The 56,170-nt window shown below is 71.8% G+C and carries 53 protein-coding genes, 1 tRNA gene and 1 pseudogene (1 of these 55 cut by a window edge); 25 read left to right on the forward strand and 30 right to left on the reverse strand.

What is annotated here, in order from left to right:
- Together ACGFYN_RS41950 and ACGFYN_RS41955 are read right to left on the reverse strand one after the other, a co-directional pair.
- Positions 1–575: maltotransferase domain-containing protein (locus tag ACGFYN_RS41950; RefSeq protein WP_393871278.1), on the reverse strand; the 575-nt coding region annotated here is incomplete at its 3' end.
- Between the two features lie 152 nt (positions 576–727).
- Complete coding sequence (locus ACGFYN_RS41955; RefSeq protein ID WP_393871279.1) at positions 728–1,027, reverse strand: DUF5133 domain-containing protein; 300 nt, start codon at positions 1,025–1,027, stop codon at positions 728–730.
- Positions 1,028–1,346: 319 nt separating this feature from the next.
- Between ACGFYN_RS41955 and ACGFYN_RS41960 the strand changes: the two genes are divergently transcribed.
- Together ACGFYN_RS41960 and glgX are read left to right on the forward strand one after the other, a co-directional pair.
- Positions 1,347–1,859, forward strand: a complete 513-nt coding sequence (locus ACGFYN_RS41960) for a pep a2 (RefSeq protein ID WP_393871280.1) — start codon at positions 1,347–1,349, stop codon at positions 1,857–1,859.
- Positions 1,856–3,997, forward strand: a complete 2,142-nt coding sequence (gene glgX / locus ACGFYN_RS41965; RefSeq protein WP_393871281.1) for a glycogen debranching protein GlgX — start codon at positions 1,856–1,858, stop codon at positions 3,995–3,997. Before ACGFYN_RS41960 ends, glgX begins: the two co-directional genes overlap by 4 nt.
- Before the next feature lie 29 nt (positions 3,998–4,026).
- On the opposite strand, the gene ACGFYN_RS41970 is transcribed toward glgX, so the two are convergent.
- Positions 4,027–4,830: a VOC family protein gene (locus ACGFYN_RS41970; protein WP_393871341.1), complete on the reverse strand. Its 804-nt coding sequence runs from the start codon at positions 4,828–4,830 to the stop codon at positions 4,027–4,029.
- Positions 4,831–4,999: 169 nt separating this feature from the next.
- On the opposite strand from ACGFYN_RS41970, the gene ACGFYN_RS41975 reads away from it, so the two are divergent.
- A complete protein-coding gene (locus ACGFYN_RS41975; RefSeq protein ID WP_393871282.1) occupies positions 5,000–5,335 on the forward strand; it encodes an ANTAR domain-containing protein in 336 nt (111 codons plus the stop codon).
- 37 nt (positions 5,336–5,372) lie between these two features.
- On the opposite strand, the gene ACGFYN_RS41980 is transcribed toward ACGFYN_RS41975, so the two are convergent.
- On the reverse strand, positions 5,373–6,167 hold the full coding sequence (locus tag ACGFYN_RS41980; RefSeq protein WP_393871283.1) for a SigB/SigF/SigG family RNA polymerase sigma factor: 795 nt from the start codon (positions 6,165–6,167) through the stop codon (positions 5,373–5,375).
- Positions 6,168–6,410: 243 nt separating this feature from the next.
- On the opposite strand from ACGFYN_RS41980, the gene ACGFYN_RS41985 reads away from it, so the two are divergent.
- The 4 genes from ACGFYN_RS41985 (at position 6,411) to ACGFYN_RS42000 (ending at position 9,248) form a co-directional block, all read left to right on the forward strand.
- Positions 6,411–6,863, forward strand: coding sequence for a MarR family winged helix-turn-helix transcriptional regulator (locus ACGFYN_RS41985; RefSeq protein ID WP_393871284.1), 453 nt, complete (start codon positions 6,411–6,413; stop codon positions 6,861–6,863).
- On the forward strand, positions 6,860–7,720 hold the full coding sequence (locus ACGFYN_RS41990) for an ABC transporter ATP-binding protein (RefSeq protein ID WP_393871285.1): 861 nt from the start codon (positions 6,860–6,862) through the stop codon (positions 7,718–7,720). The genes ACGFYN_RS41985 and ACGFYN_RS41990 overlap by 4 nt, the downstream gene beginning before the upstream one ends.
- Positions 7,680–8,534, forward strand: coding sequence for an ABC transporter permease (locus tag ACGFYN_RS41995; protein WP_393871286.1), 855 nt, complete (start codon positions 7,680–7,682; stop codon positions 8,532–8,534). Before ACGFYN_RS41990 ends, ACGFYN_RS41995 begins: the two co-directional genes overlap by 41 nt.
- Positions 8,535–8,726: 192 nt before the next feature.
- Positions 8,727–9,248, forward strand: coding sequence for a hypothetical protein (locus tag ACGFYN_RS42000; protein WP_393871287.1), 522 nt, complete (start codon positions 8,727–8,729; stop codon positions 9,246–9,248).
- Between the two features lie 52 nt (positions 9,249–9,300).
- Here ACGFYN_RS42000 and hemC read toward each other — a convergent pair whose 3' ends face one another.
- Both hemC and ACGFYN_RS42010 read right to left on the reverse strand, forming a co-directional pair.
- Positions 9,301–10,236 (reverse strand): hydroxymethylbilane synthase, encoded by a 936-nt coding sequence (gene hemC, locus ACGFYN_RS42005; protein WP_393871288.1) that lies wholly within the window; start codon positions 10,234–10,236, stop codon positions 9,301–9,303.
- A 346-nt stretch (positions 10,237–10,582) separates the two neighbouring features.
- Positions 10,583–11,767 (reverse strand): MFS transporter, encoded by a 1,185-nt coding sequence (locus tag ACGFYN_RS42010; RefSeq protein WP_393871289.1) that lies wholly within the window; start codon positions 11,765–11,767, stop codon positions 10,583–10,585.
- A 203-nt stretch (positions 11,768–11,970) separates the two neighbouring features.
- Here ACGFYN_RS42010 and ACGFYN_RS42015 point away from each other — a divergent pair, with 203 nt between their 5' ends.
- The 5 genes from ACGFYN_RS42015 (at position 11,971) to nrfD (ending at position 15,960) form a co-directional block, all read left to right on the forward strand.
- Positions 11,971–12,960 carry a DUF5937 family protein gene (locus ACGFYN_RS42015; RefSeq protein WP_393871342.1) on the forward strand — a complete coding sequence of 330 codons (990 nt, stop codon included), beginning with the start codon at positions 11,971–11,973 and terminating at the stop codon, positions 12,958–12,960.
- 130 nt (positions 12,961–13,090) lie between these two features.
- Positions 13,091–13,234, forward strand: a complete 144-nt coding sequence (locus ACGFYN_RS42020) for a hypothetical protein (RefSeq protein WP_393871290.1) — start codon at positions 13,091–13,093, stop codon at positions 13,232–13,234.
- 118 nt (positions 13,235–13,352) lie between these two features.
- On the forward strand, positions 13,353–13,751 hold the full coding sequence (locus ACGFYN_RS42025; protein ID WP_393871291.1) for an SseB family protein: 399 nt from the start codon (positions 13,353–13,355) through the stop codon (positions 13,749–13,751).
- Between the two features lie 92 nt (positions 13,752–13,843).
- Entirely contained in the window at positions 13,844–14,902 is a 1,059-nt protein-coding gene (locus ACGFYN_RS42030; RefSeq protein WP_393871292.1) for a 4Fe-4S dicluster domain-containing protein, read from the forward strand.
- The gene (gene nrfD / locus ACGFYN_RS42035) at positions 14,899–15,960 is read left to right on the forward strand and encodes an NrfD/PsrC family molybdoenzyme membrane anchor subunit (RefSeq protein ID WP_393871293.1); all 1,062 of its coding nucleotides are present in this window, start codon (positions 14,899–14,901) and stop codon (positions 15,958–15,960) included. Before ACGFYN_RS42030 ends, nrfD begins: the two co-directional genes overlap by 4 nt.
- Here the strand turns inward: nrfD and ACGFYN_RS42040 are convergent.
- A complete protein-coding gene (locus ACGFYN_RS42040; protein ID WP_393871343.1) occupies positions 15,926–16,603 on the reverse strand; it encodes a haloacid dehalogenase type II in 678 nt (225 codons plus the stop codon). The genes nrfD and ACGFYN_RS42040 overlap by 35 nt on opposite strands.
- A 167-nt stretch (positions 16,604–16,770) precedes the next feature.
- On the opposite strand from ACGFYN_RS42040, the gene fdh reads away from it, so the two are divergent.
- The gene (fdh, locus tag ACGFYN_RS42045; protein WP_393871294.1) at positions 16,771–20,031 is read left to right on the forward strand and encodes a formate dehydrogenase; all 3,261 of its coding nucleotides are present in this window, start codon (positions 16,771–16,773) and stop codon (positions 20,029–20,031) included.
- Between the two features lie 29 nt (positions 20,032–20,060).
- On the opposite strand, the gene selD is transcribed toward fdh, so the two are convergent.
- A complete protein-coding gene (gene selD / locus ACGFYN_RS42050; protein ID WP_393871295.1) occupies positions 20,061–21,080 on the reverse strand; it encodes a selenide, water dikinase SelD in 1,020 nt (339 codons plus the stop codon).
- 34 nt (positions 21,081–21,114) lie between these two features.
- Between selD and ACGFYN_RS42055 the strand changes: the two genes are divergently transcribed.
- Positions 21,115–21,207, forward strand: a tRNA-Sec gene (locus ACGFYN_RS42055).
- Positions 21,208–21,290: 83 nt separating this feature from the next.
- On the opposite strand, the pseudogene ACGFYN_RS42060 reads toward ACGFYN_RS42055, so the two are convergent.
- A pseudogene (locus tag ACGFYN_RS42060) lies at positions 21,291–22,985 on the reverse strand (GTP-binding protein); the annotation flags it as partial.
- 12 nt (positions 22,986–22,997) lie between these two features.
- On the reverse strand, positions 22,998–24,374 hold the full coding sequence (gene selA, locus ACGFYN_RS42065) for an L-seryl-tRNA(Sec) selenium transferase (RefSeq protein ID WP_393871296.1): 1,377 nt from the start codon (positions 24,372–24,374) through the stop codon (positions 22,998–23,000).
- A gap of 243 nt (positions 24,375–24,617) precedes the next feature.
- Here selA and ACGFYN_RS42070 point away from each other — a divergent pair, with 243 nt between their 5' ends.
- Together ACGFYN_RS42070 and ACGFYN_RS42075 are read left to right on the forward strand one after the other, a co-directional pair.
- The gene (locus ACGFYN_RS42070) at positions 24,618–24,983 is read left to right on the forward strand and encodes a hypothetical protein (RefSeq protein WP_393871297.1); all 366 of its coding nucleotides are present in this window, start codon (positions 24,618–24,620) and stop codon (positions 24,981–24,983) included.
- Between the two features lie 49 nt (positions 24,984–25,032).
- Positions 25,033–25,566: a MarR family winged helix-turn-helix transcriptional regulator gene (locus ACGFYN_RS42075; protein WP_393871298.1), complete on the forward strand. Its 534-nt coding sequence runs from the start codon at positions 25,033–25,035 to the stop codon at positions 25,564–25,566.
- Between the two features lie 68 nt (positions 25,567–25,634).
- Here the strand turns inward: ACGFYN_RS42075 and ACGFYN_RS42080 are convergent, their stop codons facing one another.
- The 7 genes from ACGFYN_RS42080 to ACGFYN_RS42110 all read right to left on the reverse strand — a co-directional run bounded on the left by ACGFYN_RS42080 (position 25,635) and on the right by ACGFYN_RS42110 (position 31,757).
- Positions 25,635–26,018, reverse strand: coding sequence for a hypothetical protein (locus ACGFYN_RS42080; RefSeq protein ID WP_393871299.1), 384 nt, complete (start codon positions 26,016–26,018; stop codon positions 25,635–25,637).
- A 204-nt stretch (positions 26,019–26,222) separates the two neighbouring features.
- Entirely contained in the window at positions 26,223–28,004 is a 1,782-nt protein-coding gene (locus ACGFYN_RS42085; protein ID WP_393871300.1) for a glycoside hydrolase family 15 protein, read from the reverse strand.
- An 85-nt stretch (positions 28,005–28,089) separates the two neighbouring features.
- The gene (locus tag ACGFYN_RS42090) at positions 28,090–28,317 is read right to left on the reverse strand and encodes a hypothetical protein (protein WP_393871301.1); all 228 of its coding nucleotides are present in this window, start codon (positions 28,315–28,317) and stop codon (positions 28,090–28,092) included.
- A 159-nt stretch (positions 28,318–28,476) separates the two neighbouring features.
- Positions 28,477–29,319, reverse strand: a complete 843-nt coding sequence (locus tag ACGFYN_RS42095) for a GAF and ANTAR domain-containing protein (RefSeq protein WP_393871302.1) — start codon at positions 29,317–29,319, stop codon at positions 28,477–28,479.
- 259 nt (positions 29,320–29,578) lie between these two features.
- On the reverse strand, positions 29,579–29,755 hold the full coding sequence (locus ACGFYN_RS42100; RefSeq protein WP_393871303.1) for a hypothetical protein: 177 nt from the start codon (positions 29,753–29,755) through the stop codon (positions 29,579–29,581).
- Positions 29,756–29,882: 127 nt separating this feature from the next.
- Positions 29,883–31,073, reverse strand: coding sequence for an aromatic acid exporter family protein (locus ACGFYN_RS42105; protein ID WP_393871304.1), 1,191 nt, complete (start codon positions 31,071–31,073; stop codon positions 29,883–29,885).
- A 150-nt stretch (positions 31,074–31,223) separates the two neighbouring features.
- Entirely contained in the window at positions 31,224–31,757 is a 534-nt protein-coding gene (locus ACGFYN_RS42110; protein ID WP_393871305.1) for a cysteine hydrolase family protein, read from the reverse strand.
- 186 nt (positions 31,758–31,943) lie between these two features.
- Between ACGFYN_RS42110 and ACGFYN_RS42115 the strand changes: the two genes are divergently transcribed.
- Positions 31,944–34,097 carry a SpoIIE family protein phosphatase gene (locus ACGFYN_RS42115; protein WP_393871306.1) on the forward strand — a complete coding sequence of 718 codons (2,154 nt, stop codon included), beginning with the start codon at positions 31,944–31,946 and terminating at the stop codon, positions 34,095–34,097.
- A gap of 66 nt (positions 34,098–34,163) precedes the next feature.
- Here ACGFYN_RS42115 and ACGFYN_RS42120 read toward each other — a convergent pair whose 3' ends face one another.
- From ACGFYN_RS42120 to ACGFYN_RS42130, 3 genes are read right to left on the reverse strand one after another with little or no spacing between them, the layout of a single operon-like run.
- Entirely contained in the window at positions 34,164–35,693 is a 1,530-nt protein-coding gene (locus ACGFYN_RS42120; RefSeq protein ID WP_393871307.1) for an FAD-dependent oxidoreductase, read from the reverse strand.
- Positions 35,694–35,731: 38 nt separating this feature from the next.
- Positions 35,732–36,187, reverse strand: a complete 456-nt coding sequence (locus ACGFYN_RS42125) for a hypothetical protein (protein ID WP_393871308.1) — start codon at positions 36,185–36,187, stop codon at positions 35,732–35,734.
- A 28-nt stretch (positions 36,188–36,215) separates the two neighbouring features.
- Positions 36,216–36,542: a DUF3040 domain-containing protein gene (locus ACGFYN_RS42130; RefSeq protein WP_393871309.1), complete on the reverse strand. Its 327-nt coding sequence runs from the start codon at positions 36,540–36,542 to the stop codon at positions 36,216–36,218.
- A gap of 278 nt (positions 36,543–36,820) precedes the next feature.
- Here ACGFYN_RS42130 and ACGFYN_RS42135 point away from each other — a divergent pair, with 278 nt between their 5' ends.
- A complete protein-coding gene (locus tag ACGFYN_RS42135; protein WP_393871310.1) occupies positions 36,821–37,297 on the forward strand; it encodes an SRPBCC family protein in 477 nt (158 codons plus the stop codon).
- Between the two features lie 6 nt (positions 37,298–37,303).
- Here ACGFYN_RS42135 and ACGFYN_RS42140 read toward each other — a convergent pair whose 3' ends face one another.
- Entirely contained in the window at positions 37,304–37,927 is a 624-nt protein-coding gene (locus ACGFYN_RS42140) for a TOPRIM nucleotidyl transferase/hydrolase domain-containing protein (RefSeq protein ID WP_393871311.1), read from the reverse strand.
- A gap of 172 nt (positions 37,928–38,099) precedes the next feature.
- On the opposite strand from ACGFYN_RS42140, the gene ACGFYN_RS42145 reads away from it, so the two are divergent.
- Positions 38,100–38,243, forward strand: coding sequence for a hypothetical protein (locus tag ACGFYN_RS42145; protein ID WP_393871312.1), 144 nt, complete (start codon positions 38,100–38,102; stop codon positions 38,241–38,243).
- 115 nt (positions 38,244–38,358) lie between these two features.
- On the opposite strand, the gene ACGFYN_RS42150 is transcribed toward ACGFYN_RS42145, so the two are convergent.
- From ACGFYN_RS42150 to fae, 5 genes are all read right to left on the reverse strand, one after another.
- Positions 38,359–39,513, reverse strand: a complete 1,155-nt coding sequence (locus tag ACGFYN_RS42150; protein ID WP_393871313.1) for an iron-containing alcohol dehydrogenase family protein — start codon at positions 39,511–39,513, stop codon at positions 38,359–38,361.
- Between the two features lie 26 nt (positions 39,514–39,539).
- On the reverse strand, positions 39,540–40,475 hold the full coding sequence (locus tag ACGFYN_RS42155) for an NAD(P)-dependent oxidoreductase (RefSeq protein ID WP_393871314.1): 936 nt from the start codon (positions 40,473–40,475) through the stop codon (positions 39,540–39,542).
- An 87-nt stretch (positions 40,476–40,562) separates the two neighbouring features.
- Positions 40,563–42,083 carry an aldehyde dehydrogenase gene (locus ACGFYN_RS42160; protein ID WP_393871315.1) on the reverse strand — a complete coding sequence of 507 codons (1,521 nt, stop codon included), beginning with the start codon at positions 42,081–42,083 and terminating at the stop codon, positions 40,563–40,565.
- Positions 42,080–43,192, reverse strand: a complete 1,113-nt coding sequence (locus ACGFYN_RS42165) for a mandelate racemase/muconate lactonizing enzyme family protein (protein WP_393871316.1) — start codon at positions 43,190–43,192, stop codon at positions 42,080–42,082. Before ACGFYN_RS42165 ends, ACGFYN_RS42160 begins: the two co-directional genes overlap by 4 nt.
- Positions 43,189–43,725, reverse strand: a complete 537-nt coding sequence (gene fae, locus ACGFYN_RS42170; protein WP_393871317.1) for a formaldehyde-activating enzyme — start codon at positions 43,723–43,725, stop codon at positions 43,189–43,191. Before fae ends, ACGFYN_RS42165 begins: the two co-directional genes overlap by 4 nt.
- Positions 43,726–43,929: 204 nt before the next feature.
- On the opposite strand from fae, the gene ACGFYN_RS42175 reads away from it, so the two are divergent.
- The 3 genes from ACGFYN_RS42175 (at position 43,930) to ACGFYN_RS42185 (ending at position 47,992) form a co-directional block, all read left to right on the forward strand.
- The gene (locus ACGFYN_RS42175) at positions 43,930–44,727 is read left to right on the forward strand and encodes an IclR family transcriptional regulator (RefSeq protein ID WP_393871318.1); all 798 of its coding nucleotides are present in this window, start codon (positions 43,930–43,932) and stop codon (positions 44,725–44,727) included.
- A gap of 328 nt (positions 44,728–45,055) precedes the next feature.
- On the forward strand, positions 45,056–46,531 hold the full coding sequence (locus ACGFYN_RS42180; RefSeq protein ID WP_393871319.1) for an NAD-dependent succinate-semialdehyde dehydrogenase: 1,476 nt from the start codon (positions 45,056–45,058) through the stop codon (positions 46,529–46,531).
- 102 nt (positions 46,532–46,633) lie between these two features.
- Positions 46,634–47,992, forward strand: coding sequence for an MFS transporter (locus ACGFYN_RS42185; protein WP_393871320.1), 1,359 nt, complete (start codon positions 46,634–46,636; stop codon positions 47,990–47,992).
- 344 nt (positions 47,993–48,336) lie between these two features.
- Here the strand turns inward: ACGFYN_RS42185 and ACGFYN_RS42190 are convergent, their stop codons facing one another.
- Entirely contained in the window at positions 48,337–49,185 is an 849-nt protein-coding gene (locus ACGFYN_RS42190) for a helix-turn-helix domain-containing protein (protein ID WP_393871321.1), read from the reverse strand.
- 136 nt (positions 49,186–49,321) lie between these two features.
- On the opposite strand from ACGFYN_RS42190, the gene ACGFYN_RS42195 reads away from it, so the two are divergent.
- The 3 genes from ACGFYN_RS42195 to ACGFYN_RS42205 all read left to right on the forward strand — a co-directional run bounded on the left by ACGFYN_RS42195 (position 49,322) and on the right by ACGFYN_RS42205 (position 53,303).
- The gene (locus tag ACGFYN_RS42195) at positions 49,322–50,203 is read left to right on the forward strand and encodes an oxidoreductase (RefSeq protein WP_393871322.1); all 882 of its coding nucleotides are present in this window, start codon (positions 49,322–49,324) and stop codon (positions 50,201–50,203) included.
- Between the two features lie 198 nt (positions 50,204–50,401).
- Positions 50,402–50,884 carry a flavin reductase family protein gene (locus tag ACGFYN_RS42200; protein ID WP_393871323.1) on the forward strand — a complete coding sequence of 161 codons (483 nt, stop codon included), beginning with the start codon at positions 50,402–50,404 and terminating at the stop codon, positions 50,882–50,884.
- A 232-nt stretch (positions 50,885–51,116) separates the two neighbouring features.
- Positions 51,117–53,303: an MMPL family transporter gene (locus tag ACGFYN_RS42205; protein WP_393871324.1), complete on the forward strand. Its 2,187-nt coding sequence runs from the start codon at positions 51,117–51,119 to the stop codon at positions 53,301–53,303.
- 67 nt (positions 53,304–53,370) lie between these two features.
- On the opposite strand, the gene ACGFYN_RS42210 is transcribed toward ACGFYN_RS42205, so the two are convergent.
- The 3 genes from ACGFYN_RS42210 to ACGFYN_RS42220 all read right to left on the reverse strand — a co-directional run.
- Entirely contained in the window at positions 53,371–54,387 is a 1,017-nt protein-coding gene (locus ACGFYN_RS42210) for a questin oxidase family protein (protein WP_393871325.1), read from the reverse strand.
- Between the two features lie 71 nt (positions 54,388–54,458).
- On the reverse strand, positions 54,459–55,898 hold the full coding sequence (locus ACGFYN_RS42215) for a hypothetical protein (RefSeq protein ID WP_393871326.1): 1,440 nt from the start codon (positions 55,896–55,898) through the stop codon (positions 54,459–54,461).
- Positions 55,899–56,094: 196 nt separating this feature from the next.
- Positions 56,095–56,170: the final stretch of an NPP1 family protein gene (locus ACGFYN_RS42220; RefSeq protein WP_393871327.1), read on the reverse strand. The gene runs 632 nt beyond the window's last position; the window shows 76 of its 708 coding nt (coding positions 633–708); its start codon lies off the right edge, out of view; its stop codon occupies positions 56,095–56,097.

A 56,170-nucleotide genomic window follows, 5' to 3' on the forward strand; every position in this document is an offset into this window, starting at 1 on the left:
AGCAGCCCCAGCGTCGGCGAGGCCGTCACGAACTCCCGCAACGGATGCCGCGCCAGCACCGCGTCCACCTCCGGCGTCAACGCCGCCGCCAGACGGGTCGCGACCGGCAGCGAGTCGTCGCGCAACGTCCTGACGGCGTCCAGCACGGCATTGCGCCCGGGCCCTGCGGGAACCCCGGCGGCCAGCCGCTCGTGGAGGTCGCCGCCTTCTTCCAGCACCAGACCGGTGTCGATGCCGGCCGGGATCTTGATGCGGGCGTTGTGCCGCCAGGTGGCCACCGGGTCGCTCCAGGCCTCGACCCGGAACGTCCAGGCGCCCTCGGAGGTGGGCGTGACCTCGGCGCCCCAGCGGTCGGAGCCCGGTTCGAGCTCCCGCATCGGGGTCCACGGGCCGTGCCGGCCCTCGGGATCGGTCAGGACCACGTTGGCCGCGACCGCGTCATGGCCTTCCCGGAACACGGTCGCGGTGACCTGGAACGTCTCGCCCGCGACGGCCTTGGCCGGGTACCTGCCGCACTCCACCGCCGGGTGGACTTCCCGTACCGGGATACGGCCGATGGCCGGAACCGAACTCATGCGTCTCACCTCCACCGTGCTGGAAGACCGGGCCGACGGCCCGGTCGGGGACAAACAGGCGGCCGGAGGGATCACGTCCTCCGGCCTGCGCCGAAAGGATCTCCCCGGCCTGCGCCGAACGGGTCACCTCTCTCCGGCCTGCGCCGAAGCGGTCACCTCTCCCCGGCGAGACGCCGCTGCGCACGCGGCGGGCCGCGCCGATCCGCTCCCACCGCCCGAGGCCTGTCGTCCTGTTCCAGGAGGTAGGCGCCGAGGGTGGACCGCAGATAGCGCTCGGCCGCGTCCGCGGCCTCGCGGGCGCAGCGTTTGCCCATCAGCACGCAGAGGGTGTAGCCCGAGTCCTCGAAAGTGGCCCGCACCGTGCGGTCTGCGGGGGACGCGAGCATGACGCGTTCCCACGCCCGGTACCGCCGCAGTTGCCGGGCCACCTCGGCTTTTGCCGGTAGCAGCATGACGCCCTTCACTTTCCGGGGGCTCGATCGCACGTCTCCCGACCGTCGGGCGGCGGCCGTACGTGCGCACGCACGGATCCGTTACGGGCTTCGAGGTCTTCACACATGGTGCACGGACGACGACGCAGCGTCTTGTTGGAGCTTCAACTACCCCTGGCGGCTCATTGATCACCAGTTGTGCGCTCGTGTTGCACGAATGGCGTAGCGCTCCCACGCTTGAGGTGACTCAGGAGCGATCGCCGCTCACGCTGTGCATACGGGGCTCGTCCCGCCAGGGGCGAGGACAAGCGGGAGCTTCGCCGGTGAGGAGCCAACGACGATGAAGACCGCAGCACCCTGTTACTACCACCTCGACGTGGAGGTCAGCCCGGAACGGGTCGGACAGGTCCGGCGCATCCTGGCGGCCCACCTACGGCTCTGGTACCTCGAAACGCTGGTCGAGCCCGTCTGCAGCGCCACCGAGCTGCTGCTCAAGGCCATCGACGAGCACGCGACCGACAAGAACACGTCGATCGAGATGTGGTGGAACGGGCAGCATCTGATCACCGCAGTGGGGGAGAACGACTGCGACCTGCGCCCCGACCAGGACCTGCGCACCTGCCTGGAACGGATCGCCGCGATGAGCGACGGCTGGGGCTGCTGCGCCACGGCCACCGGCAGCAAGGTCATCTGGTTCTCGCAGCGGGCCCGGGCCGGCGAGCGCGTGCCCCTGGTGCCCGTGGCGCCCTGGCCGCGCCTGCGCGAGGTGCTCCAAGTGCCGCGCGAAGTGCACGCCGCGGCGCTGGCGGGCGAGGTTCGCGAGTCGAACGGCCTGCTGGAGGACGCCCGGTGACGGCGAAGCGACGCCGCAAGGCAGGGGTGCCCGTCTGGAGCGGGCACCCCTACCCGTTGGGTGCCTCCTTTGACGGGAAGGGCACCAACTTCGCCCTGTTCAGCGAGGTCGCCGAACGCGTCGAGCTCGTCCTCGTCGACGACGACGGCCAGCGGCGCAACATCCCGGTGACCGAGGTCGACGGCTTCGTCTGGCACTGCCATCTGCCGGACGTCGGGCCCGGACAGCGCTACGGCTACCGGGTGCACGGGCCCTGGGACCCGGACCTCGGCCACCGCTGCAATCCGAAGAAGCTCCTGCTCGACCCGTACACCAGGGCGGTCGACGGACAGGTGGACAACCACGCCTCGCTCTTCGAGCGTTCACCGAGCGGCCCGTCGCGGTCCGACAGCGCCGGGCACACCATGCTCGGCGTGGTCACCGATCCCGCCTTCGACTGGGGCGACGACCGCCCGCCGCGGCGGCCCTACTCGGACAGCGTCATCTACGAGGCCCACGTACGGGGCCTGACCCGCGCCCACCCCGACGTCCCGCCCCGGCTGCGCGGCACCTACGCCGGCCTCGCGCACCCCGCCGTCATCGAGCACCTGACCGGGCTCGGGGTGACGGCGGTCGAGCTGATGCCGGTGCACCAGTACGTGCAGGACGGTGTGCTGCTCGACCGGGGGCTCTCCAACTACTGGGGCTACAACACCATCGGCTTCTTCGCCCCGCACAACGCCTACGCCGCCCGCGGCACCCGCGGCCGGCAGGTCACCGAGTTCAAGTCGATGGTGAAGGCCCTGCACGCGGCCGGGCTCGAGGTGATCCTCGACGTCGTCTACAACCACACGGCCGAGGGCAGCGAGAAGGGCCCCACGCTTTCCTTCCGCGGCATCGACAACGCCTCGTACTACCGCCTGGTGGACGGCGACTGGCGCCACTACTACGACACCACCGGTACCGGCAACAGCCTGCTGATGCGGCACCCTTACGTGCTGCAGCTGATCATGGACTCGCTGCGGTACTGGGTCACCGAGATGCATGTCGACGGCTTCCGCTTCGACCTGGCGGCCACGCTGGCACGGCAGTTCCACGAGGTGGACCGGCTCTCGGCGTTCTTCGACCTGATCCAGCAGGACCCGGTGATCAGCAGGGTGAAGCTGATCGCGGAGCCCTGGGACGTGGGGGAGGGCGGCTACCAGGTGGGCAACTTCCCGCAGCTGTGGTCGGAGTGGAACGGCAAGTACCGTGACGCCGTACGGCACTTCTGGCGGGGCGGCGAGCACGCGCTGGGGGAGTTCGCCTCCCGCCTGACCGGCTCCGCCGACCTGTACCAGCACAGCCGGCGCCGCCCGCGCGCCAGCGTCAACTTCGTCACCGCGCACGACGGTTTCACGCTGCGCGACCTGGTGTCGTACAACGACAAGCACAACGAGGCCAACGGCGAGGGCAATCGGGACGGCGAGAGCCACAACCGGTCCTGGAACTGCGGCGTCGAGGGCGAGAGCGACGACCCGGCCGTCCTTGAGCTGCGCGCCCGCCAGCAGCGCAACTTCCTGGCCACCCTGCTGCTGTCGCAGGGCATCCCGATGCTGAGCCACGGCGACGAACTGGGCCGCACCCAGCGCGGCAACAACAACGCCTACTGCCAGGACAGCGAAGTCTCCTGGATCGACTGGCGGTTGACCGGCGAACAGCGCGATCTCGCGGACTTCGTGCGGTACGTCATCGGCCTGCGCGCCGCCCATCCCGTGCTGCGCCGCCGCCGCTTCTTCCGCGGCGAGACCGCGACCCACGCGGACCAGCCGCTGCCCGATCTGGTGTGGCTGGCGCCGGGCGCGCGCGAGATGACGGAGGAGGAGTGGCACCGCGGGCACTCCGTCGCCGTCTTCCTCAACGGCGACGCGATCGCCGAACCGGACCCGTGCGGCCGCCCCGTGGTGGACGACTCGTTCCTGCTGCTGCTCAACAGCTACTGGGAGCCGGTGGAGTTCCGGCTGCCGGACGTCACGTACGGCGAACGGTGGACGACCCTGATCGACACCGCCGTCCCGCACGACGGGCCCGACGAGACGGAGCACAAGGCCGGCGGTGCGATGACCGTCGAGGCGCGGAGCCTGGTCCTGCTCACCCGCCCCTCCCGCACGCCCGGCTGAGCCCCGGCCGGGCGGGGGCGCCGGCGGGCTCAGCGCTCGCGGCTCGACGTCACCGTGAACTGCGCGCCGTCGGCGTCGCGCAGCACGGCCTCGTCACTGCCCTTCGTCAGAACGCTGCCGCCGTGCACCTCGGCCGCCCGCACACACGCCGCCACGTCCTCGACCGCGAAATGGACCTGCCAGTGGGGCCGGATGGTGGGGTCGGGGGCCGCGCCCAGGGCGCCGGACTCGATACGGGCCACGACGTCGCCCTGGCTGCGCAGCACCACCTCGCCCCCTTCGTAGTGGACCTCGCAGCAGCCGGGCCGCCCGGTCGCCCAGTCCAGCACCTCGCCGTAGAAGATCGCCGCGTCGAAGGCGTCGCGCGTGTGCAGCCGGATGAAGGTCGGTGACGCCCGGCGCCACCTCTCCCAGTCGGCGACGAGTGAGCCCTCCCAGATCCCGAAGGTCGCCCCGTCGCGGTCGGCCAGCAGCGCCGCACGTCCGGGCGGGAAGGAGATCGGCCCGACCGCGGCGGTGCCGCCCCGCTCCTGCGCCCGTGACACGGCCTCGTCCGCGCTGGGCACGGCGAAGTACGGGGTCCACGCCACCGCCATCTGCCACATCCCGGCGACGGCCGCGATGCCGGCCACGGGCACCCCGTCCGCCAGCGCCATCCGGAAGCGGTCGCCGAGCTGGGCGGGGCGCCACTCCCAGCCCAGTACGGCGGCGTAGAAGTTCTCCGTGGCATCGACGTCGCGGCTGGTCAGGCTCACCCAGCAGGGCGCCCCGGCAACGGTGTGCGAGGCGACGATGCGGGTGTTCGCGCGAGGGCGTGAGGAGTCGTCGTTCATGGCAGTCACGTCCTGGTCCGTTCCTCCGGCGGCCACGGTCTCGTACCAGTGTCCGACCGGAACCCCTCCGGGTGCCTGCCGAGTACCCCCGGGATACGGCCGAAACGGGTGCCCGCCGACTGCCCGCCGCCCGGTGGCACCGGGCCCGACGAGTGCCACTATGGATTGCGTGGCACAGGTACCCCAGGAACCGGCGGACGAGACAGATCGCATCTTCGAACTGCAGGAAGAGGTCGACCAGCTGAAGGCGGCCGTCGCCTCGCACGCCGTCGTCGACCAGGCGATCGGGATGGTGGTCGCGCTCGGCCGGGTGACGCCGGACCTGGGGTGGCTGGTGCTCAAGGACGTCTCCCAGCACACGAACATCAGGCTGCGCAATGTCGCGGAGCTCGTCGTCATCTGGGGACGCTCGGGGGAGATGCCCGAGGAGATAAGGGCGGAGCTGGAAGACGCCCTGGACCGCTACGGCCCCACGCAGTTCCCCGAGGCCCCGCCGGACACATGAGGCGACGGGGTCGCGCGGAGTCGTACGGCGGCACGGCTCAGCCGCTCTCCGCGAGCAACTCCTCACGCAGGTGGGCGAAGCAGCCGCTGAGCAGCCGGGAGACGTGCATCTGCGAGATGCCGAGCTGCTGCGCTATCCGGCTCTGCGTCATGCCGCGGAAGAAGCGCAGATAGAGGATGGTGCGCTCGCGCTCCGGGAGTGCCGCGATGCTGGGTCCGACCGCCACCCGGTCCACGACGACGTCGTAGGCGGGATCGGGGCCGCCGATCGCGTCGGTGAGCGAGTAGCCGTCGGAGCCGGGCAGCTCGGCGTCGAGGGACAGGGCCGCGAAGCACTCCAGCGCCTCCATGCCCACCCGCACCTCGCTCTCGCTCATGTGCGCGTGCCGGGCGATCTCCGAGACGGTGGGTCCGCGTCCCGGTGTGGTCTGGGACAGCTCCTTGGCGGACTGCCGGACCCTGTTGCGCAGGTCCTGGACCCGGCGCGGCACATGCAGCGTCCACATGTGATCGCGGAAGTGCCGTTTGATCTCGCCGGTGACGGTCGGCACCGCGTACGCCTCGAAGGCGTGACCGCGGGCCGGATCGTAGTGGTCGACCGCCTTGACCAGGCCGAGTGCCGCCACCTGGTAGAGGTCCTCGAGGGACTCTCCGCGTCCCTTGAAGCGAACGGCGATCCGCTCGGACATCGGGAGCCAGGCCCTGACCAGTTCGTCCCGGAGCTTTTGTCGCGGTGGGCCGTCGGGCAACCGCGCCAGCCGCTGGAAGGCCTCGGCGGTGTCGGGGGCGTCATCGTGCGGGTGGGGTTTGGTTCTGCCGCTGGTGACAGGCATATGGTGCGCACCTCCATGAGGCGGTGCTGAGGGGACAGTCACCATGGGAGACGCGGACCCGGACCCTTGCAGAGGCCGTCCGGGGGCCCACCGGCTCCCACAGACGTGCCTCCTGTTCCGAAGCACCTCCGTCTCCTGCCCAGAGTTGGTACTTCCGAAACAAAACGGACATCAGGGCCGTGTCGTCCTGCGCTTGACCGTCTCTTGGGTTCATTACCTCTGTTACAGAGGTAATCTTCGAATGTGGAACCGGAAGCCTTCCCTGACGAGCTGATCGACGCCCTCGCCGGCGTCCACCGACGGCTGAGGCGTCGCCTGCGCCCCCAGATCACCCCGCAGCTGCGCGGTGCCGAGGTCGAACTGCTGCGCCTGGTCGCGGGCCGCCCCGGCATCGGAATCTCCGACGCCGCCAAGGAGCTGCACCTGGCCGGGAACTCGGTCTCGACCCTGGTCAACGCGCTGTCCCGGCAGGGCTATCTGGTCCGCGAGACCGACCCCGCCGACCGGCGGGCCGCCCGGCTGATGCCGACTCCCGCCGCCGGGGCGAGGCTCGCGGAATGGCGCAAACGGCGCTCCGAACTCGTACGGAGCGGGCTGTCCCGGCTCGACGAGACGGACCGGGAGCGGCTGGGCGCGGCGATCCCGGCCCTGCGCAAACTGGCCGACCACCTGCACGAGGAAGCCGAGGAGTCATGACGCGCGACGCCGACACCGAACGGGCCGAGGCCGTCACCTGCACCGGACTGTCCTACGTCTTCGGCGAGACGAAGGCCGTCGACGGACTCGACCTGTCGGTCGAGGAGGGCGAGGTCTTCGGACTGCTCGGCCCGAACGGCGCCGGGAAGACGACCGCCATCCGGTGCATCACCACCCTGCTGCCCGTTCCGGCCGGGCTGGTGCGGGTCTTCGGGCACGACGCTGCCAAGGACCGGATGGCCGTACGCCGCCTGCTGGGCTACGTGCCGCAGCAGCTGTCCGCCGACGCCGGCCTCACCGGCCGCGAGAACGTCGCCCTGTTCGCCCGCGTCTTCGACGTCTCCCGCGGCGAACGGGCCGAACGGGTGAGCCAGGCGCTGGCCGCCGTCGACCTCACCGACGCCGCCGACCGTCTCGCCAAGACCTACTCCGGCGGCATGATCCGCCGCCTCGAACTCGCCCAGGCCCTGGTCAGCGCGCCACGGCTGCTGATCCTCGACGAGCCGACCATCGGGCTCGACCCGATCGCCCGCACCGGCGTGTGGGACCAGATCAACGCCGTACGGGCGGCCACCGGCATGACCGTGCTGGTCACCACCCACTACATGGACGAGGCCGACCAGTACTGCGACCGGGTCGGCCTGATGCACCGCGGCCGCATCCGGGCGCTCGGCACCCCCGCCGAACTCAGGCAGGGGCTGGGCGAGCGCCGGCGCGCCGAGGGCGCGGCGGACACGGCCCCGCTGCCCACGCTGGAGGACGTCTTCCGCGACGTCGCCGGCAGCGGTCTCGACGACAAGGCAGGAGATTTCCGCGATGTCCGAAGCACCCGCCGTACTGCCAACCGCGTCGGCTGAGCGCGCGCCCGGCATCGATCTGCTGCTGCGGCCGCCCCGGCCCCGCGCCGGCTGGCGGCTGCTGCCCGCGCGCGTAGGGGCGATGTGCACCGTCGAACTGCAGAAGCTGCGTCACGACCGCACCGAGCTCTACACCCGCGCGATCCAGCCTGCCCTCTGGCTGCTGATCTTCGGTCAGACCTTCACCCGGATACGGGCGATACCCACCGGCGGCATCCCCTACATCGACTACATGGCGCCCGGCATCATCGCCCAGTCCGCGATGTTCATCGCCATCTTCTACGGCATCCAGATCATCTGGGAACGCGACGCCGGCATCCTCAACAAGCTGCTGGTCACACCGACTCCACGCTCGGCCCTGATCACCGGCAAGGCCTTCGCGGCCGGCGTGAAGTCGCTGATCCAGGCCCTCGTCGTCGTGATCATCGCCGCCCTGCTCGGTGTCGCACTGACCTGGAACCCGCTGAAACTCCTCGGCGTCGGGGCGGTGGTGATCCTGGGTTCCGTGTTCTTCTCCTGCCTGTCGATGACCATCGCCGGCGTCGTCCTCAGCCGTGACCGGCTCATGGGCATCGGACAGGCCATCACCATGCCGCTGTTCTTCGGCTCCAACGCCCTGTACCCGGTCTCCGTCATGCCCGGCTGGCTCCAGGTGGTCAGCAAGGTCAACCCGCTGAGCTACGAGGTGGACGCCCTGCGCGGCCTGCTGATCGGCACGCACTCGCATGTGGCGCTCGACTTCGGGGTGCTCCTCGTGGCCGCCGCGCTCGGCATCACGGCCGCCTCCTCGCTCCTCGGCCGGCTGGCCCGCTGATCATGCCCCCGGAACGTGATGTGCCACACGCGGCGGTACACCCTCGTGTGGCTTGTTCCGACCGTTGTTCCTGGGCACGGCTTGATCAGTGATCTAAGCGCGCGAATGCGCTGGCCACAGCGCATTCCGCTCATTTGACAGTGCACTGAGCGCCCAGATAGGTAGGACTCTCTGAGGTCGAAGAGGTGGACTGTGTACGAGCCGAACGTGGTCGGGGACTGGCAGGAATACGACGAGCATTCCGGTCTGCGTGTCCGCGTCCACCGCCTGGAAGCCGCCGAGCCGCCACGCGGACGGGACGACGCCGCCGAGGGTCTCACGTATTTCAGCGTCCGCGTGACCGTCGAGAACCGGGGAGAGCGGCATTCCACCATCCACCTGGAGGACGGTCAGATCGACGTGCGGCTCGGCCCCGACGGCGAGGCCGCGTTCATCGACTGGCGCAACTCGCAGTTCATCGAGGGCTTCGACGTCTATCCGCTGCGCCGGGCCACTGCCGTGCTCTACGCGGCCGGCCCGGAGGCCTCGTTGAGCCAGGTCGACGTCCAGGTCCAGCTGCGCGTCGACGACGAGTGGGCCGACCGCCGGCTGTGGGCGGGCGGCATCGGCCTGCACGAGGAGGCCGCCGGCGCCCACCCGGGCGGTGTCAGCGACCGGCTGGCCCACCAGGTGAGCAAGTTCCTGCGGGATCAGGCGGAGGAAGGCACCGCCTGATCCGCGTCCGCCGTCCCCGGCGCGGGGCGGCGACTCGGCACGGGATGACTTCTCAGTGCGGGATGCCGTCGATGATCTCCCGAGCACCCTGACGCAGCAGCGCCACGGCGACCGAGGTGCCCAGCGTGGCCGGGTCGAGCCGGCCGGCCCACTCGTGGGCGTTCAGACGCGTTTTGCCGTCCGGGGTGAAGACACAGGCCCGCAGCGACAGTTCGCCGCCGTGGTCCACGCGGGCGTACCCGGCGATCGGGCTGTTGCAGTGCCCCTGCAGGACGTGCAGGAACATGCGCTCGGCGGTGGCCTCCCGATGCGTGTCCGGGTCGCCGAGACCGCTGACCGCGTCGATGAGTTCGCTGTCGCCCTCCCTGCACTGCAGAGCGAGGATGCCCGCGCCGATGGGCGGCATCATCGCCTCGGGGGAGAGGATCTCGGTGATCACGTCCTCGCGCCCGATGCGCTCGAGACCGGAGACCGCGAGCAGCAGCGCGTCCGCCTCGCCCGCCGCCAGCTTCGCCAGCCGCCGGTTGGCGTTCCCGCGGAACGGCACGCACTCCAGGTGCGGATGGGTGGCCGCGAGCTGGGCGACGCGGCGCACCGAGGAGGTGCCGAGCCGGGTGCCGTCCGGGAGTTCGTCCAGGGTGAGGCCGCCCGGGTGGATCAGGGCGTCACGGATGTCGTCCCGTTTCAGGAACGCGGCGAACGTGGTGCCCGCGGGGAGCGGGCGGTCGGCGGGCACGTCCTTCACGCAGTGCACCGCGAGATCGGCCTCGCCCGCCAGCAGCGCGGCGTCGACCTCCTTGGTGAACGCCCCCTTGCCCTCCACCTGGGACAGCGCGCCCATCCACTTGTCGCCGGTCGTCTTCACCGGCACCACCTCGGTGCGCACACCGGGATGCAGGGCCGCCAACTCGCCACGGACGCGCTCCACTTGGGCGAGCGCCATGGGCGAGTCGCGGGAGACGATACGGATCAGTTCTGGGACGGACATGCGGACACGATAGTCCTCCGGGAGGGGGCGTCTGTGCCGTACCGCCCCTTCTGGGTCCTAATCACGTCCGGTTGAGACTCAGCCGTGCCGGGTAGGGGTAGAGGTCCTTCCGACAGCCCGGTGCCGTTTCGTCGAGTTCGGCGGCATCGGCCGGTGTGCGCAGCAGGCAGCGGTGACGCAGCAGTTCACGCTGCACCTCGGGCGTCAGCCTGGTGGAGGTGAGCCCGTCCAGATCGTCGCCGTAGCCGTGAGCGCACGCGTTGAGCTCGTAGCCGGTGCCGGTGCACAGGTCGACCCGGAAGCCGGTGCGCCACTGGGGGGGGGGCGGGCCTGCGGCTCCACGCGATTACCGCTGCTCCGCGACCGCCCGTGACACATGGGCCTCCGGCCAGGTCAGCACCGCGAGCGCGCCCAGCGTGAGCAGCCCCCCGGCCAGGAATGTGCCGCGCACTCCGACGAGCGGCAGCAGGCTTCCGCCGAGGAGGGCGCCGGCGGCCACGCCCACGTTGAAGGCGGCCCCGTTGGCCGCGAGGGCCGACTCCGTACGGCCGGGCGCGACGCGCAGCACCTGGCTCTGCGTCGCCATGAAGACCGGCGCGACCGAGGCGCCGAGCAGCATGAGCAGGGCAACGGTGGCCACTTGGCTGCTCGCGCCCGCGTACAGGCCGAGCAGGGCGATGGCCTGCGTGACCACGGGGACCGTGAGCGTGGCGCGTGGGAAGCGGTCGAGGAGCGGGCCGGTGAGTGCGATGCCGGCCAGCGCTGCCGCGCCGAACGCGAACAGCACGCCGCTCACCGCGTCCTCGCCGAACCCGCCGACATCCTTCAGCAGCACGGCGACGTACGTGTATCCCGCGAACACCCCGGTCACCGACAGGGCGGTGGTCGCGACGACGACCAGGAACCGGCGGCGGTCCGGCTCGGCACCGTACGCCGCGTGGCTCTCCTGGGGACGGGAGGTCGGCAGTACGGCGGCGATGACGACGAGGGAGACGAGCGCGAGCGCGCCGAGCACCGCGAAGGGCGTCTGCCAGCCGCCGCGGCCGCCCAGCCAGGTCCCGGCCGGGACGCCCAGCACCGTGGCCAGCGAACCGCCGACGGACAGCAACCCCATGACGCGGCCGCGCCGTTCGGGCGGGAACAGTCCCACCGCGACCGGTCCCATCAGCACCCAGAACGAGGCCTGCGCGAGTGCGGTGACCAGCCGCGCCGCCAGCAGCATCCCGTACGAGACGCTGTGCAGTGCCGACACCCAACTGGCCGCGGCCAGCAGCCCCAGCAGCAGGGCGAGCAGATACCGGCGCGGCGTCGAGCGGGTGAGGCGGGCGGCCGGCAGCGACACCACGGCCACCGTGAGGCCGTAACCGGTGACCAGCGCGCCCACGGCGCCGAGCGGTACCCGCAGGTCCGCCGCCATGAGCGACAGCAGGCCCAGCGGGAGGTTCTCCGCGGTGTTGAAGGTGAACGCCGCCAGCATGAGTGCCGCGACGACGGCGCCCCTGCGCCAGGCGGCCGGACGTACGCTGCCCATCCAGAGGTCCTCCGGGGTGTCGGCGTGGGGGTGGGTGTGGTCGAACGGAACGGCCGGGCAGGCCGGGGGCCAGCGTCCTGGGATCGAGGCAGGGCCTCTACTGTTTCGATCCAGGCCGAATCGGATCCGGCTCGCTTCAGGCCGTACCGGACGTACCGGACCTACGCCGTGCCGGACGTGTCGTGAGCGCTCAGGAGGCCGCCTTGCCGCTGACCCTGCACCTCGGCGCCGACGACCTCACGCGCTGCCGGTTCGCGATCTCGCCGCTGTGCCAGACGCACGAGGCGCTGCGCATGCTGCGCCGCCCCAGGCGGCACGGCTACCACCGCGCCTGGCTGCAGCGTCTCCGCCGTACGCTCGCCGGGCTCGACCTGTCGCCCCTGTGGCTGTTCGTGCCGCGCGTCGGCGGCTACACCCCGGACTTCCTCGGCCCGCCGCCCGAGGAGCCGTACCCCACCATCGACGACGAACTGTCCCGGATGCGCGCCACCGACCCGGCACTGGCGCGCGTGGAGATGGCCCGTTCGCTCGCGTGCACACCCGGCCTGGCCCAGTCACTGCCGGGCCGCGCCGCACTGGACGACCCCGAGGGAACCGTCCGCCGCCTGGCCGATCTCACCGAACTGGCCTGGCACGCCCTGCTGGCCCCGGACTGGCCCCGCCACCGCGCCGTCCTGGCGGCGGACATCGCCCATCGCTCACGCCTGGCGGCCGACGGCGGACTCGACGCGCTGCTCACCGGCCTGCACCCCGGCATCGACTGGGCCGGCCACCGGCTCACCCTGCGCGGGTACGGCGACCACGCGGACGCCCAACGCCCCGACGGGCGCGGCATCCTGCTCATGCCCAGCGTGTTCGTCTGGCCGGACGTGGTCAGCGGCTTCGCCCGCCCCTGGCAGCCGACGGTGATCTACCCCGCCCGCGGCATGGGCCGCCTCCACACCGCCCCCGCACCGCGCCCGCCCGAGGCCCTCGCGCGCCTCCTGGGCCACCAGCGTGCGGCCCTGCTGACCGGCCTGACCTTCCCCGCCTCCACGACGGAACTCGCCGCCTCGCACGGCCTGGCCCCGTCCACGGTGTCGTCCCACCTCACGGCCTTGCGGGCGGCGGGGCTGCTCGACGCGCGGCGCCAGGGTTACTACGTGCTGTACGAGCGGACGTCGCTGGGGGACGGGCTGGTGGCAGGGGGGTAGGTCGTCCTGCGTGGCCGGCGGATTCGACGACCGTGCCGTGTGCGTGCGCGCCCAGAGACGCGAGCAGGCATGGGCGGCACCTGCTTGGGAACCCGCCCGGTCGTTCGCTGAACCAGGGGTGGGAGAGCACATGCGTGAGGAAGACACCGGACACGGCGCATTCGCGGTATGGCGGCATGCGACACCGTGGCCGGCGACGGTGCGTTCCGTGATGGTGGGGGCGGCCGCCGTGGTCGTCGTGGCGGCGCTGTGGGCGACGGCTCTGGGCCGCTGACAGGCGCACGGCGCGCGGGCGGCACATGAGGGGTGCGACTTCGGGTACTCGGGGCCGGATCCCGTCCGGGGACGTTCCGACGTCCCCGGGACTGTCCGACCCACGGAATGGACCGACCGTGACTGACTACTCTCCCAATGGTGCCGCCTCCGCCGTTCAGCTGGCCCTGCGGGCCGTGGTCGCGGGCGAAGCGGACCAGACGGAACTCGACACCCTCGCCGACAGCGAGGTGCTGATCCCCACCGGAAGCGCCGTGGGCGACCAGCCTCCCGGGACCGTGACGCTGCCCGTCTACGAGCAGCAGGACGGCACCGAACTGGTGCCGGTGTTCACTTCGGAGGCCCGTCTGCAGCAGGCGTTCCCGCGGATCACCGATCACCGTCAGGTCCAGCTCGGCGCGCTCGCCCACCGCTGGCCCTCCGAGGAACTGGCCCTCGTCATCGACGCGGGGACGCCCGAGGAGCTGGCGCTGACCGCCCGAGGCGTCAAGGACCTTCTGGACCGCGAGGTCGACTGAACTGCGCCGGCTGCCGCCCCGCCCGGCCGTTTCGGCCGAGCGGGCCGAGGGCACCCGTGCCGGGCTCGAGGGCGGAACAAGGAGGTCGAGCCATGACCGACAGCGGTTTCGGCGATGGGCTCCGGGCCCGGCCGGACGCGGAGCGCGGCAACCAGTGGTACGGGCCGCAGCCGGACGTGGCAGGAGCCGCCGGATATCCGGACAGCCCGCCGCGTATGGGCTTCTTCACCGACACCTCCGTATGCATCGGCTGCAAGGCCTGCGAGGTGGCCTGCAAGGAGTGGAACGCGGTGCCCGAGGACGGCCTGGAACTGACCGGCATGTCCTACGACAACACGCAGGGACTCGGCGCGGACACCTGGCGCCATGTGGCCTTCATCGAGCAGCGCAAGCCGCTGGGCGGTCAGGAGCCGGGTGTCTCCCACGAGGGCGTGGACGTGTTCGACGCGGCCCGGCAGCTGGGCGCCGACGCCGCCTCGCCCGGCCCCGGCGCCACGGCACCGCCACCGGACGCGGCGCCCGCGGGCGCACCGGCCGGGGAGATCTCCCCGATCGCCCCCGACGGCCGCACCGAACTGCGCTGGCTGATGGCCTCCGACGTGTGCAAGCACTGCACCCACGCCGCCTGTCTCGACGTGTGCCCCACCGGCGCGCTGTTCCGCACCGAGTTCGGCACGGTCGTCGTCCAGGAGGACATCTGCAACGGCTGCGGCTACTGCGTGCCCGCCTGCCCGTACGGCGTCATCGACCAGCGCAAGGAGGACGGCCGGGTCTGGAAGTGCACGCTGTGCTACGACCGCCTGGGCGCCGGCATGGAACCGGCCTGCGCGAAGGCGTGTCCCACCGATTCCATCCAGTTCGGTCCCCTGGACGAGCTGCGGGAGCGGGCGTCGGGACGCGTCGCCCAGCTGCAGGCGACCGGCGTCACCGACGCGCGTCTGTACGGCGAGGACCCCGGCGACGGGGTCGGTGGCGACGGCGCGTTCTTCCTGCTCCTGGACGCGCCGGAGGTCTACGGCCTGCCGCCGGACCCGGTCGTCACCACACGGGACCTGCCGGACATGTGGCGGCACGCGGCGCTGGCCGCCGCCTCACTCGCCGCGCTGGCCGTCACCAGCTTCGTCAAGGGCGCCGCCAGGAGGCCGCGATGACCGGTTCCGACGTCACACGCGAGGGCGTCGAGGGCGCGCGGCCCGGACGGAACGCGTCGACCGGGAAGGGCGCGGGGCGCCATCGGCGACGTCGCGGCCGCGGCGAGCGGTCCATGGTGCCGGACGCCGAGTTCTCCTCGTACTACGGCAAACCGGTTCTGAACAAGCCGACTTGGAAGGCCCTCGACATCGCGGGCTACCTCTATTTGGGCGGACTGGCGGGCAGTTCCTCGCTGCTGGCCGCCGGCGCGCACGTGACCGGTCGCCCGGCGATGGCCCGGGTGGCGAAGCTGGGGGCGACGGGCGCCGTCTCGCTGTCGCTGGCCGCGCTCGTGCACGACCTGGGCCGGCCGAGCCGCTTCATGAACATGCTCCGGGTGTTCAAGCCGACCTCGCCGATGAGCGTGGGCTCGTGGCTGCTGTCGGCCTACGCCCCGGCGACCATGGCCGCCGTGGCCGGCGACGTGACGGGCCGCTACCGGCTCGTCGGCTCGGCCGCGACCGCGGCGGCCGCCGCTCTCGGCCCCGCGGTCGTCACGTACACCGCCGTCCTGATCTCGGACACGGCGGTGCCTTCCTGGCACGAGGGGTACCGGGAACTGCCGTTCGTCTTCGCCGGCTCGGGCGCCACCGCGGCGGCGGGACTGGCGCTCGCGGCGGCACCGGTCGAGGAGACGGGGCCCGCCCGTCGGATGGCCGCGCTGGGGGCTGTCCTCGAACTGGCCGCGTTCCAGGCGATGAAGCGGCGGATGGGTCTGGCGGCCGAGCCGCTGGAGCAAGGCCGGCCGCACCTGCTGCTGTGCACCGCGGAAGTCCTCACGGCGGGCGGCGCCGCCCTTGCGGCCCTCGCGGGCCGGCGGCGCGACCGCGCCCTCGCGGCGGTGGCCGGAGCGGCGCTGCTGACCGGTTCGGCGGCCCTGCGGTTCGGTGTGTTCCACGCCGGGGTCGCGTCCGCCGAGGACCCGAAGTACACGGTCGTACCGCAGCGGGAGCGCCTCGCGAAATCCCGGGGCGACCGGCAGGTCAGCGAGCAAGGGCGGCGACACCGGCCGCGGTGACGTCCGCCGGGCGCATCGTGGACGGATACGGTCCGGGCTCCCGCCGCACCCAGGCGGTGGCGAGGCCGGCCCTCGCGGCGCCGTCGATGTCCCAGGGGTGGACGGCGACCAGCATGGCCTCCGCGGCGGGGACGCCCGCCGTCCGTACGGCGTGGGCGTAGGCGGCCGGCGCCGGTTTCCAGGCGCCCGCCTGCTGGACGTCCAGGAGCGCCTCGAAGCAGTCCGCGATCCCGGCGCGGTCGAGCACCGCGCGCGTGCCGGCCGCCGAACCGTTGGTCAGGGTGAGCAGGCGGTGCCCGGCCGCGTGCAGCGCCCGTACACCCTCGACGGCGTCCGGACGCACAGGCAGTCGGGGAAACACGTCCAGCACATGTGACACGGCCTGCTCCGGATCGACCGCGGGCGCCAGCCGTGCGAGCAGCGTCCGCAGCCCGTCCCCGGCGACGTCCGCGAAGGTCGCCCGCCCACCGGCCAGCGTCAGCGCCATACCGTCGCGCAGCACGCCCGCGAACCAGGCCGGCAGCGCATGCCCGGGCAGGCCGACGTCCGTCAGGCGGTCGGCGAGGGGCGACATGTCGGTGAGCGTCTCGTTGACGTCGAAGACGAGCACGCCCGGGAGACGGTCATGGATCAAAGGGATCACCCTTTCCGTACGTCCGGCGAGCGAGCGCACCGTCGCCCGCATTCCCCCTGTCCGCACCGTCGACACATCCGCGTCGGAGCAGGCTCCTCCGTTTCGGTGCGAGCGGGGCGGGTACTCCGCGCTGCGAAACGTCACGCACCGGGAAACCGGAAGGGCAGGACTGCACCATGGGTGTTCGCACCTGGATCGACTCCTGGCCGGTGTACCGCCAGCTCACGGGCACGGACCCGCTCGGCCGCGGCGCCGCCGCGAAGAGCGGGCGCAGCGAGCGGCTGACGCCCCGTGTCGCGCGCGCGGACCGCGTGGTGAAGTCGGTCTGCCCGTACTGCGCGGTGGGCTGCGGGCAGAACGTCTACGTGGAGAACGACAAGGTCACCCAGATCGAGGGCGACCCCGACTCCCCGATCTCACGCGGCCGCCTGTGCCCCAAGGGCTCTGCCAGTCTCCAGCTGACCACGGGCGACGCCCGCGAGCACCAGGTCCTCTACCGGCGCCCGCACGGCACCGAGTGGGAGCGCCTGGACCTCGACACCGCGATGCACATGATCGCCGACCGGGTCGTCGATTCCCGGCGCGCGGGCTGGCAGTGGGAGGTCGACGACACCCGCACCAGGCGCACCATGGGGTTCGCGAGCCTGGGCGGCGCGACGCTCGACAACGAAGAGAACTACCTGATCAAGAAGTTGTTCACAGCGCTCGGAGCGATCCAGATCGAGAACCAGGCGCGTGTTTGACACTCCTCCACCGTTCCCAGTCTGGGAACCTCGTTCGGACGCGGCGGCGCGACCACCTTCCAGCAGGACCTGCAGAACTCCGACTGCATCGTCATCCAGGGCTCCAACATGGCCGAGTGCCATCCGGTCGGGTTCCAGTGGGTGATGGAGGCCAAGGCCCGGGGCGCCAAGCTGATCCACATCGACCCGCGGTTCACCCGCACCAGCGCCCTGGCCGACGTGCACGTGCCGCTGCGCGCCGGCTCGGACATCGCCTTCCTCGGCGGGATCATCCGCCACGTCCTGGAGCACGACAAGTACTTCCGGGACTACGTGGTGGCGTACACGAACGCGCCCGTGATCCTGCGCGAGGACTTCCGTGACACCGAGGACCTGGAGGGCCTCTTCTCCGGCTTCGACCCCGACAACCGCAGCTACGACAACAGCAGTTGGCAGTACGAAGGCATGGAGATGCAGGCCGCCTCCGGCGAGCGCGACCAGGAGTACGAGAAGCGCACCGGCGACGGCAGCTCGGTGACCGAGGCCGCGCGCGGCGAGGCCCACGGCTCCGGCGGCGCGGACATCGGCGAGGGCGAGCCCGAACGGGACGAGACCCTCAGCCACCCGCGCTGCGTCTTCCAGGTCCTCAAGCGGCACTACGCCCGCTACACCCCCGAGATGGTCGAGGAGATCTGCGGTGTGCCGCAGGATCTGTTCCGCCAGGTGTGCGAGCTGGTGTCGGTCAACTCCGGCCGGGACCGCACGACGGCCTTCGCCTACGCGGTCGGCTGGACCCAGCACACGGTCGGCGTGCAGTACATCCGCGCGGCCGCCGTGCTGCAGACCCTGCTCGGCAACATGGGCCGGCCGGGCGGCGGCATCCTCGCGCTGCGCGGCCACGCCTCCATCCAGGGCTCGACGGACATCCCCACCCTGTTCAACCTGCTGCCCGGCTACATCCCCATGCCCCACGCCCACAAGAACGAGGACCTCGACGCGTTCGTGCAGGGCGAGGCGGCGCGCAAGGGCTACTGGGGCAACATGCGCGCCTACCTGGTCAGCCTGCTCAAGGCGTACTGGGGCGAGGCCGCCACGCCCGACAACGACTTCTGCTTCGACTACCTGCCGCGGCTGACCGGCTCCCACTCCGCCTACGAGACCGCCATGGCCCAGATCGAGGGCGCCTGCAAGGGCTACTTCGTGCTCGGTGAGAACCCGGCGGTCGGCAACGCCAACGCCAAGCTGATGCGCCTGGGCATGGCCAACCTGGACTGGCTCGTCGTACGGGACTTCTCCCTGATCGAGTCGGCCACCTGGTGGAAGGACGGCCCGGAGATCGAGACGGGCGAGATGCGCACCGAGGACATCGGCACCGAGGTGTTCTTCCTGCCGGCCGCGGCGCACACCGAGAAGGACGGCAGCTTCACCAACACCCAGCGGCTGCTCCAATGGCACCACCAGGCCGTGGAGCCGCCGGGGGAGTCCCGCAGCGACCTGTGGTTCACCTACCACCTCGGGCGGATCATCCGCGAGAAGCTGGCCGGCTCCACCGACGCCATGGACGCGCCGCTGCTCGACCTGACCTGGGACTACCCGGTCAGGGGCCGGCTGTCCGAACCGGACGCCGAGGCCGTCCTCGCCGAGATCAACGGCCATGACGCCGAAGGGAATCCGCTGTCCTCCTACGAGCAGCTCGAGGGCGACGGCTCCACCGCGTGCGGCTGCTGGATCTACTGCGGGGTCTACGCCGACGGCGTCAACCAGGCGGCCCGCCGCACGTCCGGCAAGGTGCAGAACTGGGTGGCCAAGGACTGGGCGTGGGCCTGGCCCGCCAACCGGCGCATCCTCTACAACCGCGCCTCCGCCGATCCCGACGGCAGGCCCTGGAGCGAGCGCAAGGCCCTGGTGTGGTGGGACGAGGACGCGCAGAAGTGGGTCGGCCACGACGTCCCCGACTTCCCTCCCACCAAGTCCCCGCAGTACGAGCCCCCGCCGGACGCGGAGGCGGCGGAGGCCCTGTCCGGCAAGGACCCGTTCATCATGCAGGCCGACGGCAAGGCATGGCTGTACGTGCCCTCCGGGATCACCGACGGCCCGCTGCCGGCGCACTACGAGCCGCAGGACTCGCCGTTCCCCAACCTGCTCTACCCTCAACAGCGCAATCCCGTACGGCAGTTGATGCCGCCGCACCCCGACAACCGCTACCAGCCCAGCGGCACCGAGCCCGGCTCGCAGGTGTTCCCGTACGTCGCCACCACCTACCGGCTCACCGAGCACCACACCGCGGGCGGCATGTCACGCTGGCTGCCGTATCTCGCGGAACTGCAGCCGGAGTTCTTCTGCGAGGTCTCGCCCGAACTCGCCGCGGAGCGTGGTCTGGAGCACACCGGCTGGTCGACGATCGTCAGCGCGCGGGGCGTCGTGGAGGCGCGGGTCCTGGTCACCGACCGGATGGCCCCGCTGACCGTGCAGGGACGCCGGCTGCACCAGGTCGGGCTGCCCTACCACTGGGGCCCGAACGGCTACAGCACGGGCGACGCGGCCAACGAACTGCTGCACCTCTCCCTCGACCCCAACACGCACATCCAGGAGAGCAAGGCGTTCGCCGTGGACATCCGGCCCGGCCGGCGCCCGCGCGGCGAGGCGTCGCTCCGGCTGGTGCGCGCCTACCGGGCGCGGGCCGGCATCGACGAGCACACGGGCACGGAGCCCTGATCACCCGAGCCCGGTCGAGCGACCCGCGATCACCTGAGGACGATCGAGTGGGGGCCGAGGGGCGCCAGTTCGCCGATGACCGGCGCGCCCGGCACCTCTCCGGCGACCAGCAGCCCGCCGGAGGTCTGCGCGTCGGCCAGCAGCAGCCGCGTATCGGCGTCCGTGTCCCCGAAGTCGGTGTACGGCGCCACCCATTCCAGGTTGCGCCGGGTGCCGCCGCTGACATACCCGTCCCGGACCGCCTCCCGGGCGCCCTCCAGGTAGGGCACTGCGGCCGTGTCGATCACCGCCGTCACGCCGGACGCGCGAGCCAGTTTGTGCAGATGGCCGAGGAGGCCGAAGCCGGTGATGTCGGTGGCGCAGGTCGCCCCGGCGGCCAGCGCCGCGGCGGAGGCCCCGCGGTTCAGGGCCGTCATCGTGGCGATCGCCTGCTCGAACCGCTCACCGGTGGCCTTGTGCCGGTTGTTGAGCACGCCCAGACCCAGTGGCTTGGTCAGCGACAGCGGCAGACCGGCCCGTCCGGTGTCGTTGCGCAGCAGCCGCGCCGGATCGGCGACGCCGGTGACGGCCATGCCGTACTTGGGCTCGGGGTCGTCGACGCTGTGACCGCCGCCGACGTGGCAGCCCGCCTCGGTGGCCACGTCGAGTCCGCCGCGCAGCACCTCGCGGGCCAGGGCGAACGGCAGCCGGTCGCGGGGCCAGGCGAGTAGGTTGACGGCGACGAGCGGCCGCCCGCCCATCGCGTACACGTCGGACAGCGCGTTGGCTGCGGCGATGCGCCCCCAGTCGTAGGGGTCGTCGACGACAGGCGTGAAGAAGTCCGCGGTGGACACCACGGCCGTGCCCTCCTGCCCGGGCAGCGTGACGACGGCCGCGTCGTCGCCGGTGGCGAGGCCGACCAGCAACGAGCTGCCGGCCACGGTGAGCGAGGGAGCCGTCAGACCGCCGACGACCTCCTCCAGCTCTCCCGGCGGGATCTTGCACGCGCACCCGCCACCGTGCGCGAACTGGGTCAGTCGTACGGCCTCTTGGCGGGTCGTCGGTGTCACATCGGTCTCCTGGGGAACTAGCCTTGCGGTCGGTGGAGGCGTGTGGGTGCCTGGTGGCCCTCCCGGTCTTCAAAACCGAGGTGCCCGAGGATCTCGGGCAGGCGGGTTCGATTCCCGTCCGCCTCCGCTCCCCGGCCCGTGCCTGCAACGCCGCCTCTGGTCGTCCACGCGCTCCGTGTACCCGCGCGCGTCCAGATGCTCCAGCAGCGGTACGGCGACCCGGCGGGTGGTGTCCAGCGCCTTGCGGGCCTCGCTCAGCGTGAACGGCTGCGGCAGCCGGGCCAGCAGGGCGGCGGCCTGCGCATCGGCCCCCGGCAGCAGCACGATCCCGTCGGCGACCCGCAGCAGTGCTCCGGCGGCCTCCGCGGCGGCCACCGCCTTGCGGTCGAGCCGCAGCCCGGCGAGCCGGTCGGCGTCAGGAGCACGGAAGGGCGTCCTCGCCAGATCCCCGCGCACGGCGTCCACGGCCGCCTCGACGGCGGGCGGCAGGGACGGACGCAGGCTTTCGACCCCGTACAACCGGCCCTGCCGAAGGGGGAGTTCAGGGGTGGCCGCGGCGAGTGCGTCGACCAGGGACCGGTCGGGCAGGCCCAGCAGGCGGCGGGCGGCCTCCGTCGGCAGGCCGGGGTCCAGGGCGTGCTCCTTGGCGTGCCGCTCCACCTCGTCGACCAGGCGCTCGCCCAGCCGCGACCAGTGGGCGGGGTCGGCCAGCCAGTCCCCGGCGACGGGTGCGGACGGCGCCGCAACGCCCATCGCGAGCAGCTCCGAGCGCCGGATCAGCCCGCGCCGCCGTAGCTCCGCCGCCCCGTCCGGAGTTCCGGTCATGGTGGTGAGCTCCGCCGCCCGGGCTCGCCCGGCGCCGCGCCGGGCGAGCCGGGGCGGACGGACGTCGAGCACCGTCGCGGCGCAGGGCACCCGCCCGCCTCCCGGCTCGCGCAGCACCGCGCGGTCGCCGACCCGCAGCGGCAGCTCCCGGCTCAGGGTCAGCCGGGCCGTGTCCTCCCCCAGCGGGCGGACGATCACCGGCACGGCGGCGGTGCCGATGTGCAGGGTGGCGGTCCGGGGCAGGTCGGCCGCGGGTTCCCCGACGATCCGGACGTCCACGAGCCCGGTGCGCAGCCAGCGCTCGGGCGTCAGCAGGACGGTTCCCCGCCGGAGGGCATCGGCGCTGGTCCCGTGCACGTTGACGGCCACGCGCGCCACACCGCTGACGGCGTCCACGTCCTCGTGCAGCGACTGCAGGCCGCGCACTCGCAGGGCGGTCGTCCCGTCCCCGGTCACCAGCCGGTCCCCGACGCGCAGGGTGCCGGAGCCGAGCGTGCCGGTGACCACGGTGCCGTGCCCGCGCACGGTGAAGGCCCGGTCCAGCCACAGCCGTACGTCGGCGTCGGCGGGCGGGACGGGCAGGGAGACCGCCAACTTCCTGAGCTCGGCGCGCAGTTCGTCGAGACCGGCACCGGTCACCGAGCTGACCGCGACGGCGGGCACGGCACCGAGCGAGGTGGCGGCGGCCCGCTCGACGGCGTCCGCCAGGACGGGACCGGGGTCCGCCAGATCGCTGCGGGTCACCGCGAGGACGGCGTGCCGCACACCGAGCGCGTCGAGGATCGCCAGGTGCTCCTCGGACTGGGGCTGCCAGCCCTGGTCGGCTGCGACGGCGAAGAGCACCGCCGGCACGGGCCCGACCCCGGCGAGCATGGTCGCCACGAACTTCTCGTGACCGGGCACGTCCACGAAGGCGAGGTCCTCGCCGTCCGCGCCGAGCCGCGTCCACACGAAGCCGAGGTCGAGGGTGAGCCCCCGGCGCCGCTCCTCCTCGAAGCGGTCCGGTTCCATGCCGGTCAGCGCCCGGACCAGGGCCGACTTGCCGTGGTCGACGTGCCCGGCGGTGGCCAGCACCCGCATGACGTCCGCCTCCTAGCTCTTCGCGGCGGCGCGCACCGCGCCGCCCAGCCGTTCGTCGTCCTCCGGCGGCACGGCCCGCAGATCGAGCAGGCAGCGCCCGGCCTCCAGCCGGCCGACGACCGGGACCCGACCGGTGCGCAGGGCGGCCGCGAGACGCTCCGGCAGGGACAGCGCGGCGCTCGGCAGCGTCACGCCGGGCGCACCGCCGCCGCCGACGGTCGCGGCACTGTCGACGACGCGCACGTCGATCCCGTCCGCGCCGAGGGAGGCGGCGATCCGGTCGGCCCGGGCACGCAGGGCGCCGGCGCCGACGGTCAGGCCCGTGGCGGTCGGGGTGGGTGGACCGGCGAGGGTGGCCTCCAGTGCGGCCAGCGTCAGCTTGTCCACGCGCAGGGCGCGGGCGAGGGGGTGCCGGGCCAGGACGCGGACAAGATTTTCGTCGCCCAGCAGGAGCCCGCACTGCGGCCCGCCCAGCAGCTTGTCGCCGCTCGCCGTGACCAGGGAGGCGCCCGCGCGCAGTTGGGTCTCGGCGTCCGGCTCGTCCGGGAGCAGCGGATGGGGCGCGAGCAGCCCGGAGCCGATGTCGACGACGACCGGGACGTCCAGCCGGGCCAGTTCGGCGATGTCCGCGGCACGGGTGAAGCCGGTGATGAGGAAGTTGGACGGGTGCACCTTCAGCACGAAGCCCGTGTCCGGTCCGACGGCCGCGGCGTAGTCGTCGACGGTCGTGCGGTTGGTGGTGCCGACCTCGCGCAGCCGCGCGCCCGTGGAGACCAGCAGATCCGGCAGCCGGAAACCGTCCCCGATCTCCACCATCTCCCCGCGGCTGACGACGATCTCCTTGCCGGCCGCGAGCGCGGTCGCCGCCAGGACCAGTGCGGCGGCGCCGTTGTTGACGACGTGCACGGCCCCCGCGGGCGGCACCCGGTCGCGCAGGGCCCGTAGCGCCGTACGCCCGCGACGGGCCCGTACGCCTGTGTCCAGGTCGAACTCCACATCGGTCGGGCCCGCGGCCTCGGCCACCGCCCGGCGGGCCGCGTCCGACAGCGGGGCCCGGCCGAGATTGGTGTGCAGCAGGACTCCGGTGGCGTTGATCACCGCGCGCAGCCCGCACGCGGAATCCGGCAGCAGGGCGACCGCCTCGGCGGCCACGTCCTGCGGCGCGAGCCGGCCGGCACGCGCGTGCTGCTGCGCCTCCCGCACCGCCGCCTTGACGACGGGCGCTCCGAGCCGGCGCGTGGCCTCGGCCAGCCGGGGGTCGCGGAGCAGGACGTCGGTGCGCGGGATCAGCCGTCGAACGTCGACGTCCCGCCGGGCGGACGGCGACGGGGAGCCCGAGGCTTCTCCGGGACGCGTGCCACCCGTCGTCGACCTGCTCCGTGGCTCCATACGGCTCCCGTCTCTTCCGCCGGCCTCCGGCTGCCCGAGGACGTTCATCGTCTCCCAGTGCCCCCAACCGATCGACCGACACGCTGGAGCGGACGGGTGCCCTCACCACGCATCTCTTTGCTCGAACAAAGAAGCTTCGCCCGAGGCCGGACGGGTACCCCTGAAGCCTGTATCCGGCCACCGCCCGAGAAGCCGACCGCTCTACGGCGTCGGGACGGGGTACTCGCGTGGAAGGCACGGCCCATGGGCGCAGACATGATGCTCTCGCACACGTTCGAGCACGGCGTGCTCGTCATCGACGTGCACCGTGATCCAGGTGCCCAACGGCACGCGGCGCTCGCGACGGAGATCGCAGACCTGGTCCGCGCGCACCGTCCGGTGCCCGCCGTCATCGTCCTCGACGAGCGGGCCACCGGGCCTGCGGCCGTCTGCGCGGTGCTGAGCGCCCACCGCATGTGCAACCGCCTCGGCGTTCTGATGTCCGTGGCAACCCACAGTGCCCCCGCGCGGCGGCAGTTGGAGGCGTGCGCCGACGCCGGCGGAACCCGGCTGGTCGTCCACGCGCGCACCGACGTCGCCCTCGCGGTGGCGTTCACCGCGGCCGCGTGATCCCCGTTCGGCGCGGCGAGCGGCGAACTCGGCACGGTAGAAAGGAAACATGGCGAAGAGCGACAACCTCGTGGGCGCGGTGGACGACGTCGATGCGGTCACCCGGGCGGTACTGACCGCCTCCCGTCTGCTGATGGCGGTCTCCGCCCGCTCGCTCGCCGAGGTCGAGGAGCGGGTGACACTCCCGCAGTTCCGCATGCTGGTCGTGCTGTCCCTCCGCGGTGCCACCAAGCTGGTCACCTTGGCCGAACTGCTGGAAGTGGCACCGTCGACGGCGATGCGGATGGTGGACCGGCTGATCGCGGCCGGGCTCGCCCACCGCCAGACCAACCCCGGCAACCGCCGGGAGACCCTGCTGGAGCTAACCGACGAAGGACGGCGCACCGTCGCGGACGTCACGAGCAGGCGCCGTACCGAGATCGCGTCGATCGTCGCGCGGCTGGACCCGACGCAGCGGCTCGCGCTGATCGAGGCCCTCAACGCCTTCAACACGGCCGGAGGAGAGCCCGCGGCCCCCGACGAGGACCCCGTTGCGCACCCACGCGGCTGGATCGTCAACGGGACGACTGAGCGCCACATCTGAACTCGCCGGCCTGATCGCTCCTCGGGCCCGGTCCGGCGGCGGAGCCGCTTGTGTCCCGACGACTTCGACTACGAATGCGGGGGTCGGTGGTCGTTGTGCCAGGCGACCGCGCGCCGGATCTCCGGAGCGTGCAGCCCGGTCCGGCAGGCGAGCTGCTCCAGGGGGAGGGCGGAGGGGCCGTGGGTCAGCACACGGTCGATCTTCGCGGCCCACAGCTCCTCCTCGACGTAGGGGCGCTTGAGATAGCGCTCCCGGAGCGTCTCGAGATGGGCCTCACTGCACGCGGTGAGGCGGCGCAGACCGTCCGACCAGTGGCGGTCGGGGTCTGCGGCGGAGGAGTCGGGGACGCGGCAGGTGGCCGCCTCCTGCTCCGGGAAGACCTGGCCACAGAGGTCGCAGAGCTCCAGGGGGAGGGCTGGCCTGGGCTTCGCGGTCTTCTTGCGCTTCCACATACCGACTCCCGTCGATGATGGCAGGAAAGCGGATCCGGCGCCCTATTTGGCCTGTACACAAAGGTTCTTCCCCGATTCTCCTGGGACGACTCATGAGCGGGGGACGAAAGCCGCGACGGGGACGACGACTGCGGCGCGCATGGTGTCTTCGACGCCGAGGCGCACCATGCAGCATGTGCGCTCGATACGGCAGCGCATGCGCGCTCAATAAGGCAGCGCCGAACCCCCGTTGAGGCGGGCCGCGCACTCCAGCAGCAGGGCGTGGACGAAGGCCTGGGGGGTGTTGCCGCGCAGCTGGCGCTGACGTACGTCGTACTCCTCCGCGAACAGCCCGGGCGGCCCGCATGCCGCCCGGGTCCGTTCGAACCAGCGGAAGGCGCCGACGCGGTCACCGAGCCGGTGCGTGGCCAGCGCCATGGCGAACCCGCACAACAGGAAGGCGCCCTCGGCCTCGCCGAGCGGCCCGTCCGGATGGTCGAAGCGGTACAGGTAGCCGTCCTGCGCCAGTTTCTCCTCGATGAAGGCGCGGGTGGCCGGGCTGCTCGGATCGGCGGCGGTGGGGCAGCCGCGGGCCATGGTCACCAGCAGCGCGGCCTCGGGGCCGTCGTCGTCGGCGGCCCGGCGCCATTGCCCGTCAGGGTGCAGGCACCGACGGCGCGTCTCGGCGAGGATCGTCTCGGCGAGGTCGGCGCAGCGACGGCCGTCCGGACCGGGGAACACCGCGCCGATCCGTTGCAGTCCGCCCACCACGCACAGCCGGGAATGCGTCCACCACCGGTTCTCCAGCTCCCACAGGCCCGCGTCGTCGCGCTGCCAGTTGCGTTCCACCGCGTCCACGGCGACCATCGCGGCGCGTGCCGCGTCCTTGGTGAGGCAGTCGTGATGGGCCGCGGCGGTGAAGAGCTGGAGCGCCTCGCCGAAGGTGTCGAGCTGAAACTGGCGCCCCGCGTGGTTGCCGACCCGGTCGCTGCCGCCGGGGTAGCCGGGCAGGTCCAGGGCGCGCTCGTCGGGCACGGGGTCGCCGGTGACGGTGTAGGCGGGCCGGGTCCTGTCGCCGTCGGCGAGGATCCGCTCGGCGGTGAACCGCACGGCGCTGTCCAGGAGTTGGTGCGGTCCGTGCGCGGCGACCGCCAGCCCGGCGTAGCACTGGTCACGCAGCCAGGCGAAGCGGTAGTCGTAGTTGCGCCCGGCGTTCGCCCGCTCCGGCAGCGAGGTCGTGGCGGCGGCCACCATGCCGCCCGTGGAGCTGGTCAGTCCCCGCAGCACGGCGTACGCGTGGCGGGCGTCGCGGGGTGCGACCAGGCCGGAGCAGTCCGGCACCGCGTCACCCCAGGCCTGTTCGGTCGCCCGCCACGACTCCTCCGCGTCGAGCCGGGAGTTGTTCCGTGCGGTCGTGACCTCCAGCACGAGATCGTGCTCCTCGCCCTCGCGCAGCCGGAACTCGCCGCGCAGCCCCTCGTCCGGGTCCCACCTCGACTCGGGCGCGCCCGTGAGCCGGAGGCGCAGGCCCTCGGCCTCGGCGGTCCACACCCCGTCCTCCATTCGGGCCTCGCGCACACGGTGCGCGCCGAAGCCGGGGCGCGGGTCCAGACGCATCCGCAGGCGCGCCTCGCCCTTGCGCACCCGCATCCGGCGCAGCAGCACCAGGCGGTCAGGCGAGGTGGGCATGGCGAGCGCGTCGCGGCACTCGATCACGCAGTCCGCGGTCACCCACCGGCTGACCCAGATGAGGGTGCCCTCTTCGTAGGCGCCGCCCCACACGTGCCAAGGGTCGGTGGGCTCCACCGCGAAGTATCCGTCGCCGCCGACGAGTGAGGAGAACAGCGCCTCGCTGTGCCACCGCGGCGCGCACAACCAGACGATCCTGCCCTTGGGATCCACCAGGGCTCCGCGCTCGCCGTCGGCCAGGACGGCGTAGTCGCGCAGCGCCCAGGGCGGGCAGGTCCCGTTCGATGCCTCCGGCGTCATCTCGGTTCTGTCCTCCATGTGCCACGGACTTCCCACGATCAACCGGTGGAAACAGGGGCGCGAGTCGGATCGGAACACCTCGCCGGCGTCACCGCCCGCCGCGTCACCCGAATTTCAGCGCGTGCCGGCCACAATCTCCGCCATCAAGACTGCCGGGCCGGCCGAGCAACAGGTTGACCGCGCCGAGCGTCTGGTGACGCACCCGTAGGGGCAGGGTATGGGCGGCCTGGAAGCCGTGGTCGCAGGCGTAGGGGGCGACCCGGGGTCGTCGATGGGCGCCGTCGCCGAGCTCCGGCGCGTCGATGCGCTCACCCTTGCGGTCGCAGTCCACACAAGGGCCTTCGTCGGTCTGGAGCTAAGCGTCGCAGCAGAGCGGCGCGGTCGTCGGTGACGGCCATCAGACCAGTTCTCCGCGCGCGCCGACGACCATGACGCCAACCGCGTCGGCCGGCCCCGACGAGAGCCTCGGCGAGCCGCTGTTCCCGGTTCATCACCGGTTGTCCTCTCGTCCGTCGTCACCGGCGGCCCGTCGGCCTGAGTCGGCGCGGCCGCCGTCCCGCTCGGACGCGAACCGGAGCCTGCGGGCGAGGACGTCCCGGGCCACCTCGGTTACCGTCCGGCCCTGGACGAAAGCCCGCGCTCGCATCCGGTCCAGGGCCTGTTCGGGGGCCAGGCTCAACTGCACCATCACCATGCCGACCGCTTGGTAGACCTCACCGTGGCCGGCTTCGGAAGCCTCCATCCACGACGCTACGCCTTCCTCCCCGGCCTGTTCGGCCGCGTCGGACCCGGCATGCAGGTCGACGAGGGCGAAGGTGACGGCGTCCCGTGCCCACAGCGCGATCCGCAGATCGCGCTCCGACAGCCCGCCGGGCGTGCGGCGGTAGAGGTCGAGGGTGCCGACCGCAGCACCGCCCACTCCGAGCGGCACCGAGAAAACCGCCCGCACGCCCAGCGCGACGGCGTCGTGGGCGAACACGGGCCAGCGGCCGGAGTCCGGGGCCTCGGTGAGGTCGGCGGCCAGCACGGCCGCGGCCTGCCGGAGCGCGGACTGGCGGGGGCCCTCCCCAAGCGTGTACTGCGCTTCCGACAGTCGCGCCGCGGTCGGATCGCTGGCACACCAGGTGGCCTGTACGGTCGCGCCGCCGGAGATCGACACGGAGGCGCCGCTGACGGGCAGCAGTGCCACGCAGGCGCGGCACAGCGCCTTGGGCACGTCTGGGGGATCGAGGCCCTTTGCCGCGGCCGCCAAGGTCTGGGAGACGCGCAGCCGGTCCTCCGGCTCGGACGGCTCGCCGCCGCCGGACGGGTACTCAGGGACGTCAGGCCGCACCGTGAGTCCCCCCGCCACTTCCGGCACCGTCGGCGGAGAAGATCCACCTGGCTCCCCGACCGGTTGTCGGGGAAGTCCTCACGGTGTTCGGGTGTCGCGACGTCGACCGTCCCGACGCGGTCGCGTGATTGTTGCGGGCGCCTGGCACGAGAAGCTCCTCACGTGCGCCGATGACCGAATACCTGTCGTTGGCATGTGATCCGGCCGTGGCCCGACGCCTTGTCCCGACGGGGACACGTCATCGCGTGGCACGGACGGGTCAGGGCTCGCCCCTGACGATGTTCCACTCGGCGCTCGTGTGTGCCGCGGGCGAGGCGCTGAGGTCCTCGACGGGGGCGACACAGGTGCGGATGCCCTTCTCGTGGAGATGGCGGGACTTCGCCCAGCCGGTCTCCGAGACGAGCAGGGCTCGCTTCTTCATGGTGCGCGGGGTCATGGCGCTTCAACTTCTCTCTACCGCAAAAGCAGTCAGCCGCACCGGGCTGAGGTGCGCCGCATCGAACGGCGCCAGGGTCTTGTTGTCGTGCCGACCGGGTTCCCGTACCCCTGAACGCAAAACGGTGTCATGAATCCACCCCGGCCGTGTCACGCGCGCCGTGGGCCGGTCCCTGCCGGGCCGACGATTCGAGGTGCCCGGCCAGCCGCTGCGCCTGCAGCAGCAGGGCGCCGTAGGCCGAGGCATCCTGGGGCTCGGCCCGCACGGTGGCCGGCATCTGCTCGTGGAGACCGTCCACTGTGGCACGCAGCTTCTCGGCGGCCTGGTTCAGAGCGTCCTGGTCCTCCGCGCCGAAGCCGCTGTCCGCGTAGAGCCGCATCAGCTCCGCCGCCCGGGTCAGGAAGTCGGCGTACGCGCGGATCAGGGGCAGCCCGGACCACCGTTCCTGCCGGTCCTCGGTGGCCGCCTCGAGCAGGGTGCGGGTGAGTTCCGTGGTGTGCACGGCGGCGTACTCCAGCACCACCATCACTTCTCCGTCGTCCTTGCCCGGGAGCGACTGGGCGAGGGTGCGGCCGCGCACGTTGCCCCAGAGGCTTTCCCTGCTCCAGCCGACGGCCGACCGGCACTCCTCGACCAGGTGCTTGAGATGCAGGGCCCGCTGGTGCCAGCCGTTCGCCTCGTCCTCGCCCCACTGCCCGTCGACCAGGGACCGGGCCGGTGCCTCGAGGATGCCGGCCATCTCCTGGGCGGCTTCGCTCAGTGAGTTCCGGGCGTTCCGCAGGTAGACGGGCGGGCGGATCAGCGCGTTGACTCCGATGCCGACCACCGCTCCGAAGGCGGCCTCGGCGATCCGGAACCCGGACGCCGTCAGGCTGACCTGTGTGTCGGTGAGGACGAAGAGGGCGCCGGTGGCCGTGTAGATCCCCTGCCGGCCGAGGCGTGACCACGAGCTGAGGAGCACGACCAGGGGAAGGACGAGGCCCATGGCGCCGATCCTGTTGTGCATCAGCAGGATCAGGCCGGTGGCCATGATGGTCCCGGCCGCGATCGCCGCCAGCTGCTGCAGCGCATGGGCGACGGACTGGTAGACGGTCGACTCGACGAGCAGGATCGCCACCCAGGGCGCCATGTAGGCCATGGGGGCCTGGAGCCACCAGCCGACCACCGCCCAGGACAGCCAGGCCGCAAGGGCGGCCTTCAGCGCCTGCGCGGCGAGGTCGCGTTCCCTGCCAGGTCCTTGCCACGCACGCTGGACGGCCCGTGCCGCCCCCGACAACCTCGTGGCCGCGGCCCGATTCGCGTCCGACGTCCATGTCACTACGATTCCCGCCCCGCAATCTCCGCTCCGTGCAAAGGGGCCGGGTTCCCCGGGCCGAGGGGCCAAAAGCAAAGGAAAATCAGCCGCAGGAGGTGTCTCACCGGGAGGGGCACCGCCGCCGGGCTCCAGCCCCGTACAAGACCATTGACGCTAGGTGAAGTCGATTTCCTTCGCTTCGACGATACGGGCGCCCATGTTGCGTTCCATCATTTCCAGGGCGGCGGACCCGAGACGGGGGTGGATCGAGGCGACGGCGTCCTTGGGGACCGTGACGTCGAGGTGGCGGATGTGCGCGTCCAGGGCGGAGTAGAGAACGCACTGCTCGGTCACCTGACCACTGAGCACCACGTGATCGACGCCCAGGCGCCACAGGAGATAGGACATCGGCGTCTCGTAGAAGACGGAGTGCCGGGCCTTGAGCACGAAGAGCGACTCGTCGTCCGGCCGCAGCGGCTGGACGAGGCCGCCGTGCGGCGTGGCCAGCGCCTGGTCCACGATCTCCCCCTGGTGGGAGCGCCACGACCCGAAGTTGTCGTTCGCGTAGATGATCGGCACCTCCGCGTTGCGGGCCCGGTCGATCAGGTCGGCCACGACGGGCACCACGCGCTCGGCGGAGGGCACGAGGAGCTCGGCGTCCTCGTGATCGTAGGTGTTGATCATGTCGATCACGATGAGTGCGTGCACCGTGCCTCCAGCGGAGCGTTGCGGTGGTCCTGAGAACGCGAGAGGGCGCGTTGGCGAGTACCCGGCTCAGAAGCGAAGCTAACGGTGAGGGGTGAGGGGCGCGTCGTCCCTGTGCTTTCATCCGGACTCCCTGGGAACTCGGCGACTCCGGAAGGTGAAGCCCACCTCAGTGCGCCAGGAGGCGTTGTGAGCCACAACCAGGCCACGACGGATGTCGCACCGGAGCCGGTCGACACCCTGCTGCTGGACGTCGTCCGGGACTGCGGTGCGTCCCGCGGCCTGCTCTACGTCCTGCCGAAGGACGGTGACGCCCTGTGGCTGGTGGCGCTGACCGGTACGCCCCGCGAGATGGCCGTTCCCTGGACCAGGGTGGGGCTGGCCGACGCGGTCCCGGTGGCGGACGCCGTACGGGCCGGGCGCCTGGTCTGGGTCGGCGACATGGAGGAGATGGCCCGCCGCTATCCGCGTACGTCCCTGGTGCTGCCGTACGCCTTCGGGCTGGCGGCCTCCCCTCTGACAGCCCGGAACTCGGTCGTCGGTGGTCTCGTCCTGCTGTGGCCGGCCGCGCACCCGGCGCGCCTGAGTGGTGCTGAGCAAGCGGTCATCGACGCAGGCTGCCGGCGGCTGGGCCGGCTGCTGCACGATACGGGTGCCCGCGACAGTCTGCGCCCGCCTGGCACACCGCGAATCCTGCCCCACCCGTCGCGGGCCCGTGCCGTGCCGGCCGCGGGAGGCGAGGCCACGGCGTTCATCGCCCGGCTGCCGGGAGGGGCGTGCGCCCTCGACGACGCCGGCCGGTTCACCTTCGTCACGCCCGAAGCGGCACAGCTGCTCGGAGCCGACGCGGACGCCCTGCTGGGCGCACTGCCCTGGGAGGCACTGCCATGGATGGACGTCGCCGAGATCGAGGACCATTACCGGGCGGCTGTGGTGAGCGAGCGGCCCACCACCTTCAGGGCGGTGCGCCCACCGGACACACCTCTGGCCTTCGCCCTGTACCCGGACGCGTCCGGCATGAGCGTGCGGATCACCCGCGGCGACCCGCGTGACGAACTGTCGCCGGGCTCCGCAATCTCCTCCGCCGGCATCGCCGGGCCGGTCGGCCCCGCCGCCGGCGGGCCGAGCCGGGCCGGGTTCCTCTACCACCTGATGCACCTGGCCGCGACGCTCACCGAGGCCGTCGGCGTGCAGGACGTGGTGGACCAGGCCGCCGACCAGCTCATGCCGGCCCTCGGCGCGACGGCCATGGCCGTCAACGCACCGCGCGAGGGCAGGCTGCGCATCCTCGGCCACCGCGGTTACGACGCCGAGCTCATGGAACGCTTCGACAACCTCCCGCTCACGACCGACACCCCTGTCGTGCGCGTGATGGAGAGCGGCAGCCCCCAGTTCTTCGCGGGCTTCGACGAACTCCGGCAGTCCTATCCCGGCGCCGTCCGGCTGGACGACAAGGTGTCCTGGGCATTCCTGCCGCTGATCGCCTCCGGCCGGGCCGTAGGATCGCTCGTCCTCGCCTACGACCGCGCCCAGCACTTCGCGCCCCCCGAACGCGCGGCTCTCATGGCGCTGGCCGGCCTCGTCGGCCAGGCCCTCGAACGAGGGCGCCTCTACGACACCCAGTTCGCCGTGGCCCACCAGCTCCAGGCCGCCCTGCTGCCCCGGCATCTGCCCTCCCTGCCAGGGCTGCGGGTCACCGCCCGCTATCAGCCGGCCGGGCACGGGGTGGAGGTGGGCGGCGACTTCTACGACCTCATCCGCCTGACCGACAGCACCGTCGCCGCCGCGATCGGCGACGTCCAGGGACACGACATCGACGCGGCGGCACTCATGGGCCAGGTCCGCACCGCCGTGCACGGTCACGCCGCCGCCGGAGCCTCCCCGGGTGACGTCCTGGGCAGGACGAACCGGCTGCTCGTCGACCTCGACGCGGGCCGGTTCGCCAGCTGCCTCTACGTCCATCTGGACCTCGCCCGCCAGGCGGCCTGTCTGTCGAGTGCCGGACATCCCCCCGCCGTCCTGCGGCACGCCGACGGCCGCACCGACGTGCTGCGCGCACCTCCTGGACTGCTTCTCGGCATCGAGAGCGAGGCCGACTACGCGGCCGTCGAGTTCCCGCTGCACCCCGGCTGCGTCCTCGTGCTCTACACGGACGGACTCGTCGAACGTCCCGGCGTCGACCTCGACGACGCCGTCGCCGCGCTCGCCGAGCTGGTCGCCCGCACCGACCCCGCGGACCCGGACGCCCTGGCCGACACCCTGATCCGTCACGCCTCCGACTGCGCCGACGACCTGGCTCTGCTGATCCTCCACGTCACGGCGTCGGACGGGTCCGGCACATGAAGGTTCACATGAGGGCACCGGGCCCGAGACCCGGACCCGGCAAAGGGAGCGTCCGCGCCTCGGCGTTCAGATGTCCCGCTGCTCCAGCGGCCGTACGGCGGGCCCCTGCAGAATGCTGCCGTCCGGCGCGAACCGGGAGCCGTGGCACGGGCACTCCCACGCCTGTTCGGCACGGTTGAACGCCACCAGGCAGCCGAGGTGGGTGCAGCAGGCCGAGACCGCGTGGAGCGAGCCGCTCTCGTCCCGGTGGACGGCGCACTGCCGCGCGCCCACCCGCACCACGGCGCCGTCGCCGGGGGCGATGTCCTGAGGCGAGGTGGGTCCCGTCACGGACGCCAGGCGGTCGCCGACGAAGTGCCGGGCCACCTTGGCCTGGTTCTTCAGGAACGTCGTCCCCTCCCGGACCACCGTGCCCAGGCGGCGCGGATCGTAGAGCCCGGCCCACTCGACCTCGCGGCCGTTGACGAGATCACTGATCAGACGGCCCGCCATGATGCCGCCACTGAGTCCCCAGCCGCCGAACCCCGTGGCCACGTACGTGTGCCGGCTGCCGGCGCGCATCGGTCCGACGAGGGGCACGGAGTCGGTGGAGTCGTTGTCCTGGGTGGCCCAGCGGTGGGTCATCTTGAACCCCTGGAACCGGTCGGCGGCCCAGCCGGACAGCCGGGCGAAGTGCTTCTCCACGTCCGCGGTCCCGGGGGTGATGTGCTCGCCGGTGACGACGAGCAGACGCTTGCCGTCCCGGAACGGCGCGCTGCGCACCGAGCGGGTGGACTGCTCCGGCGTGATGTACATGCCGCGCGGCGCGAGCTCCTCGTCGATGGTCCCGGCCACGACCAGCTCGCGGCGCGGGGAGAGCCGGGTGAAGAGAAGGGCCCGGTCGAAGATGGGGTAGTGCGTGGCGACGACCACCTCGTCGGCGCGCACCGTCACGCCCGCGTCGGTCTTCAGTACACAGGGCTCGCCCTCGGAGAGGCCGACGACGCGCGTGCCCTCGTACACGGCACCGCCACGGCGGCGCAGATCCTCCGCGAGAGCCAGCAGATACTTGCACGGATGGAACTGGGCCTGGTCCGTCACCCGGACCGCGCCGGCGATCGGGAAGGGCAGCTCCGACTCCGTGACGAAATCGGCCGGCAGGCCCGCGTCGCGCGCCGCCTCCGCCTCCGCGCGCAGTTGTCCCACGCGCCGGCGGTCCTCGGCATAGGTGAAGGCGGCCGCCTCCTCCCACTCACACTCGATGCCGAGCTCTTCGACGATCTCGGCGGCGTGCTCGATCGCCGCCGTCTGCGAGCGGGCGTAGAGCCGCGCCCCCTCGGGGCCGCGGGTGCGGCGCAGGTGGTCGTAGACCAGCGTGTGCTGAGCGCTGAGCTTGGCCGTGGTGTGTCCGGTGACTCCGGCGGCGATCCGGCCCGCCTCGAGCACGGCCACCTCACGCCCCTGCCGGACCAGCTCCCAAGCCGTGCTCAGCCCCGCGATCCCGCCGCCGATGACGGCGACGTCGACGGTGACGTCCCCGGACGGCCGCGGTGCGGGCTCGCCCTGCGGCGCGGTCTCGAGCCAGTACGATCCCTGGATCCTCGTCTCAGCGTTCATGGGCGCCGAGTGCCCGACTCGCGGCGATGCACGCGGAGCTACGCCAGAAGCCGCAGCAGGGCCTCTTCGATCGGACCTTGCGTCGCCGGTCCGCCGAGGCTGGAGCCCGCGCCCAGACGGCCCAGGGCCGGCGCGATGGTCCGGCCCTCCTCGAAGAGTTCGATGACCCTGGGATTGATGTACGAGGACCGGCAGACCGCCGGCGTGTTCCCCAGACAGCGGGCCACCTCGCGGACGGTGCGGGTCTCGGCGCGCTTACGGGCGGTGCGGGACTCCGCTGTGACGGGCTCCGCCACGGCGAGCGCCACGGCCGCGAGGACGGTGGCATGCCAGGTGCGGAAGTCCTTGGCGGTCAGATGGATGCCGGTGCGCTCGTGGAGGTAGGCGCTGAGGTCGTCCGCGTGCACGTCGTGCCAGGCACGGGCCCGCCAGTACACGAAGAGGCGTTCGCCGTCGCCGGCGCGGCGCAGCAGTGCCCGCAGCGCCCCGCACACGGTGAACTCCCGGACCTCTCCGCCGAGTTCACAGCCATGAAGTGACGCGGTCTCCGGAACTGCTCAGCCGGCACAGCAGCCGGAACGCCTGGAGCAGGGTGAAAGGCCACAGCGCGGCGAAGCCCCATATGACGGCCGGGTCCGAGGTGCGGATCCCCATGACGGCGAGGAGGAGCGAGGCGCACGTGAGGATCACCACCGTCAGCACCAGCCGGCGCCGCGGACGTGGGGGGCGCGTCCGGCCCATTTGCCGGGCGAGGCGTCTGTCGCCACTGAGTTCGGCCTCGATGTGCCGCAGGGCAAGCCTCTCGTGCCGTGACAGCACGATGTCGTTGGGTTCGTTACGGTCGTTCACGATCAGCACCTCATTCCACCGGGCCCGCGACACCGGACGACATCGCCCGCCTCGCCTTGTACGGCGCGGGGGGCCCACAGCGCCCGGTGATGTCATATCGAGTTCCCCGGAACGGCCGTGCGACGCCTGCCGCCTGCCACATTCCGGCCGGACGGCCCGCCGTTGCGAACGAGCAGTCTTCGGGTCGGCTTCCCGGGTACTCGGAGCGCGCACGAGCAAGGGAGCCGGTACGTCCGGCGCGGCCGGCCCCCGACGAAGGAGCCGACGAGGAGGCACCGATGAGCACGGTCAAGGAAGCGGTGGACGTCGAGATTCCGCTGCGGATGGCGTACAACCAGTGGACTCAGTTCGAGCAGTTCCCGAACTTCATGGAGGGTGTCGACGAGGTCAGGCAGCTCGACGACCGTCACAACCACTGGACCACCAGCATCGGTGGCGTGCGGCGCGAGTTCGACACGGAGATCGTGGACCAGCTGCCGAACGACCGGATCACCTGGCGGTCAGTCGGCGGCGACACGCGACAGAGCGGATCGGTCCGGTTCGAGCGACTGGACGACACGCGCACCCGCGTGGAACTCACGATGGAGGTCGAGACCAGCGGCCTCGCCGAGAAGAGCGCGGACGCGCTGGGTCTGATCGACCGGCGGGTGAAGGGGGACATGCGCCGATTCAAGGACTACGTAGAGGGCGAGGGCGGCGACACCGCCGGCTGGCGCGGCCGCATCCGCCCGGAGGACCCCGGCACGACCCTCTGACAGAGGTCACACGCCGGCGAGCAGACCGTCCAGTGGCGCGGGTACCCGGTCGGCGTCGAGCGCCTCGACGAGGACGCGGCCGTAGTGGATCTTGCGGCCCTTCTTCGTGCCGAGGAAACGCCTCAACTGCTGGTGCGCGGTGCGGCCTTGCTGGGCCGGCTGGCGCAGGAAGGTCTGCAGGGCACGTTCGTCGCCTTCTGCCCGGACGAGTTCCTTCACCCGCGTCACGCCCAGCGCGCGGATCAGCTCGTCCTCCAGGTCCGCCGCACAGACGTAGAACCCCTGGCGCGCCGCGTTCTCCCCATCGAGGGCGCGGGCGTAGTAGGGACGCTCCCGTTCGTCGCACAGTCCCGTGAGGCGGAGGCGGAGGCCGAGGCCGGTCGGTCCGAGGAGGCGGACGAAACGTCCGACGCTCATGGCACCGCCCATCGGCAGGACGCACACCCCTTCGTCCGCCAGGTCCCGGCCGCGCTGCGCGGCCAGCGCGTCGACCGCCGCGACATCGCTGGGGCCTTCCAGCAGTACGGCCGCCCGGACCGGAAGCTGCGCGGCCAGGACGCGCGCGGGGTCGCCGGATCCACCGGCCGCCCAGGAGATGACCGCCTCCCGGAACGACCCCATGTCAGACATGCGACGAGTCTCCACTCCCGGCCCGTCTGCACGCCAGACATTTTCCGCTGCCCGCTGCGCGACGCCGCACCCCACCGGGCGGCTGAATCCGCAGGCCGGGCGGCGTGTCCGGGCGGGTGGGGCGGTCGGCTCGGCGGAGGCTGGTCGGGATTGTCGTCGTCGAGGAGGAACCGTGAAGCGTCGAGTCGTCGCCGTCCTGGCCGCTGCCGTCGCCGGTCTGATGCTGTGCGCCGCACCGGCCGTGCCCCACGACGGCCGTGGCGACGTCGAGAGCAGCGACTGGAACTTCCCGCTCACCAACATCGGCCTGCTGTAACCGAGGACTGGAAGCCGAACGGCCCCAGAGCCGGAGCCCAACCACCACCCAACAGCCGGGCGGCGACGACGAGTTCGTCACCGTCCGGCTGTTGGGCCGTCAGCGCGTCCGCGTCTCAGTACGTCCGCTCAAGGATCTCCCGCACCTGCGCCTCGTCCGGAATACGCGGCGCGTTCTTGGTCACCGCGTCCGCGACCGCGCCCGCCGCGATGGAGGTGAGCATCGCGCGGTCGGCGCCCAGGTCGCGCAGCGGGCGCTTGATGTCCAGGGCGGCCGAGGTCTCCCGTACGGCGGCCACGGTGGCGCGGGACCAGTCGCCGTCGGCGGGCGGGTCGAGGCGCATGGCCCGGCCGGCCTGCTCGTACGCGTCCTGGGCCGCAGGTGCGCTGAACTCCATCACCTCTTCCAGTACGGCGGCCAGGGCGACTCCGTGCGGAGTGCCGGTGTGCGCCGTGAGGGCGTGACCGACGCCGTGGACGAGGCCGAGGCCGGAGAGGGTGAGGGCCTGCCCGGCCAGATGCGCGCCCATCATGAGCTCGGCACGGGCGTCGAGGTCCGAGCCTTCCCGGTACGCGCGCGGCAGCGCACGGCTCACCAATGTCACGGCCTGCGTGGCGTAGCCGACGGAGAAGGGATTCGCACCGCGCGAGGCGAGCGACTCGATGCCGTGCACCAGTGCGTCGATGCCGGTCGCGGCCGTGGCAGGAGCGGGTAGTCCGAGGGTCAACTCCGGGTCCAACAGGGCCACTTGCGGCCGCACCGAGGGGTGCCCGAGGTAGACCTTGCGGTGGGCCTCGGCGTCCTCGATGACTCCGAAGCCGTTGGTCTCGGCGCCGGTTCCGGAGGTCGTGGGGATCGCGACGAGCGGCAGCCCGTCCGCCGCGTCCCACAGGTGGTCGGCGTCGGCGGCCACCGCGTCGGGGTTGCCGACGAGCAGGGAGATGCCCTTCGCCGCGTCCAGCACCGAACCGCCGCCGAGCGCGACGACCGCGGCCGGACCGAACGCGCGGGCCCGTGCCGCGCCCGCGTCGACGTTGCCGGTGGACGGGTTGGGAGCCACCTCGTCGTACACCGTGTACTCGATGCCCGCGGCGTCCAGGGTCTTCAGGACGCGTTCGGCGACACCCGCCGCGCGCAGTCCGCGGTCGGTGACGACGAAGGCCCGCGCGTGCCCGGTGGCCGCGATCAGTACGGGGAGCTGGTCGATACGGCCGGGGCCGAACTCGACGCGGCAGATGCCGTCGATGCTCAAGGGAGAGAGGGGGTTCATGGGTGCGGCTCCTGAGAAGTTGGGCGTCAGACCGTGAGCGCCGCGTCGTCCAGCGCCGCGGCCGGGTTGGGCAGCCGGAACTCCCGTCCGGCGAGGGACTCGTAGAGCCGGACCGGGCTCATCTCGCCTGACAGCTCGCCGTGTTGGGCCTTGGAGCGGCGGTAGATCTGCTCGACCAGGGCGGAGAGCTCCGTGGCGACGCCCAGGTCGCGGCCGAGGTCGACGGCCAGGCCCAAGTCCTTGCAGGCGAGCGCCATGGCGAACGAGTCGTCGTAGTCGCCGTCGGCGAGCACGCACAGGATGTCGTTCTCCAGGAAGTGGGAGGCGGCCGGGCTGGCCAGCAGCGAACTGCGCAGCACCCCCAGGTCGACGCCCGCCTTCACGCCCATGGCCAGTACCTCCGCGGACGCGACCAGGTGGCTGAACCAGAGCAGGTTGATCATGAGCTTGACGGTGTAGCCCGCGCCGAGCGGCCCGACATGCAGGATCCGGTCCGGATCGCCCATCGCCTCGAAGACGGGCAGGGCGATGCGGAAGTCGTCGTCGGCTCCGCCGACGAATATCTGCAGCATGCCGGCGTCGGCACCCCGGGCCATGCCGCTGACCGGCGCGTCGAGACGGCGCACACCGCGGGCGTCCAGCACCTCGGCAGCCACACGGTCGGCCGCGGCCGGGGTGGACGTCGACATGTCGATCCACAGGGCGCCCTGTGGCAGCGCCCCGGCCGCCCCGCCCCGCAGCAGGACGTCCTCGACGACACGCGGGTTGGGCAGCATCGTGATCAGCAACTCCGCGTTCCTGGCGCACTCGGCGGGTGAGTCCGCCCAGTGGGCGCCGAGCGCGAGATGTTCAACGCCGGCCTCGGGCCGGGTGTCGTACACGGTGACCAGGTGTCCCGCGTGGATCAGGTGGCGGGCCATGTGACGTCCCATGTTGCCCAGGCCGATGAAACCGATCCTCATCAAAGTCCTCGCTGCGGTTCGGGGTGGAATTCTGGGTGGAGTCCGGGGTGGAATTCGGGGTGAGGGAGGTTCAGGGGGCTCGCCGTCTCAGGCGAGGTTGATCCAGGTGGTCTTGAGCGCGGTGTACGCGTCCAGCGCGTGCAGGGACTTGTCGCGGCCCGCGCCGGTGGCCTTGAAGCCGCCGAACGGTGTGATGACGTCGCTGGCGTCGAAGGTGTTGATCCAGACGGTGCCCGCCCGCAGCCGCCTCGCGGTGCGGTGGGCGACGGTCACATCCCGCGTCCACACCGAGGCGACCAGCCCGAAGTCGCTCTGATTCGCCAGTCGTACGCCCTCGTCCACGTCGCCGTCGTACGACACCACGGCGAGGACCGGGCCGAAGATCTCCTCCTGTCCGACGACCGAGGTGTTCTCCACGCCCTCCAGGACCGTGGGTTCGACGAAGCTGCCGCCGGTGCCGGCGAGGGTGCGGCCGCCGCCGAACAGCACGGTCGCGCCGTCCTGCCGGCCGCGCTCGATGTAGCCGAGGATCTTGGTGAGTTGGGACTCGTCGACGATCGGGCCCATCACCGTGGTGGGGTCCAGCGGGTCGCCGACGCGGAAGGTGTCCGACGTGATCCGCCGTACGGCATCCAGGAGTTGGTCCTTGACCGAGGTGTGCACGACGACTCGGGAACCGGCGTTGCAGGTCTGTCCGGCGTTGTAGAAGATGCCCCAGGCGACGGCGGATGCGGCGGCCTCGATGTCGGCGTCGGCCAGCACCAGTTGGGGTGACTTGCCGCCCGCCTCGACGGCGACCTGCTTGCCGTTGGACTCGCCCGCGTACACCTGGAACAGCCGGGCGACCTCCGCGGAGCCGGTGAAGGCGATCTTGTCGACCTCGGGATGGCGGCCGAGCGCCTGTCCGGCGACCTCGCCGCGGCCGGGGACCACGTTCAGGACGCCGTCCGGCAGCCCCGCCTCGGTGGCCAGGGCGGCCAGCCGCAGTGCCGCGAGAGAGGTCTGCTCGGCGGGCTTCAGCACGACGCTGTTGCCTGTGGCGAGCGCCGGGCCGAGCTTCCAACTGGCGATGAGCAGCGCGTAGTTCCAGGGGACGACCGCACCCACGACGCCCAGTGGCTCCCGGGTGATCAGCGCCAGCGCGTCGCCGGGCGTCGGTGCGATCTCGTCGTAGGACTTGTCGATCGCCTCCGCGTACCAGGCGATGGTCTCCGCGGCCTTGGCCACGTCCACCCGCACCGACTCGGTGATGGGCTTGCCCATCTCCAGGGTGTCGAGGAGGGCCAGCTCCTCGGCGTCAGCGGAGATCAACTCGGCCCAGCGCAGCAGGATGCGCTTGCGTTCCCTCGGCGCGAGGTCGCGCCAGCGTCCGTCCTCGAAGGCGGCACGACCGGACCGTACGGCCCGGTCCACGTCCGCGGCGGATGCCGCCTGCACCTCGGCGAGCACCTTGCCGTCGCGCGGCGAGACGCTGGGGAAGCTGTCGCCGGACGTGGCGTCCGTGAAGGCGCCGTCGATGAACGGGCGGGTGTCGAAGGTGAGTTTGTCGGCCGCTGCCTGCCACTCCTCGTACGACCTCTGGAGCAACTCGTCGATGGTGTGCGTCACTTGATCCTCCAGCGGTCGATCGCGTCCTCGTCCAGCTCGACGCCGAGGCCGGGCCTGTCGGGCACTTCCAGGCAGCCGTCGGCGTTGACCCGGACCGGCTCGGCGAGCATGAAGTCCCGGCGCTCGGGGGTCCAGCCGGGCGGGTCGTAGGGGAACTCGAAGAAGGGGCCGCCGCCGACGCCCGCCGCGACGTGCAGGTTGGCGAGCACGCCGATGCCGTTGGTCCAGCTGTGCGGGGTGAACTGACGGTGCTTCAGGTGCGCCAGCTCGGCCAGGGTGCGGGCGCGCTGCATACCGATCGCGAGCACCACGTCCATCTGGTAGATGTCGAGCGCGTCCTCCTCCAGGTAGCGGATCAGCTCGGTGGGGGAGTGGTGCATCTCGCCGGCGGCGATGCGCACGCCCGGGTTCTCGGCGCGCAGCCGCTTGAAGCCCTCCAGGTCGGCGTACGGCAACGGCTCCTCGACCCAGAACACGTCGAGTTCGGCGAGCCGGGCGATGGTCTTCCGGGTCTTGGCGAGGTCGGAGGCGGGCGCGGTGTCGCCCGCCATCCGCCAGGACTGGTTGAGGTCGACCATGATCTCGAAGCCGTCGCCGAGCTCCTCGCGCACGGCCCGCACCGCCGCGACGCCCTCGTCGACATGGTTCCGGTCGATGCGGATCTTCAATGCGCGAAAGCCCGCCTCGCGCACCTTCAGCGCCGTGGCGACGCGCTCCTCGGGGGACTTGAGCTCGCCGGAGGAGGCGTAGGCGGGCAATTTCTTCGCCGTGTTGCCGAACAGCTCCGCCACCGGGCGGCCGTGCACCTTGCCGATGACGTCCCACAGGGCCGCCTCCAGCGGCCAGTAATGGGCGCCGTGGAAGTTGGCCGTCTCGATCGCGCGGACGTGGCGCGTGATGTCGAGCGGGTCCTCGCCGACGAACAGGTGTTTGTAGCTGTCGAACCCGTCCATGAGGTCACCGGAGCCGATGCCCGTGATCCCCTCGTCGGTGTGCACGCGGACGATCGTGGCGTCGAAGTGACGGCGTGGCTCGGGGTCCCAGGCCGCGCGGAACGGCGGGTCCAGCTCCAGGCGGAGGCGGTCGAGCGTGATGTCGGTGATCTTCATCGGACCAGGGCCTCCGGCGAGGGTGTGTAGAAGGGGTTGGCGGGCCCGGCCTTCGCCGCGTCCAGTGCGTCGGCCACGGACGGGATGCCCGTCACGGCGGCCCGGATCGCGCCGTACGCCGCCTCGCGCTGGTTCTGGAAGGACACGTCGAGGTCGTCGACGGCCGGGTTGACCCACACGGCGGCGATGATCAGCAACTCGTCCGCGTCGCCGGCCGGGATCAGGTCTCCGGCGACGGCGTCCAGGACACCTTGGGCGAGCCCGGCCTGGGCCGAGCCCCAGGTGGCGCGCTCGTGCAGCTCGCCCGTGGCGGCGGCCTTGTTCACGAACAGGGTCAGCGGCTTCACCGGCACCGACGGGCGGACGACCGTCATGAACGGCACGTGCCCGGCGCTCGGCGTGGCCAGCGCGGTCGCCCAGGCCGTCTCGACCGGGCCGCCCTTGCGGCCGATCACGACGTTCGTGTGCGCGGCGTTCGCACCGTCACCGACGAAGGACTCGCCGATCAGCGCGGTCGCTGCAAAGGGGGACATCGGAACTCCTGGAACTGTGAGGCGTCTGGCGGAGGCTGCGGCGGGACGAACCGCGCATTCGGTGCAGTTCATCCGGCCCGATGCGGCGAATCTAGGTCTGGCGCCACCCGCCCGCAAGGCGGTCACGAGAATCGAAATGCCGGTTGCTCTGCTGACAACTTCCTGCCTGACCAGGCCGTTCCCCGCAGCGATCCCAGGCATACGATGACGGCCGTGACCGACTCCGCCGCCGCCGCGCGCGGCCACGGCCTCCGCCGTGACATCGACCTGCTGGAAGGCCTCGCCAGTGACGAGGCGCAGGAGGCGGGCGGCCTCGGCGTGGTCCGGCTCGCCCAGCTGGTGGGCCGGGAGAAGACCCAGGTCTCCCGGGCGCTGAAGGCGCTGGCGGCCGAGGGCATCGTGGAGCGCGACCCCGACACCCTGGAGTACCGCCTGGGCTGGCGCCTGTTCTCCCTGGTCGCCCGCACCTCCGAGAGCCGCCTGGTGCGCGTCGCCGAACCGGTCATGCACACCCTGTCGGCGGACCTGGAGGAGACCAGCCACCTGTGCGTGCTCAGCGACCGCGAGGTGCTCACCCTGCTGTCGGTCTCGGGCCACTCCTTCCGCGTCCACGGCTGGGAGGGACGCGGCGTGCCCGCCTGGCAGCTGTCCGCGGGCCGCGTCCTGCTGTCCGACGCGACCCCCGACGAGCTCTACGTCCGCTTCGGCACCAGCAGTGAGATGCCCGTCCAGGACCTCTGGGCCCTCATCCAGGACGGCAGACGGCAGGGCTACGTCCGCGTGAGCGAGGAGTTCGAGGAGGGACTGGTCGGCGTGTCCGCGCCCGTGCGGGACTTCCGCGGCCGGGTCGTCGCCGCCATCAACATCTCCGCCCCGAAGACCAGGCTGGGCGAGCGCCTCGACCAGGCGGGACGCACGACGGCCCGGGCGGCGGCACGCGTCTCGATGCTGCTGGGCTGGGAGCCGAGGCGCACGCCGGCGGTGCGGGCACGGCTCACCTGAGCGTCGTACTCCTGTCCGTGATCGGCGGGACAGCCGTACGGCCGTGTGTGATCGGCGGAACCGCTGTTCCTGCCGTGCGTGATCAGCCGAACCGCCATGTCCTGTCCGTGAACGGCGAGAGGCCCTACCGCCGTCGCTGAGCGGGGAGTTCGCCGTACTGCCGTCCTTGGCCGGAGAGTCCGCCGTACTCCCGCGCGTGATCGGTGAGTTGCCCTCACAGCAACCCGCGTTGCGATCCGCAGGAGTGGCCTTGTCGGCCCCATGACGCGCTCGTAAATTCACCGCGCATCGGACGAGCCTTCGTCCGGAACGGAGAAAAGAGCAGCTCATGAACCTCGCCGGCATCGACCTGTTGGCCAAGGCCCCGCTCGCGGACGGCGACCTCCTCGTCGGCGGCCGATGGCTCCCGGCCGCCGACGGACGCACCTACCCGGTGCACGACCCGGCCACCGCCGAGGTGATCCGGGACGTCTCCTCGGCGGGACCGAGGGACGCCCACGCGGCGATCGAGGCGGCGCAGTCCGCGGCGGCCGGCTGGCGTGCGACGCCTGCCCGCCGCCGTTCGGAGATCCTGCACGACACCTTCGCGCTGATGCGGGAGCACCGGGACACGCTCGCCCGCCTCATCGTGCTGGAGAACGGCAAGGCGCTGCGGGACGCGCTGGCCGAGGTCGGCTACGCGGCCGAGTTCTTCCGCTGGTTCGCCGAGGAGGCCGTACGCATCGGCTCATCCTTCGGCGACGCCCCGGGCGGTGGCTTCCGGCACGTCGTCCGCCGGCACCCGGTCGGTGTCACCGCCTTCGTCACGCCGTGGAACTTCCCCGCCGCGATGGCCACCCGCAAGATCGCCCCCGCGCTGGCGGCCGGGTGCCCCGTCCTGCTCAAGCCCGCCCCGGAGACCCCGCTCACCGCCCTCGCGGTCGCCGCACTGCTCACCGAGGCCGGCCTGCCCGCCGGACTGCTGAACGTCCTGCCCACCGACCGCGCCCCCGAGGTCGTCTCGGCCTGGCTGGACGACGACCGGGTCCGCAAGTTCTCCTTCACCGGCTCCACCGCCACCGGCAAGGTTCTGCTGGAGCAGGCCGCCGCGAACGTCGTCAACGTGACCATGGAGCTCGGCGGCAACGCCCCCTTCGTCGTCTGCGCGGACGCCGACGTCGACGCGGCCGTGGACGCCGCCATGGACGCCAAGATGCGCGGCGGCGGCGAAGTCTGCATCGCCGCAAACCGGTTCTACGTCCACGCCGACGTCGTCGCCGGCTTCACCGAGAAGTTCGGTGCCGCCATGTCCGCCGTACGCAGCGGGCCCGGCATGGAGGACGGCGTGACCCTCGGCCCCATGATCAACGCGGCGGCCGTCGACAAGATCCGCTCCCTCGTCGACGACGCCGTCACCCGCGGCGCACGGATCGCCGCGTGGGGCAGCGTCCCCGACGGGCCCGGCCACTTCCACCCCGCGACCGTCCTCGTCGACGTCCCCGACGACGCCCGCATCCTCCACGAGGAGGTCTTCGGCCCCGTTGCACCGATCAGCACCTTCACCGACGAGGACGAGATGCTGACCCGCGCCAACGCCACGGTCCACGGCCTCGCTTCGTACGTCTGCTCCCGCGACGTCGGCCGTGCCCTGCGCATCGCCGAACGCCTGGATGCGGGCATGGTCGGCGTCAACCGCGGCCTGCTGTCCGACCCCGCGGCCCCCTTCGGCGGCGTCAAGCAGTCCGGCCTCGGCAGGGAGGGTGGCCGCGAGGGCATCGAGGCCTTCCTGGAGACGCAGTACATCGCCCTTGACTGGCCCAACTGACCTGCCCTTCCAGCCCGTTCCCCGCCCCCTCCCGATCCGCGTCCCCACCCCGATCCCCATCGGCTTCCGATCCGCTCCCGCCGCTCACGACAAGGACCGCACATGGCAACGACGCCTGCGACACCGCCCAGCACCACCGAAGCCCCCGACCATGTGCGTGAACGCCGCCGTCTGCACACCAAGTTGAAGCTCGCCACCCAGATCGGCGAGGGCATCGACGGCTACGTCATCGGCGGCATCGGCATGGCCATGGCCGCACTCACCACCGACCTGCACCTGTCCACCCTGATGGAGGGGCTGGTCGGCGCGTCCCCGCTCATCGGCATCTTCATCGGCGGCCCGCTCTTCGGCCGCCTCGCCGACCGCTTCGGACGGCGCCCGGTGTTCCTCGCCGACATGGTGATCTTCCTCGTCGGTTCGGTACTCCAGTTCTTCGTCACCGACGGCCTCCAACTCTTCGTCATCCGCCTGGTGATGGGCGTGGCGATCGGTGGCGAGTACGCCATCGGCGCCCCGCTGCTGTCGGAGTACGCCCCCAAGCAGGGCCGGGGCCGGCTGCTGGCCAGCCTGGAGATCAGCTGGTACGTCGGTTACGCGCTCGCCACGGTCGTCGGCGCGCTGTTCGAGAACGTCGACGGCGGCTGGCGCTGGTCCCTGGCCAGCAGCGCGGTCCTCGCCGTGGTGTGCGTGTCCCTGCGGGGCGGCATCCCCGAGTCGGCCCGCTGGCTGCTGAGCAAGGGGCGCCGTGAGGAGGCCGAGGCGCTGATCGAGAGGTACGGCATCGAGATCGACGTCTCCGCCGAGCTCGAGGAGCGCGCCGCGACCCAACAGGCGGGATTCCGGGCGCTGTTCAGCCGGGAGCACCTTCGCAGCACGGTGTTCGCGAGCGTCTTCTGGGCCGCGCTCGTGCTGCCGTACTTCGCCATCGGCACGTACTGGACTCAGGTCTTCGAGGCGCTGAACATGGGGGACAACGCGGTCGCCGCGCTCCTCGTCTACTCCTTCACCGCGGTCGCCGGTGTCACGGCCGGCTGCCTGGTCGTTGACCGCATCGGCCGCCGCCGGCTGCTGATCCCGCCGTTCTGGATCACGGCGGGCTGTCTCGCGCTGGTCGCGGTGTGGCCGTCCTCGACGCCCGTCATCGTCTGCGGCTTCCTCTTCTTCATCTTCCTCAACGCGGCCTCCAGCGCGCTGACCGCGGTCTACCCGCTGGAGGTCTTCCCCACCTCCCTGCGCGCCACGGGCGTCGGCTTCGCCACCGCCATGAGCAGGGTCGGCGCGGCGATCGGCACCTTCCTGCTGCCGATGGGCCTCGACCACTACGGCCCCCGCTTCGTCCTCCTGGTCGGCGCCGGCGTCCTCGCGGTGGGTGGCCTGGTCTCCCAGTTCCTGGCGCCGGAGACCACGGACCTGGATCTGGCAGATGCGGCACGTACGGCGCGGGAGAAGACGGTGGTGTGAGCGCGCCGCGGCCCCTGTCCGGCGATGGGCGGGACCCCGGCGGCGTGATCGCCCAGCCGGCGTGCGCTCCTGTCGGGTGGGCGGGTTGGTCTGCGAGTTCCTGGCGCGCCGGAAACCACGGACCTGGACCTGGCGAAGGCGGCACGTACGGCGCGGGAGAAGACGGTGGTGTGATCCCCCGGCTGGCGTGGGGGGCCTCGCGGTCGGCGGGCCGGTCTGCGAGTTCCTGGCGCGCCGGAAATCACGGACCTGGACCTGGCGAAGGCGGCGCGTACGGCGCGGGAGAAGACGGTGGTGTGAGCGCGCCGTGGGTCCTTTCCGGGAACCCGCTGCCCCGTTACCGCCTAACCGGCGTCTGCCGCCGACGAGTTGTCCGCCTCGGCGGCCACGGACGAGCGAAGTGAGTCGAGTGCGCGGGCCGACTCCGAGTCCGGCTCGGCGTGGTAGACCGCCAGGATCTGACCGCCGGAGTCGGCGATCGGCAGTTTCTCCCGGCCCAGTTCGAGTCGGCCGAGCTGCGGGTGAAGCAGCCGTAGCGAGCCTCCGGCCAGTGCGGTGACGTCGTGCCGGGCCCACAGGCGCCGGAACTTGTCGCTGCCCAGCGACAGTTCACCGACGAGCTGCACGATCCGCGGATCGTCGACGTCGCCGCCCACGGACGCGCGGAACCCGGCGACCAGTCCGCCGGCCGTCTTCTCCCAGTCCGGGTAGAGCTCCTGCTCGGCCGGGTCGAGGAAGATCGACCGCAGCCGGTTGACGCCGGGCCGGAGGTTGGGTGACACCGCGGTGGCCAGCCGGTTCGCGGCGAGCACGTCGAACATCCGGCTCTCCACGAACGCCGGCAGGTTGATCACGTCCAGCAGCCGGAGGATCCCGGCGGGCACCACCTCACGGCGAGGCCGCCGGCGTGCGGCCGGGCGCGCCGAGGACAGGCTCAGCAGATGCTCCGTGGCGATCTTGTCCAGCCGGAACACCCGCGCCAGGGCCTGCAGCACCTGCGGCGACGGATTGCGGTCCCGGCCCTGCTCCAGGCGGAGGTAGTAGTCGGCGCTGATGCCGGCCAGCGTGGCGACTTCTTCTCGACGGAGCCCGGGGGTGCGGCGTACGCCCACGACCGGCAGCCCCGCGTCGGCCGGATCGGTCAGCTCACGGCGGGCCCGAAGGTACTCTCCGAGCGCGTTCGGCCTGCTCATGCCCTCGATCCTACGAGCCCGAAGCGGCCCGCGCCTGGTCCTGTCACCCCCAGGATGACCGGGGCACAGGCTATGTCCGCCGCGGCTTCGTACGGTCGGATCAGCTCCCGGAGACGCCGGTGAGCGGAAAGGAACCATGACAGGCAACGAGCTGCCCGGCGGCACCTACCGCGTGGGCGACCTCACCCTCACCCGGTTCGGCTACGGCGCCATGCAGCTGGCGGGGCCGGGCGTGTTCGGTCCGCCCAAGGACCGCGACGCGGCGATCGCCGTACTGCGCACGGCCGTCGAACTCGGCATCCGGCACATCGACACGGCCGACTTCTACGGCCCGCGCGTCACCAACGAGATCATCCGCGAGGCGCTCGCGCCGTACCCGGACGGCCTGCACATCGTCACCAAGGTCGGCGCCCGCCGCGACGAGCAGGGCGGCTGGCCACACGCCCGCACCCCGGCCGAGCTGGTGCAGCAGGTCCACGACAACCTGCGGCGCCTCGGCCTCGAAGCGCTCGACGTGGTGAACCTGCGCGTCGGCGGCCTCGACTCGCCCGAACCGGGCTCCGTCGCCGAACAGTTCGGCGCGCTCGCCGAGTTGCGAGAGCAGGGTCTGATCCGGCACCTCGGACTCAGCACGGTCAGCGCGGACCAGCTCGCCGAGGCCCAGTCGATCGCCCCGGTCGTGTGCGTGCAGAACTTCTACAACATCGCCAACCGGCAGGACGACGACCTGGTCGACAGCACCGCACGCCAGGGCATCGCCTATGTGCCGTACTGGCCCCTCGGGGGCATGTCCCCGCTCCAGTCCGACAGCCTGCACAAGGTCGCCGTCCGCCTGGACTCCACCCCCATGTCCGTGGCCCTGGCCTGGCTGCTGCACCGCTCACCCAACATGCTCCTGATCCCCGGCACATCCTCGGCGGACCACCTGCGCGCGAACATCGCGGGCGCCGGCCTGGACCTGCCTTCGGACGCACTGACCGAACTGAACGCCATCGGTGGCGGAGCACCACTCGACTGAGCGGCCGGTGCCCATGAGCAGCGTCTTCCCTCGCTCGTCTCCTCAGGTGCGGCGGCCGTGGACCGAAAATCTCGGCACGCGGGAGCCGACTGCGGCATCTTTGCTCTCATGAGTCGCGCCAGATTTGCTCTCATGAGTCGCAGCAGAAGGGGGACTCGTGCGCACTGCAAGGGGCGGTGAGACCCGGAGTGAGGGGACATGACGGACGACGTCGACGCGTTCATGAGCCGGCTTAACCCCGACATGTGTGTGGTGACGGCCGTGGCGGGTGCGGAGCGGTCGGGGTGTCTGGTCGGCTTCTCCTCCCAGTGCTCCATCGACCCGGTGCGGTACGTGGTGTGGATCTCCAAGGCCAACCACACGTACGGAGTCGCCCGCGCCGCCGACTGCCTGGCCGTCCATCTGCTGACCCGCGAGCAGCACGCGACGGCGGCCCTCTTCGGTGGTGAGACGGGCGACCGGACCGACAAGTTCGCGGAAGTGCCGTGGAAGGAGGGTTACGGCGGCTCGGTCGTCCTGGAGGAGGCGGCGGCCTGGTTCGTGGGCACCGTCGAAGACCGCGTCGACGGTGGTGATCACGTCGGATTCGTCCTCAGCCCCGTGCAATGGCGCGATCGCACGGACGGTCCTCTGCTGAGGCTCGACGACGCCATGGACATCACGCCCGGTCACCCGGCATGACGGCCACCCGGCATCACGCGGTGTCCGCGGCTGCCGCCCACCGGAGGAGCGACGGATTCCGGCGCGCCACGCCATTTTCCGGACCTCCCTGAGCGATCTATTTCAAGGTCACTACCATCTGAGCCAAGACAACCGTTCGACCGGCGCGTGCGGTGCGTGCCGGTCGGGGTCGCCGATGCCAGGGTCCGCTCCCCGGGCTGCGGTGATCTTCCTGCCCAGGAGGACCTTCCGCATGTTCCGACGAATTGGCAACACGGTCGTCCGACATCCTGTCTGGACGATCGTGGCATGGCTGATCGCCGCGGTGGCGATCGTCGCCACCGCCCCGAGCCTGCCCTCGAACAGCGACGAGAGCAGTTTCCTTCCCAAGAGTTACGAGTCCATCAAAGCGGCCGATCTCCAGGCGAAGGCGTTCCCCAGCGCCTTCACCCCGTCCGCGATCGCGCTCTACCAGCGCACCGACGGCGGAAAGCTGACCGCCGCCGACAAGAAGGACGTCGCCCGGATCACCACCGAGCTGGGCGACAAGCACATCGACCAGGTGCAGAAGGTCGTCCCCGGCCGGCCGTCCAAGGACGGCAGGTACTCCATGACCCTGGTCCAGATGGACAGCAAGAACGCCGGCCAGCCCAAACAGGCCGACGCGGCCAAGGTGCTGCGCGACGACGTCAAGCAGCTGACCAAGGGCACCGATCTGGAGGCCAAGCTCGGCGGATCGGCCGCCCAGGCACTGGACCAGCAGGATTCGTCCAAGCGCGGTCAGGCCCTGATCGGTATCGGTACCTTCGCGATCATCCTGATCACGCTGCTGATCATCTTCCGGGCGCCGATCCTGGCCATCCTCCCGCTGCTCCTGATCGGAGTGGTCTCGGCGATCGCCAACGGGCTGATCGCGTATGCCACCAAGCTGTTCGACCTCCAGGCCAACAGCTCGATCTCGTCGATCCTGATCGTGGTGCTGTTCGGCGTGGGCACGGACTACTTCCTGTTCCTGATCTTCCGATATCGAGAACGCCTGCGCGCCGGCGACGAACCCAAGCTGGCCATGATCAACGCCGTCGGAAGGGTCGGAGAGGCCATCGCCTCGGCAGCCGGCGCGGTCATCATCGCCTTCCTCGCGCTGGTGCTGTCCACGCTCGGCTTCCTCAAGCAGATGGGCCCGGCGCTGGCCATCGCGGTCACGGTCACCCTGATCGCGGGTCTGACCCTGATCCCGGCCGTGGTCTCGCTGATCGGGCCGAAGGTGTTCTGGCCCTCCAAGAGCTGGCAGCGGGAGCCGGAGAACGCCCGTTTCGCCGCCCTCGGCCGCGGGGTGCGGCGACGCCCCGCCCTCACCGCGGGGCTGTCCGGTCTCGTCCTGGTCGCACTCTCGCTGGGCATCTTCGGCTACAACGCCACCTTCGACCTCGCGTCCGGCTCCATGCCCAAGACCAAGGAGTCGATGGTCGTCCAGGACGAGATGCAGAAGGCGTACTCGGCGGGCGCGGCCGCGCCCACCGACGTCTACCTCTCCAGTAGTGACGGCAAGCCGCTCGACAAGTCGGCCTTCGGCGCGTACGCGCAGAAGCTCGGGGCGGTGGACGGTGTCGCGAACGCCCGGATGACCCAGGTCAACAAGGCGGGAACCACCGCGGACTTCACCGTCACGCTCAAGTACGAGGCGTCCACGGACAAGGCCATCGAGGCCGTGGGCCGGGTGCGCGACGTCGCGCACGCCAACACCCCGAACGGCACCGAGGCCCTCGTCGGGGGCATGTCCTCGATCTACAAGGACATCGACACGGCGGTCAACCACGACTACCGGACCGTCTTCCCCGCGGCCGCCCTACTGATCATGGTGATCCTGGGCCTGCTGCTGCGGAGCGTGGTCGCACCCTGGTACCTGATGGCCTCGGTGGGTCTCGGCTTCGGCGCCACCCTCGGCGCCACCGTCTGGATCTTCCAGGGGGCGCAGGGGCACTCGGGGCTCATGTTCATGCTCCCGGTGATCATGTATCTGTTCGTGGTCGCCATCGGCACCGACTACAACATCCTCATGATCGCCCGATTGCGGGAGGAGGCCCGCGAGGGCCGCGAACCGCGGGAGGCGGCCGGCATGGCACTGCGGCACGCGGGTCCCACCGTGGCCGCGGCGGGATTCATCCTGGCGGCGACCTTCGCCACGATGATGCTGGCCGGCAACGCGCTGCTCACGGAGATGGGCTTCGCCGTCTCCTTCGGCATCGCGGTCGCCGCCTTCGTGATGGCGATGTTCTTCACGCCCAGCCTCACCGCGCTCATCGGCCATGCGGCCTGGTGGCCGGGGCACGCCGACCGGGTAGAGGTGCCCGCCGGTGCGGGCGCCGGATCGGCCGGCTCCGCTCCGGTCTCCGGAGGCGCGGAGTCGGCCGACCACGACCCGGCGGCGCGCCGCCGCTAGCCACCGGCGTGACGCAACAGGTCTGCCGGGCCACAGCGCCCGGCAGACCTGTTTCCGCTTTCCGCGGTCAGACCAGCGGAACGCTCAGTTCGATCGCCCGCTGGGCCGCCGCGAGTGCCTGATCGTCACCGACGTCCAGGGCCGTGTCGGTGAACTTGATGACATGCTCGTCGCCGTGCGCGAGCGCCCGCTCCACGACCTCCTCCGGGCTCAGCCGCGCCGCAGGCCGGTAGTCGACCGGTTCGGCCGGCGCGTACATCGCGGTGACCGCCGCTGACGCCGTCCACGCAGCGTGCAGACTCGGCGCCCACAGCTCTCTCGGCAGCGAACCCAAGGTCCGCAGTACGGCGTTGGGGGCGGTCGCCGCGTGCACGAGCATGGTCTCCTCCCCGTGGCCGTGCGTCGCGTACCGGTGTGTCGCGGCCGCCACCAGTTCGGTGAGCCGCTCCCGGGCGGCGTCGGGTTCGGCCACATCCGTTGCCCACAAAGGGAGTTGGCGTACGGCGGCGAGCCGCGCCGGAAATCCTTGATGCCCCTCGGGGATCGGGGGGACGGCGTCCAGGGACGCCGCGGCCGTCGGCGCCGCAGGCAGGGAGGTGACGCCGGTGACGGTGTGGTGGCGGGCGGCCCAGTAGCCCAGGGCGTGGGCGAGTTCGGCGCGGCGAGGGGCGTTCTCGCCGGTCTCCAGGGTGCGTACGGCATGGCCAACCCGTATGACCGGATGCGTTGCCCCGCCGTACATGCCTGGCAGCAGGCGCGGCCACCACTCGGCGAGGACGCTCTTCCAGGGACTCTCGCCGAGGGCACGGGTGAAGTGGTCGATCCAGTCGGCGGCCCGGCGCACATCACCCAGCGCCGAGGGCCAGTTGACCTCCGTGACGGGTGCCACCCGGTCCGGGAAGTCCTCGAGCTTGCTGCGGTACAGGTCCAGCCAGCGGTGCACCGATCCCGCCTGCCCGCGTGCGGCGAGGGCCTCGACGACCATCGGGGCGTGGTTGGAGAGCCGGCCGAGGCGCTCCGGTCCCGTCGCATGGACCCGTTCCAGGGCTTCTTCGAGCTGTCCGCTCGTGTCGCTCGTCTCCATGCGGTCGACGCTAGGCAGCGCCGCGCGGCAGCGGATCGGGCGCGGGAACCAGGCCGGGCACGCCTAGGGGCCTAGACCTCGAGGACCAGGTCCACTGTGTGATGTCCGGTTCCGTCGGCACGGACCACGGGTTGGGCCGGCCGCCCGTCGATCGCGCAGGAGCGCACCCGGCTTCCGCCGCCGCTCAGGAAGATGTCGAGGGTCATGTCCCGGTAGCGCAGGCCGTGCAGGCTCACCGGCCCCCAGTGCGGTGGCAGACACGGCCGCAGCCGTACGGCGTCCTCGGCGAAGGCCAGCCCGAACAGTCCGTCGTGCATCAGCCGCAGATACGCCGTGACCGACCAGGTCTGATCGGGCTCCGAGTCGAAGTGCTCGGCCCTCCCGCTGCCGCCCTCCTGCCAACCTCCGTCCACGGCACCACTGTTGGAGTCGTACAGCTCGTAGAAGCCGTCGCCGCTACCCGCTACCAGACAGGCGAGCTGCTCGACCGAGCGCGCGAACAGGTCCGTGCGGCCCGCCTCGGCGGCGGCGTTGCCGTAGAGCCCGTGGACCATGGGCCACACCATGACGTTGTGCCGTCCCGGTCTGCTGTCGTCGAAGCGCGAGAAGTGCGGCCAGACGTTGACGATGCCGTGCGGCTGCCGGTGGGTGCTGTCGAGGACCAGGCGCGCCCGCCTGCGGTCGGCCACTCCGCACAGCAGGGCGAGGGCGAGACCGGCGCCTTCCTGGGAGGTGTCGACGGTGCCGTCGTCATGGAGGAGATAGGCGTACGTGCCTGCCTCCTCGCGCCACAGCCACCGATGCACCGCCTCGCGCAGGCGCGCCGCGTCCGTCCGCAGGGACTGCGCCCGCTCCGGCTGACCGAGGGTGTCGGCCATGTCCGCCAGCGCCGAATGGGCTCCGTAGTAGAGGCAGTTGGTCGACAGGCACATCAGTCGCTCGGTGCCGGGGTGGTCGAGTACGAAGGAGGAGCGTACGTGCGGTGCGGCGGGCGGGCTGGGGTAGCCGGAGATGCCGTCGTTCATGAACGACGGTCCCCGGAACAGGCCGCGCTCGCCGTCGAAGTCGCTGTCCCGGCGTGCGGCCAGGGTATTGGCGGCGGTGTGTGCGGCCTCGGCCAGGAAGGCGCGGTCGCCCGTGATCCGGTAGTGGTTCCGGGCGGCGAGGATCCACACCATCTGGTCCCACCACTGGTCGTCCTGCTGCACGACGGGCCCGCGCGGACCGCGGTCGACGACCGACCAGAGGGTGTTGCGGCCGACGGCCGGCGCCAGCAGGCTCGCCGCGTTCCACGCGTTGACGGCCGCGTCCCGCGTCCACCGCTGCGGCGCGGGATACCCGCCGCCGGCCCGTACGACCGTGCCCGGCGGATACGCCAGCAGCCCCGCCTTGTCGTAGACCGACGGGTCGGCGTGGATGGTGTGGGTGTCGGCCAGTGCTGTGACCGCGGTCGTGTAGAGGGCGCCGAGGCTGCGTCGGCCGGTCGGGCCGGTGAAGGTGAGGGCGGGCATGGTGTAGCCGTTCCCCCGCGATGGGGCCCCCGCACCCGCCAGGCCGAGGAGACCTGTCGCGGCCAGGAAGCCCCGCCGCGACAGCCGTGCACGACGCGTCTCTCTCCAGACCGGCATGATCCGCCCTTCCACAGCTTCCGGAGCCAGCATGACCCCGGGAGCTGTGGAACGCGCGGACCGGTGCGCGGTCCCGCCGTCAGGCGTTCGGGTCGAACGTGATCCCGGACGGCTTCGCCGACGACAGGTGCGAGGCGAAGTTGCTGTCCTTCAGG

Origin of the sequence: Streptomyces sp. NPDC048419, from assembly GCF_043200415.1 — a bacterium.
Taxonomy (GTDB): domain Bacteria; phylum Actinomycetota; class Actinomycetes; order Streptomycetales; family Streptomycetaceae; genus Streptomyces.

Excerpts from the sequence above, each read along its gene's own strand:
- ACGFYN_RS41955 (WP_393871279.1), bottom strand. The coding sequence starts at position 1,027 with ATGCTGCTACCGGCAAAAGCCGAGGTGGCCCGGCAACTGCGGCGGTAC.
- ACGFYN_RS41960 (WP_393871280.1), top strand. The coding sequence starts at position 1,347 with ATGAAGACCGCAGCACCCTGTTACTACCACCTCGACGTGGAGGTCAGC.
- ACGFYN_RS41970 (WP_393871341.1), bottom strand. The coding sequence starts at position 4,830 with ATGAACGACGACTCCTCACGCCCTCGCGCGAACACCCGCATCGTCGCC.
- ACGFYN_RS41980 (WP_393871283.1), bottom strand. The coding sequence starts at position 6,167 with ATGCCTGTCACCAGCGGCAGAACCAAACCCCACCCGCACGATGACGCC.
- ACGFYN_RS41990 (WP_393871285.1), top strand. The coding sequence starts at position 6,860 with ATGACGCGCGACGCCGACACCGAACGGGCCGAGGCCGTCACCTGCACC.
- ACGFYN_RS41995 (WP_393871286.1), top strand. The coding sequence starts at position 7,680 with ATGTCCGAAGCACCCGCCGTACTGCCAACCGCGTCGGCTGAGCGCGCG.
- hemC (WP_393871288.1), bottom strand. The coding sequence starts at position 10,236 with ATGTCCGTCCCAGAACTGATCCGTATCGTCTCCCGCGACTCGCCCATG.
- ACGFYN_RS42010 (WP_393871289.1), bottom strand. The coding sequence starts at position 11,767 with ATGGGCAGCGTACGTCCGGCCGCCTGGCGCAGGGGCGCCGTCGTCGCG.
- ACGFYN_RS42020 (WP_393871290.1), top strand. The coding sequence starts at position 13,091 with ATGCGTGAGGAAGACACCGGACACGGCGCATTCGCGGTATGGCGGCAT.
- ACGFYN_RS42030 (WP_393871292.1), top strand. The coding sequence starts at position 13,844 with ATGACCGACAGCGGTTTCGGCGATGGGCTCCGGGCCCGGCCGGACGCG.
- nrfD (WP_393871293.1), top strand. The coding sequence starts at position 14,899 with ATGACCGGTTCCGACGTCACACGCGAGGGCGTCGAGGGCGCGCGGCCC.
- selA (WP_393871296.1), bottom strand. The coding sequence starts at position 24,374 with ATGGAGCCACGGAGCAGGTCGACGACGGGTGGCACGCGTCCCGGAGAA.
- ACGFYN_RS42070 (WP_393871297.1), top strand. The coding sequence starts at position 24,618 with ATGGGCGCAGACATGATGCTCTCGCACACGTTCGAGCACGGCGTGCTC.
- ACGFYN_RS42075 (WP_393871298.1), top strand. The coding sequence starts at position 25,033 with ATGGCGAAGAGCGACAACCTCGTGGGCGCGGTGGACGACGTCGATGCG.
- ACGFYN_RS42080 (WP_393871299.1), bottom strand. The coding sequence starts at position 26,018 with ATGTGGAAGCGCAAGAAGACCGCGAAGCCCAGGCCAGCCCTCCCCCTG.
- ACGFYN_RS42085 (WP_393871300.1), bottom strand. The coding sequence starts at position 28,004 with ATGGAGGACAGAACCGAGATGACGCCGGAGGCATCGAACGGGACCTGC.
- ACGFYN_RS42100 (WP_393871303.1), bottom strand. The coding sequence starts at position 29,755 with ATGACCCCGCGCACCATGAAGAAGCGAGCCCTGCTCGTCTCGGAGACC.
- ACGFYN_RS42120 (WP_393871307.1), bottom strand. The coding sequence starts at position 35,693 with ATGAACGCTGAGACGAGGATCCAGGGATCGTACTGGCTCGAGACCGCG.
- ACGFYN_RS42135 (WP_393871310.1), top strand. The coding sequence starts at position 36,821 with ATGAGCACGGTCAAGGAAGCGGTGGACGTCGAGATTCCGCTGCGGATG.
- ACGFYN_RS42140 (WP_393871311.1), bottom strand. The coding sequence starts at position 37,927 with ATGTCTGACATGGGGTCGTTCCGGGAGGCGGTCATCTCCTGGGCGGCC.
- ACGFYN_RS42150 (WP_393871313.1), bottom strand. The coding sequence starts at position 39,513 with ATGAACCCCCTCTCTCCCTTGAGCATCGACGGCATCTGCCGCGTCGAG.
- ACGFYN_RS42155 (WP_393871314.1), bottom strand. The coding sequence starts at position 40,475 with ATGAGGATCGGTTTCATCGGCCTGGGCAACATGGGACGTCACATGGCC.
- ACGFYN_RS42165 (WP_393871316.1), bottom strand. The coding sequence starts at position 43,192 with ATGAAGATCACCGACATCACGCTCGACCGCCTCCGCCTGGAGCTGGAC.
- fae (WP_393871317.1), bottom strand. The coding sequence starts at position 43,725 with ATGTCCCCCTTTGCAGCGACCGCGCTGATCGGCGAGTCCTTCGTCGGT.
- ACGFYN_RS42175 (WP_393871318.1), top strand. The coding sequence starts at position 43,930 with ATGACGGCCGTGACCGACTCCGCCGCCGCCGCGCGCGGCCACGGCCTC.
- ACGFYN_RS42180 (WP_393871319.1), top strand. The coding sequence starts at position 45,056 with ATGAACCTCGCCGGCATCGACCTGTTGGCCAAGGCCCCGCTCGCGGAC.
- ACGFYN_RS42185 (WP_393871320.1), top strand. The coding sequence starts at position 46,634 with ATGGCAACGACGCCTGCGACACCGCCCAGCACCACCGAAGCCCCCGAC.
- ACGFYN_RS42190 (WP_393871321.1), bottom strand. The coding sequence starts at position 49,185 with ATGAGCAGGCCGAACGCGCTCGGAGAGTACCTTCGGGCCCGCCGTGAG.
- ACGFYN_RS42195 (WP_393871322.1), top strand. The coding sequence starts at position 49,322 with ATGACAGGCAACGAGCTGCCCGGCGGCACCTACCGCGTGGGCGACCTC.
- ACGFYN_RS42200 (WP_393871323.1), top strand. The coding sequence starts at position 50,402 with ATGACGGACGACGTCGACGCGTTCATGAGCCGGCTTAACCCCGACATG.
- ACGFYN_RS42205 (WP_393871324.1), top strand. The coding sequence starts at position 51,117 with ATGTTCCGACGAATTGGCAACACGGTCGTCCGACATCCTGTCTGGACG.
- ACGFYN_RS42210 (WP_393871325.1), bottom strand. The coding sequence starts at position 54,387 with ATGGAGACGAGCGACACGAGCGGACAGCTCGAAGAAGCCCTGGAACGG.
- ACGFYN_RS42215 (WP_393871326.1), bottom strand. The coding sequence starts at position 55,898 with ATGCCCGCCCTCACCTTCACCGGCCCGACCGGCCGACGCAGCCTCGGC.